The sequence below is a fragment of the Reinekea sp. genome, from assembly GCF_046710285.1.
GTDB lineage: Bacteria > Pseudomonadota > Gammaproteobacteria > Pseudomonadales > Natronospirillaceae > Reinekea.
This window is the reverse complement of the sequence record NZ_JBKEGY010000002.1, coordinates 230,174-282,708: the sequence shown is the minus strand read 5'-3', so window position 1 is coordinate 282,708 and position 52,535 is coordinate 230,174. Positions and strand designations below refer to the sequence as shown.

Annotated in this window: 46 protein-coding genes; 19 read left to right on the top strand and 27 right to left on the bottom strand. The window is 44.6% G+C overall.

Annotation, left to right across the window (positions count from 1 at the left end; translation table 11 throughout):
* A partial coding sequence (locus ACI882_RS02875) for a hypothetical protein (RefSeq protein ID WP_411748436.1) occupies nucleotides 1-2,468 on the bottom strand: 2,468 nt, incomplete at its 3' end.
* A 234-nt stretch (nucleotides 2,469-2,702) separates the two neighbouring features.
* Here ACI882_RS02875 and hemL point away from each other — a divergent pair.
* Nucleotides 2,703-3,995 (top strand): glutamate-1-semialdehyde 2,1-aminomutase, encoded by a 1,293-nt coding sequence (hemL, locus tag ACI882_RS02870; protein WP_411746322.1) that lies wholly within the window; start codon nucleotides 2,703-2,705, stop codon nucleotides 3,993-3,995.
* Between the two features lie 7 nt (nucleotides 3,996-4,002).
* Here the strand turns inward: hemL and ACI882_RS02865 are convergent, their stop codons facing one another.
* From ACI882_RS02865 to ACI882_RS02840, 6 genes are all read right to left on the bottom strand, one after another.
* Nucleotides 4,003-4,518: a GGDEF domain-containing protein gene (locus tag ACI882_RS02865; protein ID WP_411742807.1), complete on the bottom strand. Its 516-nt coding sequence runs from the start codon at nucleotides 4,516-4,518 to the stop codon at nucleotides 4,003-4,005.
* A gap of 99 nt (nucleotides 4,519-4,617) precedes the next feature.
* Nucleotides 4,618-5,112, bottom strand: coding sequence for a hypothetical protein (locus ACI882_RS02860; RefSeq protein WP_411742808.1), 495 nt, complete (start codon nucleotides 5,110-5,112; stop codon nucleotides 4,618-4,620).
* 177 nt (nucleotides 5,113-5,289) lie between these two features.
* Complete coding sequence (locus tag ACI882_RS02855; RefSeq protein WP_411742809.1) at nucleotides 5,290-6,186, bottom strand: hydroxymethylglutaryl-CoA lyase; 897 nt, start codon at nucleotides 6,184-6,186, stop codon at nucleotides 5,290-5,292.
* Between the two features lie 24 nt (nucleotides 6,187-6,210).
* Entirely contained in the window at nucleotides 6,211-8,250 is a 2,040-nt protein-coding gene (locus tag ACI882_RS02850; protein WP_411742810.1) for an acetyl/propionyl/methylcrotonyl-CoA carboxylase subunit alpha, read from the bottom strand.
* An 86-nt stretch (nucleotides 8,251-8,336) separates the two neighbouring features.
* The gene (locus ACI882_RS02845) at nucleotides 8,337-9,944 is read right to left on the bottom strand and encodes a carboxyl transferase domain-containing protein (protein ID WP_411742811.1); all 1,608 of its coding nucleotides are present in this window, start codon (nucleotides 9,942-9,944) and stop codon (nucleotides 8,337-8,339) included.
* Nucleotides 9,945-9,980: 36 nt separating this feature from the next.
* Complete coding sequence (locus tag ACI882_RS02840; RefSeq protein WP_411742812.1) at nucleotides 9,981-11,150, bottom strand: isovaleryl-CoA dehydrogenase; 1,170 nt, start codon at nucleotides 11,148-11,150, stop codon at nucleotides 9,981-9,983.
* A 191-nt stretch (nucleotides 11,151-11,341) separates the two neighbouring features.
* Here ACI882_RS02840 and ACI882_RS02835 point away from each other — a divergent pair, with 191 nt between their 5' ends.
* Entirely contained in the window at nucleotides 11,342-13,318 is a 1,977-nt protein-coding gene (locus ACI882_RS02835; protein WP_411742813.1) for an ATP-binding protein, read from the top strand.
* Nucleotides 13,319-13,334: 16 nt separating this feature from the next.
* Here the strand turns inward: ACI882_RS02835 and ACI882_RS02830 are convergent, their stop codons facing one another.
* Nucleotides 13,335-13,862, bottom strand: a complete 528-nt coding sequence (locus ACI882_RS02830) for a phosphatase PAP2 family protein (RefSeq protein ID WP_411742814.1) — start codon at nucleotides 13,860-13,862, stop codon at nucleotides 13,335-13,337.
* A gap of 14 nt (nucleotides 13,863-13,876) precedes the next feature.
* Entirely contained in the window at nucleotides 13,877-14,473 is a 597-nt protein-coding gene (gene smrA / locus ACI882_RS02825) for a DNA endonuclease SmrA (RefSeq protein ID WP_411742815.1), read from the bottom strand.
* A 164-nt stretch (nucleotides 14,474-14,637) separates the two neighbouring features.
* Here smrA and ACI882_RS02820 point away from each other — a divergent pair, with 164 nt between their 5' ends.
* The 4 genes from ACI882_RS02820 (at nucleotide 14,638) to ACI882_RS02805 (ending at nucleotide 17,748) form a co-directional block, all read left to right on the top strand.
* The gene (locus ACI882_RS02820; protein ID WP_411742816.1) at nucleotides 14,638-15,336 is read left to right on the top strand and encodes a response regulator transcription factor; all 699 of its coding nucleotides are present in this window, start codon (nucleotides 14,638-14,640) and stop codon (nucleotides 15,334-15,336) included.
* A 3-nt stretch (nucleotides 15,337-15,339) separates the two neighbouring features.
* The gene (locus tag ACI882_RS02815) at nucleotides 15,340-16,713 is read left to right on the top strand and encodes a sensor histidine kinase (protein WP_411742817.1); all 1,374 of its coding nucleotides are present in this window, start codon (nucleotides 15,340-15,342) and stop codon (nucleotides 16,711-16,713) included.
* Nucleotides 16,714-16,731: 18 nt separating this feature from the next.
* Nucleotides 16,732-17,214, top strand: coding sequence for a Cys-tRNA(Pro) deacylase (gene ybaK, locus ACI882_RS02810; RefSeq protein WP_411742818.1), 483 nt, complete (start codon nucleotides 16,732-16,734; stop codon nucleotides 17,212-17,214).
* Between the two features lie 102 nt (nucleotides 17,215-17,316).
* Nucleotides 17,317-17,748, top strand: coding sequence for a DUF2147 domain-containing protein (locus ACI882_RS02805; RefSeq protein ID WP_411742819.1), 432 nt, complete (start codon nucleotides 17,317-17,319; stop codon nucleotides 17,746-17,748).
* A gap of 6 nt (nucleotides 17,749-17,754) precedes the next feature.
* On the opposite strand, the gene ACI882_RS02800 is transcribed toward ACI882_RS02805, so the two are convergent.
* Nucleotides 17,755-18,372: a LysE family translocator gene (locus ACI882_RS02800; protein ID WP_411742820.1), complete on the bottom strand. Its 618-nt coding sequence runs from the start codon at nucleotides 18,370-18,372 to the stop codon at nucleotides 17,755-17,757.
* Between the two features lie 198 nt (nucleotides 18,373-18,570).
* A complete protein-coding gene (gene rpiA / locus ACI882_RS02795; protein WP_411742821.1) occupies nucleotides 18,571-19,275 on the bottom strand; it encodes a ribose-5-phosphate isomerase RpiA in 705 nt (234 codons plus the stop codon).
* Between the two features lie 225 nt (nucleotides 19,276-19,500).
* On the opposite strand from rpiA, the gene ilvA reads away from it, so the two are divergent.
* From ilvA to typA, 3 genes are all read left to right on the top strand, one after another.
* A complete protein-coding gene (ilvA, locus tag ACI882_RS02790; protein WP_411742822.1) occupies nucleotides 19,501-21,015 on the top strand; it encodes a threonine ammonia-lyase, biosynthetic in 1,515 nt (504 codons plus the stop codon).
* Between the two features lie 25 nt (nucleotides 21,016-21,040).
* Complete coding sequence (locus tag ACI882_RS02785; RefSeq protein WP_411742823.1) at nucleotides 21,041-22,141, top strand: threonine aldolase family protein; 1,101 nt, start codon at nucleotides 21,041-21,043, stop codon at nucleotides 22,139-22,141.
* Between the two features lie 93 nt (nucleotides 22,142-22,234).
* Nucleotides 22,235-24,049: a translational GTPase TypA gene (gene typA, locus ACI882_RS02780; protein ID WP_411742824.1), complete on the top strand. Its 1,815-nt coding sequence runs from the start codon at nucleotides 22,235-22,237 to the stop codon at nucleotides 24,047-24,049.
* 51 nt (nucleotides 24,050-24,100) lie between these two features.
* Here the strand turns inward: typA and ACI882_RS02775 are convergent, their stop codons facing one another.
* Nucleotides 24,101-25,081: an ABC transporter substrate-binding protein gene (locus ACI882_RS02775; protein WP_411742825.1), complete on the bottom strand. Its 981-nt coding sequence runs from the start codon at nucleotides 25,079-25,081 to the stop codon at nucleotides 24,101-24,103.
* A gap of 218 nt (nucleotides 25,082-25,299) precedes the next feature.
* On the opposite strand from ACI882_RS02775, the gene ACI882_RS02770 reads away from it, so the two are divergent.
* Nucleotides 25,300-26,094, top strand: coding sequence for a sterol desaturase family protein (locus tag ACI882_RS02770; protein WP_411742826.1), 795 nt, complete (start codon nucleotides 25,300-25,302; stop codon nucleotides 26,092-26,094).
* Between the two features lie 33 nt (nucleotides 26,095-26,127).
* Here ACI882_RS02770 and ptsP read toward each other — a convergent pair whose 3' ends face one another.
* A complete protein-coding gene (gene ptsP, locus ACI882_RS02765; RefSeq protein WP_411742827.1) occupies nucleotides 26,128-28,413 on the bottom strand; it encodes a phosphoenolpyruvate--protein phosphotransferase in 2,286 nt (761 codons plus the stop codon).
* On the bottom strand, nucleotides 28,406-28,897 hold the full coding sequence (locus ACI882_RS02760) for an RNA pyrophosphohydrolase (protein WP_411742828.1): 492 nt from the start codon (nucleotides 28,895-28,897) through the stop codon (nucleotides 28,406-28,408). The genes ptsP and ACI882_RS02760 overlap by 8 nt, the downstream gene beginning before the upstream one ends.
* A 190-nt stretch (nucleotides 28,898-29,087) precedes the next feature.
* Here ACI882_RS02760 and ACI882_RS02755 point away from each other — a divergent pair, with 190 nt between their 5' ends.
* Nucleotides 29,088-29,750 (top strand): HAD family hydrolase, encoded by a 663-nt coding sequence (locus ACI882_RS02755; RefSeq protein ID WP_411742829.1) that lies wholly within the window; start codon nucleotides 29,088-29,090, stop codon nucleotides 29,748-29,750.
* A complete protein-coding gene (locus ACI882_RS02750; protein ID WP_411742830.1) occupies nucleotides 29,747-30,913 on the top strand; it encodes an imelysin family protein in 1,167 nt (388 codons plus the stop codon). Before ACI882_RS02755 ends, ACI882_RS02750 begins: the two co-directional genes overlap by 4 nt.
* Nucleotides 30,914-30,917: 4 nt before the next feature.
* Here ACI882_RS02750 and ACI882_RS02745 read toward each other — a convergent pair whose 3' ends face one another.
* Both ACI882_RS02745 and ACI882_RS02740 read right to left on the bottom strand, forming a co-directional pair.
* A complete protein-coding gene (locus ACI882_RS02745) occupies nucleotides 30,918-32,111 on the bottom strand; it encodes a class I SAM-dependent rRNA methyltransferase (RefSeq protein ID WP_411742831.1) in 1,194 nt (397 codons plus the stop codon).
* Between the two features lie 87 nt (nucleotides 32,112-32,198).
* Nucleotides 32,199-33,131: a 3'(2'),5'-bisphosphate nucleotidase CysQ gene (locus tag ACI882_RS02740; protein WP_411742832.1), complete on the bottom strand. Its 933-nt coding sequence runs from the start codon at nucleotides 33,129-33,131 to the stop codon at nucleotides 32,199-32,201.
* 41 nt (nucleotides 33,132-33,172) lie between these two features.
* Between ACI882_RS02740 and hslR the strand changes: the two genes are divergently transcribed.
* Together hslR and hslO are read left to right on the top strand one after the other, a co-directional pair.
* Nucleotides 33,173-33,571 carry a ribosome-associated heat shock protein Hsp15 gene (gene hslR, locus ACI882_RS02735; protein WP_411742833.1) on the top strand — a complete coding sequence of 133 codons (399 nt, stop codon included), beginning with the start codon at nucleotides 33,173-33,175 and terminating at the stop codon, nucleotides 33,569-33,571.
* A gap of 13 nt (nucleotides 33,572-33,584) precedes the next feature.
* Entirely contained in the window at nucleotides 33,585-34,466 is an 882-nt protein-coding gene (gene hslO, locus ACI882_RS02730; protein WP_411742834.1) for an Hsp33 family molecular chaperone HslO, read from the top strand.
* Between the two features lie 30 nt (nucleotides 34,467-34,496).
* On the opposite strand, the gene ACI882_RS02725 is transcribed toward hslO, so the two are convergent.
* Nucleotides 34,497-34,775, bottom strand: coding sequence for an HlyU family transcriptional regulator (locus ACI882_RS02725; protein WP_411742835.1), 279 nt, complete (start codon nucleotides 34,773-34,775; stop codon nucleotides 34,497-34,499).
* A gap of 421 nt (nucleotides 34,776-35,196) precedes the next feature.
* On the bottom strand, nucleotides 35,197-36,216 hold the full coding sequence (gene hemH / locus ACI882_RS02720; protein ID WP_411742836.1) for a ferrochelatase: 1,020 nt from the start codon (nucleotides 36,214-36,216) through the stop codon (nucleotides 35,197-35,199).
* A gap of 86 nt (nucleotides 36,217-36,302) precedes the next feature.
* On the opposite strand from hemH, the gene ACI882_RS02715 reads away from it, so the two are divergent.
* The gene (locus ACI882_RS02715; protein WP_411742837.1) at nucleotides 36,303-39,782 is read left to right on the top strand and encodes a sodium:solute symporter family transporter; all 3,480 of its coding nucleotides are present in this window, start codon (nucleotides 36,303-36,305) and stop codon (nucleotides 39,780-39,782) included.
* A gap of 57 nt (nucleotides 39,783-39,839) precedes the next feature.
* Nucleotides 39,840-40,220: a hypothetical protein gene (locus tag ACI882_RS02710; protein WP_411742838.1), complete on the top strand. Its 381-nt coding sequence runs from the start codon at nucleotides 39,840-39,842 to the stop codon at nucleotides 40,218-40,220.
* On the opposite strand, the gene ACI882_RS02705 is transcribed toward ACI882_RS02710, so the two are convergent.
* From ACI882_RS02705 to ACI882_RS02680, 6 genes are all read right to left on the bottom strand, one after another.
* Nucleotides 40,221-40,454 carry a hypothetical protein gene (locus ACI882_RS02705; protein ID WP_411746775.1) on the bottom strand — a complete coding sequence of 78 codons (234 nt, stop codon included), beginning with the start codon at nucleotides 40,452-40,454 and terminating at the stop codon, nucleotides 40,221-40,223.
* 165 nt (nucleotides 40,455-40,619) lie between these two features.
* Nucleotides 40,620-41,276 (bottom strand): LuxR C-terminal-related transcriptional regulator, encoded by a 657-nt coding sequence (locus tag ACI882_RS02700; protein WP_411742840.1) that lies wholly within the window; start codon nucleotides 41,274-41,276, stop codon nucleotides 40,620-40,622.
* A 154-nt stretch (nucleotides 41,277-41,430) separates the two neighbouring features.
* Entirely contained in the window at nucleotides 41,431-42,675 is a 1,245-nt protein-coding gene (locus ACI882_RS02695) for a cystathionine gamma-synthase family protein (protein ID WP_411742841.1), read from the bottom strand.
* Between the two features lie 6 nt (nucleotides 42,676-42,681).
* Nucleotides 42,682-43,230 (bottom strand): DUF2058 domain-containing protein, encoded by a 549-nt coding sequence (locus tag ACI882_RS02690; RefSeq protein WP_411742842.1) that lies wholly within the window; start codon nucleotides 43,228-43,230, stop codon nucleotides 42,682-42,684.
* Nucleotides 43,231-43,244: 14 nt separating this feature from the next.
* Entirely contained in the window at nucleotides 43,245-43,868 is a 624-nt protein-coding gene (gene gmk, locus ACI882_RS02685; RefSeq protein ID WP_411742843.1) for a guanylate kinase, read from the bottom strand.
* A gap of 35 nt (nucleotides 43,869-43,903) precedes the next feature.
* Nucleotides 43,904-44,830: a glycerophosphodiester phosphodiesterase gene (locus ACI882_RS02680; protein WP_411742844.1), complete on the bottom strand. Its 927-nt coding sequence runs from the start codon at nucleotides 44,828-44,830 to the stop codon at nucleotides 43,904-43,906.
* Between the two features lie 193 nt (nucleotides 44,831-45,023).
* Between ACI882_RS02680 and ACI882_RS02675 the strand changes: the two genes are divergently transcribed.
* Nucleotides 45,024-46,928 (top strand): DUF294 nucleotidyltransferase-like domain-containing protein, encoded by a 1,905-nt coding sequence (locus tag ACI882_RS02675; protein ID WP_411742845.1) that lies wholly within the window; start codon nucleotides 45,024-45,026, stop codon nucleotides 46,926-46,928.
* A gap of 3 nt (nucleotides 46,929-46,931) precedes the next feature.
* Nucleotides 46,932-47,645: a 3'-5' exonuclease gene (locus ACI882_RS02670; protein ID WP_411742846.1), complete on the top strand. Its 714-nt coding sequence runs from the start codon at nucleotides 46,932-46,934 to the stop codon at nucleotides 47,643-47,645.
* A 43-nt stretch (nucleotides 47,646-47,688) separates the two neighbouring features.
* On the opposite strand, the gene ACI882_RS02665 is transcribed toward ACI882_RS02670, so the two are convergent.
* The 3 genes from ACI882_RS02665 to ACI882_RS02655 form a co-directional block, all read right to left on the bottom strand.
* Nucleotides 47,689-49,263 (bottom strand): BCCT family transporter, encoded by a 1,575-nt coding sequence (locus ACI882_RS02665; RefSeq protein WP_411742847.1) that lies wholly within the window; start codon nucleotides 49,261-49,263, stop codon nucleotides 47,689-47,691.
* 253 nt (nucleotides 49,264-49,516) lie between these two features.
* Nucleotides 49,517-50,086 carry a carboxymuconolactone decarboxylase family protein gene (locus tag ACI882_RS02660; RefSeq protein ID WP_411742848.1) on the bottom strand — a complete coding sequence of 190 codons (570 nt, stop codon included), beginning with the start codon at nucleotides 50,084-50,086 and terminating at the stop codon, nucleotides 49,517-49,519.
* 66 nt (nucleotides 50,087-50,152) lie between these two features.
* Nucleotides 50,153-51,265, bottom strand: coding sequence for a cytochrome-c peroxidase (locus ACI882_RS02655; RefSeq protein WP_411742849.1), 1,113 nt, complete (start codon nucleotides 51,263-51,265; stop codon nucleotides 50,153-50,155).
* A gap of 218 nt (nucleotides 51,266-51,483) precedes the next feature.
* Between ACI882_RS02655 and ACI882_RS02650 the strand changes: the two genes are divergently transcribed.
* Nucleotides 51,484-52,503, top strand: a complete 1,020-nt coding sequence (locus tag ACI882_RS02650) for a YecA family protein (RefSeq protein WP_411742850.1) — start codon at nucleotides 51,484-51,486, stop codon at nucleotides 52,501-52,503.
* Nucleotides 52,504-52,535: the final 32 nt, after the last annotated feature.

Genomic DNA, 52,535 nt, shown 5'->3' with positions numbered 1-52,535 from the left:
GAGGTGTTTCGCTGCTTATATAATATCAATAGCTGTTCAATAAATTTAGCCTGTTCTTCTGGTAAATCTTCTAACGACATATCCTCAAACAATGGCATGATCCATTGGCGTAAGTATAAAATACTCGCCACTATTGAATATTGCTGTATTAACGGCAGCAATAAGCTCAGCTCATTCGTTGCTTCTTCTTTTTTACCCTGAATACTAAGCACGGCCACCATGAGCAAACCTAAACGAATAAACTCTAACTGATAAGGACGGCCTTCGAATTCACGTAGCGGCTCGTAGACACTTTCGATTCGTGTTAATACTTCACCATAACGTTGGCAGGCAATATGACCGTATAGCTGAGCACGTAAAATCACATAATCTCGCACACTGTCTGGTTTTTGAATCGGCGGCGTGGTCTTCAGCCAAGTTTCAATCTTTTTGATTTCATCGTTTTGCCACCAATACATTAACTGCACTTCCATGGAGTATGGAATTAAATGTTCGGCGACATTTTTTCGCGCTAGGATACCTTCATGCTGTGTGGATAAATCACGCGCGACAGTCGGCTTACCTTTTAGCATTTCCATTTTTAGAAGCCAGCCTAATAGATGCTGCCCCCAGAACTCATCCCAGTTTTGTACGTAGGTGCTCACATCGTTAATTAACAGCCGAGCTTCACGTAAATGGTAAGCTTCTAAAGCTAGCTCCGCTTGACTAAACAAGGCAAAGCAAGCGTTGTAACCGCTATTGACACTATGCACAGAGGCATACTCATGAACCTCTTTGGCCAGTGAGATAGACTGGCCAAAATCGCAACGTTGCTTCCATATTTGTGCTTGCTGGTTGAGGCTCCACAATACAGCATCGTGGTTTGCTTCTTGACGACTGAGCAATTCACTTTCTTCATAAATAGACAGTGCTCGATCAAGCTCGCCTTGTTCAAATTTTACGTTGGCGTAGGTCAACAAAGCAGATTGACGCCGGGTATTCGATTCAGGGAAAAGCGCTAACGCTTTGCGCGCGGCTTTTTCTGTTTTCGGAAAATCACCTAATGAAAAATAAGCCTGAGAACGAACAGTTTCATACTCCGCTTGTAGAATTGTCGAGTCTACTTCTTGTTCCTCTATATAGTTTTGCGCCAGTGCCAAGATAGTTTCGACACGCTTAGGGTCTCCTGAAATAGCTTCAACCCAACAAAAAACCAACGTCAGTTTACTGTTTTTTGCGATAACATCGTCTGTTAACTCTTTAAGACACGAACGCACCAACTCATAATGTGCTTTGTGAATTAAATCATCACCGTAGTCCATTAAAATACTGACAATTTGGTTTTGATCTTGTGAGCGAATGGCATGATCTACCGCGCCGACAATATATCCCATATTTAAGAAAGCTCTGCTGGCGAGAAAATGCAGTTGCTTTATGTCTTCACCAGACATGGTTGATAGTTTGTGCTGTAAAAACTCACGTAAGAGATGATGGTAGCGAAACCACTGCTGTGGTTCATTAAACTGAACTATAAACAAGTTTTGCCGCTGCAAATATTCGAGCACTTCGTGTACATTAATGTCTTTTGTTAATGCTTCTGATATTTCAACATTAAATCGCTTCACAATACTGGTCGCGAGCATAAATTGTTGCACGTCTGCTGGCAGTGCATCAAAGACTTCAGAATCAAAGTAATCAATGGCGTTTAAGTCTTTTTGGTCTAGTCGAGCTTTCAATTCATCAAAGGACGGCTTTGATTTCAACCCTAAGACAATTAGCTGAAGCCCAACCGCCCAACCTTCAACATGATCTAATAGCTGTTTAACATCGCTCTCTTCAAGTTGAAAGCCACCACCCAACTGCAGGAAAAAGCTTTGGGCTTCTTGAACGCTAAACCCAAGTAGATCGTTATCAAGGTCTGCCACCAACCCTTGCAGCCTCAATGACATGATGCTCGCGGGTGGGTCTGAGCGTGTCGTTAACACCAGGGTGACGTGCGGTGGCAAATGTTTAGCCAGATAAGCAATTGCGTTGTGAATTTCGTCGTTTTTAATTAGGTGAAAGTCATCTAGAACAACTATTAATCGTTGATGTATGCGATCTAACTCAAACAAAAGTTGACCAAAAAGTGACTTTAATTGTGTATTTCTATCATGCACTCCTGCATGACAAAGCTGCTCTGACAAGCGCACTTGTTTAGCAATGGCAGAAATAAAGTAAGCAGCAAAGGTAACCGGGTCAGTATCTTCAGGATCTAGTGATAACCAAGCTAGACGCGATTCGGGTTCATCTTCTTTTAATGCCTTAAAGCCATGCAATGCTGCCGTGGTTTTACCGAAGCCAGCCGGTGCACATAAAACGACCAGAGGCTGCTTACAGGCAGCAACAAACGCATCATCTATGCGCTGCCGATGAATCGCATTCGGTGGTAAGTAAGGCACCGATAGTTTCGAGGGCACTAAATACTGAGAAGGGATAGATTCGGACATGAATCACACACTACCTAATTCGATTACAGAACCATACATAATACAGACCAGTGCGGGTGAGTTTCAAATGAACCAAGTCAAACTTTGATCAATTAGTGCACGAAATAGGCTTTATTTTGAAAATAGTGCCCTGAAAACGCAATTTCCCCAGACTTATTGGCTTTGATATTTGCGCAATGCTCAGAACAAAGCCAAAATAGCCGCCATCATTAATTTAGCGTTAGGACATAAATCATGACAAACCCTACCTCGCAGGACCTCTTTGAACGCGCTCAGAAACACATTCCAGGGGGCGTTAATTCACCTGTACGCGCCTTTAAAGGAGTGGGTGGAACGCCAATTTTCTTTGATCATGCCAGTGGCGCTTACATGTTTGATACGCAAAATAAACGTTATATTGATTATGTACTGTCTTGGGGTCCAATGATCCTAGGCCACAATGCGGAGCCCGTCACTAAAGCCGTTCATGCGCAAATAGATAAAGCAATGTCGTTTGGTGCACCTACTTTGCTCGAAATTGAAATGGCCGAAAAAGTCTGTGAACTGATACCATCTATTGAGAAGGTTCGCATGGTTAACTCAGGTACTGAAGCAACGATGTCGGCTATCCGCTTAGCGCGAGGACACACAGGCCGTGATTTATTAGTTAAATTTGAAGGTTGCTATCACGGTCACTCTGATAGTTTGCTCATAAAAGCAGGTTCAGGCGCTCTAACCTTTGGCGTGCCGACCTCCCCTGGCGTTCCTGCCAGTGTCGCTAAACACACCATTACCCTTGAATATAACAATATCGACGATGTTAAAAAGTGCTTTGCCGAGCTTGGCGACCAAATCGCTGCTGTCATCGTTGAGCCTGTTGCCGGCAACATGAACTGCATTCCCCCTAAAGATGGCTTTTTACAATCACTCCGTACAGCCTGTGATGAATCAGGTGCAATATTAATTTTTGATGAAGTTATGTGTGGCTTTCGAGTCGCATTAGGCGGTGCTCAAGCTCATTATGGTGTAAAAGCTGACTTAACAACCCTTGGTAAAGTCATTGGCGGCGGCATGCCTGTCGGTGCATTTGGTGGCCGAGCAGATATTATGGATAGTTTGGCTCCTACGGGTCCTGTCTACCAAGCCGGTACCCTGTCTGGCAACCCTGTTGCTATGGCGGCAGGCTTGGCTGCTTTAGATGAAATTTGTAAGCCTGGTGTTTACGAACAATTAACTGAGCGCACGACAACCTTAGTCACTGGTATTGTCGAGGCCGCGAAACAGGCAGGCCTCGCCATGACGTATAACCAAGTAGGCAGCATGTTTGGTTTGTTCTTTACCGATCAAACATCTGTCAGTAGCTTTGCCGAGACCTCTAAATGTGACGGTGATGCCTTCAATACTTTCTTCCACGGAATGCTCGAAGAAGGCGTTTACTTAGCACCTTCTAGCTATGAAGCAGGCTTTTTATCTCTCGCCCACAGTGAACAAGATATTGAAGACACTGTTGCTGCAGCGAGCCGTGTTTTTACAAAAATGACGAGCTAAGGAGAGCTTACTCACCCGTTGCCACGACACGGTTTCGGCCGTGTTTTTTGGCAGTGTAGAGTCTTTTATCGGCAAGGTTAATCGCTTGTTGGGTGTTGCTAAAATCTACAACTTTGGCGACACCTATACTAATGCTGACTTGCAACGGTTTTATCTGAGAAAATGAGTTTTCCTTTTCAACTCCAGCGCGTATTTTTTCTGCAACTTTTATGGCTGAATCTAAACTGGTTTGTGGCAATAAAAACAAAAACTCTTCCCCGCCCCAGCGAGCAATAAAATCTTGTTTGCGAATTGACTTACGGAAATAGTTGCTTAATGACAATAGGACTTCATCACCAACTTCATGTCCATATTGATCATTTATTTTTTTAAAGTGATCGACATCTGCAATTAAAAATACCAGGCTACTTTCATATCGTTTAGACCGCCCGGTTTCATACTTAATACGTTCGAACATACCTCTTCGATTAAGCAACTGAGTCAATGGATCTATCGTCGCTTGAAGTTCAAACTTTTTAGTCAATTCAGAAAGGTTTTTATAAGTGCTTTGACGAGAATACTCATAAAACCCTGCTAAAAAAGTCAGTGTTGCAAACGAATATAGAAGCCGTGTTTTAAACTCTTAAGAGTATTCTGCGGCATCAATATAATTATTTGGGAAGAAAACAATAACGCAATATAACAAGACAAATACACTTATATTGAAAATGCCATTTTTTATACCCGAAAAAAACATAATCACCGGAGGCACCAAAAAAATCCACAAGGGACCTGTGTTGTTAGTACCACCACTGTACACAAGATATAAACAAAGAATCATTAAGACCAGCTGAAGAAAAAGACTACTGGTGGCAGCCGAGGAATAGGAGCTAGAAAAACGTAGATAAAGGTGGGCTGATAAAAATAAAGCGAAACCAACAAACAGAACAATTGCCAAAGCCCATTCTTGATGAATCAACCCTCGTATTCCCAGAATAAAAGTTATGGTAAATCCAACAGATGCAAATAAGTTAACTACTGTAACCTTGCGGGTAACCTCAAGGCTGGCACCTTCTCTTAAACCGGTACTTAGAAATTTGCCTATTGCACCTTTAGTTCTAGTTCGGAAATTAGACATATTAATATTCAATTTTTAAGTAATGAGTACAACTCCGTCGTAATGCTTAACTCGAGCTAGGGATCCAAACACACACCGCTCCTATAATTAATGAATACTAACAGTCTAGTTTAATATTATGCCTACGCCACTTATTAGGTCAAACTTAACCCCAAAATCAATAAATAGAAGGATATGTTAACTACTCGCTGCAATAGCCACTTTCGAACCGTTTACTCGCCCTAGTTCATGACTAATATAGTTGCCCGCTGCAATTAATTTACATAGGTCTACTCCATGCTTAACCCCTAAACCATTAAGCATGTATACAACATCTTCAGTCGCAACATTACCGGAGGCACCTTTTGCATAGGGGCAACCGCCTAAACCAGCAATGGAACTATCTACTATGGATACTCCCATTTCTAAAGCGGCGTATATATTGGCTAAAGCTTGGCCATAGGTATCATGAAAGTGCACAGCTAGGTTTTCTAGCGGTACTTGCTTAGCCGTCGCTTCTAAAATACGGTTAACAGCAGCAGGTGTACCGACACCAATCGTATCGCCTAATGATATTTCATGGCAGCCCATTTCAAACAAAATACGTGAAACCTCGGCGACTTTTTCAACCGAGATGTCACCTTCATAGGGGCAACCTGCAACACAAGATACATAGCCCCTCACTTTGATATTGGCACTCTTTGCAGCCAACATGATAGGTTCAAAGCGCTGAATGCTTTCAGCTATTGAGCAGTTAATATTTTTTTGGCTAAAGCTTTCTGACGCTGCTCCAAAAATAGCCACTTCTGAAGCACCCGCTTGCAATGCATCTTCAAAACCCTGCATGTTTGGCGTAAGTGCTGCGTAAGTCACGTTGCTTTTGCGCACCAAGCCTTGAAAAACTTCTGCACTGCCAGCCATTTGAGGAACCCATTTAGGGTTTACAAAACTGCCCGCCTCAACATGCACAATACCTGCATCCACTAACTTATGAATAAGCTCAATTTTGGTGGCAACAGAAATGGGCTGTTTTTCATTTTGTAGACCATCTCGTGCACCTACCTCAACTATTTTGACGTTAGCGGGGTATTTCATTTTTTATCTCTCTGCTGCGTTTATCTATTCATTAGCACTAAAGGTTAATAGCTCAGAACCGCCTTCAACGAGTTCTCCAGCTTGATAAAAGAAGGCATCCACTTGACCATCGGCAGGCGCCTTAATAGTGTGTTCCATTTTCATGGCCTCCATAACTAACAACGGGTCACCCTTTTTAACGGCTGACCCAACTTCTACCAACAACGTTACCACTGTGCCGTTCATGGGTGCGGTTAAACCACCCCCTGCGCCGTGCAAATCATCAACTCCTAAATCGGGCTCCGCCAAGGCAAAGGTTAGCACGCTGTCAGCACTGTGTTGGTTTGATCGATACAAACTAATATTGTTGTCGTGTTCTGCAGCCATGGCTTGAAACTGGTAGCCATCAACGTCAACCTTGAATGTATTTCCAACCAAAGAGCCCAGTGCCTTAACTGTTTTACCATTACAATGGATATAATAGCCAAGCTCCACACCAACCTGTTGATGCTCAACATCAACTTTATATTCGGCTTCGCCTAAGCTGATGTTTAGAGTTTGAACATTGTCTTCTACTGATCGCCAAGCATTATTTTGATGCCAAGGAGAGGTTGTATCGGTCGCTTTCACTAAGCGACCTGTCGATGTTTCATGTACCGGCTTTTGCTTTTGACGTAGCACTAGATATAACGCAGCTAATGGTAAGTCTGATTCTAAATCGCTTACTTTTGGTTGGAAGATTTCGCGGTGATGCTTCTCGATAAAGCCTGTATCGAGTTGCGCGGTTCGAAACGGTTTGCTATTGGCTAAGTTATATAAAAAACCAATATTGGTGGTCATGCCACTAATTTGGTACTCGCTTAAAGCCTTGATTAACCGGCTTAAGGCGCGGTCACGGTCTTCATCCCATACCACTAATTTGGCGATCATTGGGTCATAAAATACACTGACCTCATCACCTTGTCGCACTCCAGTATCGACACGAACATACGCGCTTTCTTGCGGTTGGTTCAGATAAGCAATTTTACCGGAAACAGGTAAAAAGTCGTTGTCGGGGTCTTCTGCATATATTCGTGCTTCGAAGGCATGCCCATTGATGGTTAATTCAGCTTGCGTGCGCGGCAATGTTTCACCTGCAGCAACCCGCAACTGCCACTCGACTAAATCTTGGCCCGAAATCATTTCAGTCACAGGATGCTCTACTTGCAAGCGAGTATTCATTTCCATGAAGTAAAAGGAACCATCTTCATCTAATAGAAATTCAACCGTGCCGGCGCCTTCATAATTAATCGCTTGCGCGGCTTGGATTGCAGCTTGGCCCATCGCATCTCTAAGTTCCGCACTCATACCGGGTGCAGGCGCTTCTTCGATAATTTTTTGGTGCCGGCGCTGAACCGAGCAATCGCGTTCAAACAAATACACCGCTTTATTAAATTGATCACAAAAGACTTGAATTTCTACATGGCGCGGCTGAGTTAAATATTTTTCCACCAGCATGGTGTCATCACCAAAGGCGTTAAGTGACTCACGCTTGGCAGCTGCGAGTGCTTCGTCAAACTCTTTCGCTGCCCAAACTTGCCGCATACCTTTACCGCCACCACCGGCTGTTGCTTTTAACAACACGGGGTAGCCCATATCATCGGATGCTTTGCGCAGTATTTCTGGATTTTGGTCATCGCCGTGATAACCCGGCACTAAAGGCACACCCGCTTCACCCATAATATGTTTTGCCGCAGATTTAGAACCCATGGCTTCAATAGCTGCAATCGGTGGACCGATAAAAACAATATTATTATCCGCACAAGCTTGGCAAAAGGCTGAATTTTCTGAAAGGAAACCATAGCCAGGGTGAATCGCTTGCGCACCTGTTTTAACCGCAGCTGCAATAACTTTATCGGCACATAAATACGAATCGCGAGACGCAGCACCACCGATGTGAACCGCTTCATCTGCTAAGGTGACATGCAATGCATCCTGATCGGCATCACTGTAGACAGCAACCGTACGAATACCCATTTTGCGTGCCGTACGAATAACACGACAAGCAATCTCACCACGATTCGCAATCAGAATTTTATTAAACATTGGGGTTCCTTTTTGTGTTTTAGGCTTCGGGCTGCGGGCTGCGGGTTCAAACCTAAAACCCGCAGCTCGCAGCCAATAACCGATTTTCACATCCTAAACAAGCCAAATTTTGTTTCTTTAATTTCTTGGTTGAGACTGGCGGAGATTGATAGTCCTAATACCATTCGCGTATCGGCGGGATCTATAACGCCGTCGTCCCATAACCTTGCAGATGCGTAGTATGGGTGACCCTGCTTTTCATAGGTGTCAATGATCGGTTGCTTGAAGTCAGCTTCTTCGCTTGCGCTCCACTGCTCTCCTGCCTTGGTTTTTTGGTCGCGTTTTACTTGCGCCAATACGCCTGCGGCTTGCTCACCACCCATGACCGAGATTCGTGCGTTGGGCCACATAAATAAGAATCTTGGGTCGTACGCTCGGCCACACATGCCGTAGTTTCCAGCGCCGAACGAACCGCCAATTAATACGGTAAACTTTGGAACTTGGGCAGTTGCTACTGCGGTGACCATTTTGGCACCGTGTTTTGCAATACCGTTATTTTCGTATTGCTTCCCAACCATAAAGCCGGTGATATTTTGTAAGAACACCAATGGTATTTTTCGTTGCGCGCATAATTCAATAAAGTGTGCGCCTTTTTGGGCGGATTCACTAAATAGAATACCGTTGTTCGCCACAATACCAACGGGATAACCATAAATATGCGCAAAGCCACAAACTAAGGTTGTACCGTATAAGGCTTTGAATTCATCAAACACAGAGCCGTCAACAACACGCGCAATCACTTCACGTACATCGTAAGGTTGGCGCGTATCTTTTGGGATAATGCCGTAAATTTCTTTCGGGTCGTAAAGTGGTTCTTTCGATTCAGTTACCGCTAACTCTACTTTTTTGACTCTGTTTAAACGCGCAATGGCATCGCGTGCTAATTGCAATGCATGATGATCATTTTGTGCGAGGTGGTCGACCACGCCCGAGATACGACTGTGTACATCGGCACCGCCGAGTTCTTCGGCACTGACTACTTCGCCTGTTGCGGCTTGTACTAACGGCGGACCAGCTAAGAAAATAGTACCCTGTTCTTTAACAATAATAGATTCATCTGCCATGGCAGGTACATAAGCACCACCGGCAGTACACGAGCCCATGACTACCGCAATTTGTGGAATGTTCAACGCGGACATATTTGCTTGGTTAAAAAAGATTCTGCCGAAGTGATCTCGATCAGGGAACACCTCATCTTGACGCGGCAGGTTCGCGCCACCGGAATCAACCAAGTAAATACAAGGCAGGTTATTATCCTGGGCAATTATTTGTGCTCGCAAATGCTTTTTCGCAGTAAGCGGGTAATAGGTGCCGCCTTTTACGGTCGCATCGTTGGCGACAATCATAACTTCTTGACCGTTGACTCGACCGACTCCGGTAATGATACCAGCCGCATGGACATCTTCGCCGTAGACATCCCAAGCCGCTAATTGCGATAGCTCCAAAAAAGGTGAGCCCGGATCAATCAAAGCGGTTATCCGATCTCTTGGTAGTAATTTGCCACGAGAAAGGTGACGGGCGCTGGCACTTTCACCACCGCCTTGTTTGATGATGGTTAACGTCGCTTTTAAATCATTGACTTGCGCTTGCATCTGCTCAGCATTAGCTAAGAAGACTTCGCTTCGGGTGTTTATTTGGCTTTTGAATTGGCCCATATCGCTACCTTCACAACCATCAAGGTTGATAGAAATTTATTTGGTTTCGTTAAAGAGTTCACGACCAATTAACATCCGACGAATTTCACTGGTGCCTGCGCCAATTTCATATAACTTCGCATCACGCAGTAATCGACCCGCAGGGAATTCATTAATGTAGCCATTGCCACCCAATAATTGGATGGTATCGAGTGCTTTTTGAGTTGCGCGCTCTGCGGTATATAAAATAACCGCCGCTGCGTCTTTACGACTGGTTTCACCTCGGTCACAGGCTTTTGCGACGGCATATAAATAGGCGCGTGATGCATTCAGCTCAGTGTACATGTCGGCGACTTTACCCTGCACCAATTGGAACTCACCAATGGCTTGATTGAATTGCTTGCGGTCATGGACGTAAGGAACTACCAAATCTAAGCAAGCTTGCATAATACCGACTGGCCCGCCCGATAAAATGGTACGCTCGTAATCTAACCCGCTCATCAATACCTTAACGCCCTTGCCTTCTTCGCCTAAAATATTTTCAGCAGGCACTTCGCAATCTTGAAAAACCAGTTCGCAGGTGTTCGATCCACGCATACCCAATTTGTCGAGCTTTTGCGCTTGCGTGAAACCATTAAAACTACGTTCGATAATAAAAGCCGTGATGCCTTTAGAGCCCGCCGACGTATCGGTTTTAGCATAGACCACATAAGTGTCAGCATCGGGACCGTTAGTGATCCACATTTTATTGCCGTTAAGAATGTACTTATCGCCTTTTTTGTCAGCACGCAGCTTCATACTGACGACATCGCTGCCTGCACCGGGCTCAGACATCGCCAATGCACCAACGTGTTCGCCTGAGCATAATTTAGGTAAATACTTTAATTTCTGTTCATGCGAACCGTTCTTATGAATCTGATTAACGCATAAATTCGAGTGAGCACCATATGAAAGACCAACTGAAGCAGACGCACGCGATATTTCTTCCATCGCAACTGTATGGGCGAGATAACCCATATCAGAACCGCCATATTCTTCTTTAACGGTGATACCCAATAAGCCCATATCACCAAATTTACGCCACATATCAGCTGGGAACTCATTATCTTGGTCAATTTGTTCAGCTCTAGGTGCTATTTCAGCTTGGGCGAAGCGGTAAACAGTGTCCCGCAACATATCAATGTCGGAGCCAAGATCAAAATTCAAAGTGGCGTATTGGGTATTCATCGGTTTCTCCAGCCAATTATCGAATCAAGCATCGATAGTTTGTTTTTATTTGTTTTAGATAGTACTTAACCTTTACGTTAACGTAAAGCGCTAAAAGGTGCAAAACTTGGTCTCCTTTAAATTAGTAGATACTTACAATTTAGCGACTATACTAATAAATATATTCAAAATGATTCCCTATATACGACCCTATGAACTGGCTATTAATACTAATCACACTTCTGGCGCTCGCTGGCTGGGTCCATGCTGCCATAAAACAAAGGCGCTCGTTAGAAATAAGGCAGACCCTAGAAAAAGAAGTTGATTTAATTCACAAGTCAATTCAAACCATCGGTGCCGGTACTTTCTATTACGGCATAGAGACGGATGCCTCATATTGGGACTCAAGATCAAAAGAAATTTTTGGCTTTCCTGAGCTTTCAGACCCTATTCCACCAGGTTTTTGGGAGTCCCGTATTTATAAGGACGACCGTAAACGCGTCATTGCTCAGGCAATTGAGTTATTGAGCGATTCTGGTTCAACTATCATGAGCCATGACTATCGAGTGGTCATGCCTTCCGGTGGCATCCGTTGGGTTAGTGGTACAGCCTATCTAAGACGAGATCACGACGGGAAAATCATTGAATCTTTCGGTTTTCATTTTGATTTAACCAGTCAGAAAAACTACGAACAAGAGCTCATCAATGAACGTCAAAAAGCCCTGCAAGGCATGCAAGCTAAAACACATTTTTTAGCGAATATGAGCCACGAAATTCGCACACCCATGAACGCTATTCTAGGCATGATTGAACTGCTCGATGACCGTAACCTAGGCTCTGTGCAGAGCAATTACTTGAATACCTTAAAAAATAGCGGTGACCTGTTAATGCGCATTGTTAACGACATCCTCGACCTCAGTAAAATGGAAGAGGGTAAGCTCAAGCTTGATTCAAAGCCCTTTAACTTAAGAGAAGTTGTTAAACAGTGCTTAACCGTTTATACACATGCAAGTGAGCATAAGAATATATTCCTAGGGGCTTATATTGATCAACGAATTCCAGATGTTGTTAATGGTGACTCTACGCGTTTACAACAGGCCTTAATGAACTTAATTGGCAATGCGTTTAAGTTTACGCATGAGGGCTCAATTAATCTGATTATTACATCGCTGGAAGATAACAGTGGAATACGAATTGCCGTAACAGACACAGGCATAGGAATAGCCGAGCAGCACCTGAGTAAGCTGTTTAATCGCTTTGAACAAGGAAGCACTAATATCACCAATACCTTTGGTGGTTCTGGTTTAGGCTTAACAATCATTAAAAGTATCGTTGAATTATGGCAAGGGCAGCTTGGAGTTGAGAGTGAATTAGGCAAAGGTTCTACTTTTTGGATTGAGCTTCCTATATCAGAACCGCGAGTCGAAATCGATACCACAACTGAAGGCTCGACGGTGTTGATTTGTAGCCGATTTACTGAGTTAGCACAACTTTGGAGGCAAGACGAACATGCGCCATCTTTTGACTTCGCCGATAACGCACTTCGGTTCAAAGAATTGTTTGCCCAAGGAAGTTATGACCATGTGATTGTAGAACAGCGGGCGCCGGGCGGAAGCGGCCCTCAACTGCTGACTTGGGTCAAAGAGATATCGCCAGATACATTCACGACGTTAATTGGCTTTGAAACGTTCGTCGGCGACTGCAGCAACCTTCCTGCTGTTGATCGATATTGTGCCAAGCCCTATGTAGTTCAAGAGCTATGGTGTAAGGAAAAACAATTTCCAGCTTCTAAAGCTATCCTAGACGCCCCCTCATTTAGCCATGTTTCGGTTCTAGTGGTAGACGACAATCAATCGAACCTAATTGTCATTAAAGGCTTACTAAAACGTTTTGGTATAAAAGCAAAAACTTGCTTGTCTGGCACCGAAAGCATACAGATGTGTAAAGTCCATAAGATAGATCTGGTGCTAATGGATTACGAAATGACCGATATGAACGGCCCTGCTGCTGCTCAAGAAATTTTAAAAATATCTCCGCACAGAATAGTCGGGCTGTCGGCGCATGTCGGCGCGGAGTTTATTGATGCCTGCCTAGCCTCAGGAATGTCTGATTTTTTAACTAAGCCGATAAATAGCAGTGACTTGGCCGCTCTATTAGGGAAGTATTTTCCGAGCGACCAAACACAATAATGTTGAAACGAGCAGCTTAAAACGTCATAGCCAAACTTACATGCCAACCTTTATCTATTGGCATAAAACCAACGTCTAAATCCAATTTTTCTGTTACAAACCATTGATTCATACCAACAGCCAACAAGGCACCTGCTCCTACATCTACCCAGTCATGCTTCTTAGCATGCACTCGACTGTAGCCAACAAAGCTAGCGGCAATATAGGCGGGCACACCGACATCCCAACCATAGCGTTTTTGTAAAAATGATGCCCCGGAAAATGCTGAACCCGTATGCCCACTCGGAAAACTAAGAGTATTTGAACCATCAGGTCGCTCTTTATTTACCGTGCGTTTTAAAATATGCGTTATCGCAAAGGTGCTGCCATAGGACCATAAAAACTGCTTGCGGCCTTCAGGGTCATCCAATGTGTAAGTTGCAACCAATGCCGTTAGCGGAATTGCAATTTGAATGATGTCGCCCGCAGTTTCAATCTCATCCGCCATAACCGATGTGCTAGCGAATAACCCACAAATGCCCATCGTAAGAATGGTTTTTTTCATTGTTTGAAAATCCTTTAATTTGAGTCAACACGCCCTTTGCTGAAGACCAATTTATTTTCTAATTTTTTCTTGTCGCTTTTTTTAATAAGCACATAAAGCGCCCCTACACTACCATGTTTCTTTTGCGCAGAATGGAACGCTAATACTTCAGGTATTTGCTTCAACCAAGTATTCACACACGATTTTAAAAAGGCTTTTGGCTCACCCAGCTCACCCTTACCGTGCAAAATAATAGCACTGCGAATATCGTACTTTTGGCAATCTTGTATAAATTGAAACACCTCTGTTCTGGCTTGATGCATTTTCTTTTGATGTAAATCTAAGCGAGCATCGAGCGGATACATCCCGCGCTTCAAATTGCGATAAACACCATGCGCCACACCATCGGTTCTATACTCAATAATATCGAGCGGATGTACCAAGTCTATAATTTCTTCAGTCAACGGATTACCCGCCGCCGTCTCCTTAAGCGTAATAGCCATTTGCCGACGTAGGATTAACGAAGGCTGCGCTACCTTTGCCTTACTTAAATCGACCTTTTTCTTAGTGTTGAGAGGCTTAACGCCACGCATTTCTTTCGCAAAAGATTCAAATTCTTCGTCTTCTATCATGATTCACCTATTACAATCGCCCCAGTTTACCTTAAAATACCTTGAGTCGCATGGTGTAAACGTGCAGTAAAAGCCGTTGCTAATAGCTTGGATTTTACCGACTTTGGCGTCATTAGACAGTAACAGCGCCACTTTAAGCGCATACAGCATTTGGAGCACAGACCATGAGTACACACAGTATATTACTGATCGATGACGATAAAGACCTTGCCGAATTACTTGGCGAGTACCTTGAAGTAGAGGGTTATCGACTAGTCGCCGCTCATACTGGCGAGACAGGCATAGATAAACTCAAAGAACATCATTACGATTTAGTCCTGCTCGATGTCATGATGCCAGGCATCGATGGCTTTGAAACCCTCAAGCGTATTCGTGAATTTTCTATCATTCCGGTGTTAATGTTAACCGCTAAAGGCGAAGAGACTGACCGTGTACTGGGTCTTGAATTAGGCGCCGATGACTATCTTGCCAAGCCATATAGCCACAGAGAATTACTCGCCCGTATTAAGGCCCTAATTCGTCGAATTGAATTAGACAAAAACGAAAAAGCTTCCGATCGTGGTATTTTAGCCATTGAAGGAGTCGAGCTAAACTTCGATACCTATCGAGTACACTGCAACGGTCAGCATTTACCTATGACCACCAGTGAATTTAAGGTGCTACGTGTTTTGATGACCAAAGTCGGCAAGGCCGTCCCTAAAGAAGATCTGTACTTAGAAGTACTGGGCCGTGAAATTATGGCTTATGACCGGTCAATAGATATGCACGTGAGTAATGTTCGCCGTAAACTTGCCAGTGCGGGCAACGAAGATTCTATTCAAACCATTCGTGGTGTCGGTTACATGTTTGCAGAGGCAAAATAAAACGTGCATTGGCGTAAACTCAATCCGCTCGGCTCCGTTCTCGGTAAAATTTGGCTGAGCTTTTGGATTACGCTCATTTTCATTGTTTTAGCAGTCTATTTTGTTTCATTTCAGGTGGCACAAACTTATCAAATTGCGCCACCCGCTCCTCGTCATATCGATATTTTAACCAATATTGTTTTGCCCGACTTTACCTATGTTGGCAATGATTACACTCTTATTGCAAACGAACTAGAAGCCTACAATGCACAATCACGCTTACAATGGTATTTAGTTGACAGCGCCTACCAGATGTTAGGCACACCTAAGCCACCGAGTCGTATTCTGGTTATGCTTTCTGAAATGATCGACAAAGAAGGCATGCAAGTTGGCCAGTGGCGTAGTGAAGCATGGCTCGGTCCAATGGATATTCCAATTAATGGCCAAAACTTCCGCCTGTTTTTACGTGGCGTGCCGAATTTACCTCCGGCAAACCTACCCTTTTGGATGGAAAGCCAATGGGTACGCGTCGTCTTTGCGTTAGTCGTTTCTGGTTTGATGAGTCTGATACTTAGCTGGTCTATTGTTCGGCCGCTAGAGAAGTTGCGTACGACGACCAAAGCCCTTGCAAGCGGCACCTTAGACGCCCGCGCAGGTTCTAGCGTGAGCCGAAGAAGCGACGAGATTGGCGAGCTAGGTCGCGACTTCGATGACATGGCCAGCCGCATAGAAAAGCTCGTTGCCGCGCAAAAACGCCTGCTTGGTAATGTTTCACACGAGCTACGCTCGCCGCTAACTCGCTTACAGGTCGCGATGGGAATTGTCCGTCAAAAGTCACCGCCTGAACTCGATAAAGCACTCAATCGTATCGAACGTGAAAGCGATAGATTAGAGAATTTAATTGCCCAAATTTTAAAACTCAGCCGTTTCGAAAACGACATGCTGCATGTTGAATTTCAAAAAGTTGATTTTAGCGAGCTTGTTGCCAAGGTCGTTGAAGATGCCCGTTTCGAATCTTCAACTCGCGCCGTCACCATCACTGACGACTTGGTTGAAAACTGCACACTCTTCGCTGACCCTCAACTCATGCACTCAATTGTCGATAACGTCTTACGCAATGCTCTGAGGTTCTCACCTGAAAATGGCGAACTTAGGGTCGAAATGACACACACCAAAAAGCAGATTAGTTTGTATATTATCGACCAAGGGCCGGGCGTTCCAGATGATAAACTAGCTCGGCTCTTTGACCCTTTTTATCGTTTAGATCAAACCAACACCGGAGCTGGCTTGGGCTTAAACATCGCACTGCAGGCGGTACAACTGCATAACGGTAAAATCACTGCGTCTAATAATAAAGACGGCGGCTTAACCGTTGAAATACTATTGCCCTTAACCTAATGGCAAGAGGACCCCTCTGTGACACCGGCGATAAACTACCTAAAAAAGCATAAAATTCCATTCACCGTGCACAAATACCATGTCGACAAGGAGCTGTCCGATAATTACGGCCAAGCCGTTGCCGATGCCCTTTTAGTTGAGCACAAACAGCTCTTTAAAACCTTGCTAGTGAGTTTAAACGGAGATGATAAAAACCTTGCCGTTTGCATTGTGCCAGTCTCAGATAAGTTAAACTTAAAAAAGGCCGCCAAAGCGCATGGAGCAAAAACAGCGGCCATGGCAAAACCTGAGTTCGCACAACGCGCCACTGGCTATGTCGTTGGCGGTATAAGCCCTTTTGGTCAAAAAAATCGACTACACTGTGCATTGGATAATTCAGCCTTAACACTCGATACCCTGTTTGTCAGTGCAGGCAAACGCGGTATTCAGGTTGAATTAAGGCCGGATCTGTTAGTATCAACATTGAATGCCACCTGTTGCGAGCTTTCTAGTAGCCCTTGAAACTTCACGATTGTTGCGCGAAATTCACAAAACGCAAACCCGCGCTTGAGTGGATAATTGCTTCTGGTAAGGTGGCTTAACCACATAGGAGTTCAAATAAAAATGAAAAAAATACTACTCACCCTAATATCTGTTTTTGCAATCTCATTCGTTAGTGCCGACAACAATTCTGTTGAGGGCATGTGGAAAACAATCGACGATGAGACTGGCGAGGCAAAAAGCTTAGTTAAGATTTGGATTGACGACGGTGAATTGAAAGCTCAAATTACTGAGTTGCTTAATCCAAGCGAGCCTAACCCTGTCTGTAATGAATGCAAAGGGTCTCTTAAAAACCAGCCGATTGAAGGTATGGTGTTCGTATGGGGCTTAGAAAAAGACGGTAATGAATGGACCGGCGGTAAAATTGTCGATCCAAATAATGGCAAAGAATATAAGGCCAAAGTTGAGCTAATAGAAGATGGCGCCAAGCTTTCTGTACGTGGTTTCATCGGCTTCGCTTTGATCGGACGCACCCAAGTTTGGGAACGAATCTAGCAAAAACTAGCTGCGGGCTAACAAAAAAGCACCTGCTCCGATCATAATAGAACCAGCGCTTCGGTTTAGCCGAAGCGTTGCTTTTTCAGACTGAAATAACAACCTCGCTTTCGACGCAAAACCAGCAATACACATTAAACCAATCATCAACGCCACCAGCGTTAAGACGCTCACCAACATAATATCCTGCCCAGTTAGCACTGTTAAATCCATAAAGGTCGGTAAAAAGGCAATATAGAAGAGTATAACTTTAGGGTTAGACGCCGATATCAAAAAGCCTTGAATAAAGCTCATTGTGTGGTTCTTCTTAGTTTGAGTTTGCTCCACCGCCTCGATAGAAACCGGTGCAGTCCACATTTTCCAACCCAAATAAAACAAATACAACGCACCAGCAATGCGAATCACACTAAAAACACTACTGTAATGAGTAGCTATTGTTGCGAGACCAAAGCAAGCGGCGATTAGGTAGAGAATATCACTGATAGTCATGCCAAACGCCAAGAACAAGCACGACCTTGCGCCATGAACCATTGCTTTAGATAAAATTGCAAAAACGCCCGGACCGGGGGTCATACCAAATATCAATACCGCAATAAAAAACGACAAGGCAGATTCAAACGACATACTGATCCTTTAAATTAGGCACGCATAACTACAGAAAACACCCAAATTTACGCTGGGCTGAGGTGCTGTAAAAATAGGGCGTTCATTGGCATGAATGCCAATGAACGCCCCCATAGATGGGTTTACGGCGTCCCTCTTTTTACAGCACCTCAGCCCAAACGCACACGTTTAAGGCAGCACGGGCTAATTGTCTAAAGCTTAATAAAACTCGCCAGAAGCTGACATGGTATTGATAACTGTCAGTGTCTTAACGCCTTCAGCCGTTCCTAGCATCAGCACATCGGCTGGTCGGTTAGCAAACAAGCCATTAGTGACGACGCCCACAATGTTGTTAAGCTTTTGCTCTAAATCTTTCGCGTCGGTAATCTTCAGGCCATGAACATCTAGGATATTATTGCCGTTATCGGTCACGACGCCTTCACGGTAAACTGGCTGTCCGCCTAACTTTACGATTTCACGAGCAACATAGCTGCGTGACATCGGTATCACTTCGACTGGCAGTGGAAATGCACCTAAAGTTTCAACCGCTTTCGAAGAATCGGCGATACAAATGAATGTTTTTGCTACCGCTGCTACTATTTTTTCACGGGTTAATGCAGCGCCACCGCCCTTAATAACTTCAAGCTTTGGGTTCGCTTCATCGGCACCATCGACATAAACCGACATTTGGTCGATATCGTTTAAGTTAAATACTTCTATGCCATGCGACTTTAACCGTTCAGCGGTGGCTTCACTGCTTGCCACTGCGCCTTTAAACTGGCCTTCCAGTTTGCCTAGAGCATCGATGAAAAAGTTTGCTGTAGAGCCAGTCCCTACGCCGATAATAGAGTTTTCGCGCAGGTCTGGTTTAATGTAATCAAGTGCGGCCTGTGCAACTTGTTGTTTTAATTCGTCTTGCGTCATGGCGAACTTCCTTAATTGATGTTGGCTGCCATTATAGTGCTTAGCTTTGGTTTTCTCACCTGTTCACTCAAAGAAAAATTGAATTTCAATAGACCACGCCGGATTTCGGTGCTTTAACGCAATTTTTGCAATACTTTATCGCAACATTTATCTGCTTTAGCGCTAGGGTTAAAGAGCTATAATCCGTACACTAAAGTTTTTATACACCAACAAAGGCTATTTTTCATGCTAGAGCAATACGTTAAGAAAATACTGAATGCCAAAGTCTACGAAGCTGCGATCGAAACGCCCTTAGATGAAGCGAACTCATTGAGTGCTCGCATTGGTAATCGTATTTTGATTAAACGTGAAGATCTCCAGCCTGTGTTCTCTTTTAAATTACGTGGTGCCTACAACAAGATGGCGCACCTGACCGAAGATCAGAAGAAGGCTGGCGTTATTTGTGCCTCTGCAGGCAATCACGCTCAAGGCATTGCGGAAGCGGCTCGTTTAATGAAAGTCAAAGCCACTATTGTGATGCCCGTCACCACACCAGACATTAAGGTCAGTTCTGTAAAATCTCGTGGCGGCAAAGTAGTGCTATTTGGTGATTCATTCGATGTGGCTTACGAACACGCGATAAAGCTGCAAAGCGAACAACAACTGACCTTTGTTCATCCATACGATGATCAACTGGTGATTGCGGGTCAAGGGACCATTGCGCGTGAAATTTTACATCAAATTGGCTCAGAAAAAGTCGACGCGATCTTTGTACCTGTGGGCGGTGGAGGCTTGGCCGCGGGCATTACTGCTTATGTGAAATATTTACGACCCGACATCAAAGTGATCGCGGTGGAATATGAGGATAGCGCTTGTTTAGATGCGGCGATTAAATCTGGCAAGCGTACGACCTTAAAAGAAGTAGGTCTGTTCGCCGACGGAATAGCCGTCGCACAAATAGGCAAAGAAACCTTTAAGGTACTCAAAGAACACATTGATGAAGTGATCACAGTAAGCTCCGACCAAATCTGTGCGGGAATCAAAGATATTTTTGATGATACGCGTTCCGTTGCAGAACCCGCGGGTGCTACGGCCATAGCGGGCATGAAAAAGTACATTGAACGCGAAGGCGTCAAAGGCCAAACCTTTATCAGTATTTGCTCTGGCGCTAACATGAACTTTGATCGCTTGCGCTATGTTGCCGAACGCGCGCAAGTGGGTGAACACCATGAAGCGATATTTGCCGTCACCATCAATGAAAAACCCGGCAGCTTTAAACGCTTTATTTCGCATTTGGGCAAGCGTTCCGTCACCGAGTTTAACTACCGATACAATGACAGTAACAATGCGCAAATTTTTGTTGGTGTAAAAATAAGCAGCGATGAAGAACGTGGCGAGTTACTCAAGCGACTCACAGACGACGGTTACAAAGTGCTCGATTTAACGAAAAATGAAACCGCCAAATCCCATGTGCGCCACATGGTCGGTGGCCACGCACCACAAGCAAAAGATGAAAGGCTTTACCGCTTTGAGTTTCCTGAACGACCTGGAGCTCTTTTAAAGTTTCTCAATACATTGGGGGGGCACTGGAATATCAGCTTATTCCACTACCGAAACCATGGCGCTGCTTACGGCAAGGTGCTTAGCGGTGTGCAGGTGCCTAAATCAGATTTGAAATTGTTCAAAAAAGAGATTGATGCGCTAGGTTATCGTTACTGGGATGAAACCGACAATCCTGTGTATAGCGCTTTTTTGGGCTGAATTATTAAATATCTAGGTGAAGTGCATGTATCAAGAACAAATCAGTGAATATCGTCAGGCATTTAATCAAAGCAAGCATGTCATGGTGCGTCACGCAAAGCGCGGCATGAAAGAAACGCTCGAATCGCTGGCACAGTATGTCAATGACGAGGATGCTCCCGATCTCTATGGCAGTGGCGAGCTCATTGAAGGCTTTGAACGCCAAGTTGCTGATTTACTCGGTAAAGAGGCAGCTTTATTTTTACCCTCAGGTACCCAGGCTCAACCCATTGCGTTACGCATTTGGGCTGATCAGGCGCACACACCCTTTGTTGCCATGCCCGCGACCAGTCATGTACAACTGCACGAACATAACGCTTATCAAGTATTGTATAACCTTAAAGGTATTATGCTAGGTGATGAGCACCGGGTGCCTACTCTAGACGATTTAAAACAGGCGGCTCTTGACCCGCTAGCGGCAATATTACTCGAATTACCAATGCGCGAAATTGGCGGACAATTGCCTAGCTGGGAAACACTCGTTGAACAATCAAACTGGGCTCGGTCACAAAATATTAAACTGCATATGGATGGCGCACGTCTCTGGCAGTGTCCTAGCTATTACCATAAATCATTAGCTGAAATATCAGCCTTGTTTGACTCTGTTTACGTCAGCTTCTATAAAGACTTAGGCGGCATGGCTGGGGCAGTTTTGGCCGGTGATGCTGATTTCATTGCTAAAGCAAAAGTTTGGCAACGCCGTGCAGGGGGTAATCTCTATGCACTTTACCCTTACGTTTTAGCAGCGAAACAAGGCTTAGCTAAGCATCTCGACAACATATCTCGCTATGCATTTCATTGCCATGCCTTTGCAAAGGTTCTGAACCAAACTAACGGCGTACAAACTTGGCCCACGCAGCCACAAACCAATATGTTTCGTTTACGCATAGAAACCGACCCTGAGCGGTTTTTTGAAAAAGCACTGCAATGGGTACAAAAACGGCAAGTTGCGATATTGCCACCCCCCTATCGAGTGGATAACGGCCTGCTCTGGTTCGAGCTAAGCTTCGGCGATGGCTGCGAAACCCTGTCTGAAGCCCAGTGGAATGAACATTGGGACGATTTTTCAACCTCTGTTCTGAGCTAAGAAATTATTACGCCATGGGCGAAAATTGTATCTTTTTCACACACTACAGGTATAATTCGCGCCCTTGAATTTTAATACCGGAAAACGAATACAGTGATCGATAACTTACGTAATATTGCCATTATTGCCCACGTAGACCACGGGAAAACCACCCTAGTCGACAAACTCTTGAGCCAGTCAGGCACCTTAGGCCGTAAAGACCAAGGCAACGAGCGGGTCATGGACAGCAACGACCAAGAAAGAGAGCGTGGCATCACCATTTTGGCGAAAAATACCGCTATTACGTGGAACGATTACCGTATCAACATCGTAGACACCCCTGGACACGCCGATTTCGGTGGTGAAGTAGAGCGTGTACTTTCGATGGTCGATTCTGTATTGCTGTTAGTCGATGCGGTTGATGGCCCAATGCCTCAAACTCGTTTCGTAACGGCAAAAGCATTCGCTCAGGGCCTAAAGCCTATTGTTGTTATCAATAAAGTTGACCGCCCTAGCGCTCGAGTTGATTGGGTTTTGGATCAAGTATTTGATTTGTTCGATCGCTTAGGTGCAACTGAAGAACAATTAGATTTCCCAGTGATCTACGCCTCTGCCCTTAACGGCATTGCAGGTCTTGATCCTGAAAACATGTCTGATGACATGGAACCTTTGTTCCAAATGATTACAGAGCGCGTACCAGCACCACAAGTAGACTCTCAAGGCCCATTCCAAATGCAAATTTCTGCTTTGGACTACAACAGCTACGTAGGTGTTATTGGTGTTGGCCGTATTACTCGCGGTAGCGTAAAGCCTAACGATCAAGTTGTGATTGTCGATCATGAAGGCAAAACTCGTAAGGGTAAAATTTTACAAGTCATGGGTTACCATGGCCTAGATCGTGTGCCTGTTGAAACAGCAAACGCAGGTGACATTGTTTGTATTACGGGTATCGAAGGCTTGTCTATTTCTGACACTCTTTGTAACCCACAAACAATTGAAGCATTACCAGCATTGTCGGTTGATGAGCCTACGGTCAGCATGACATTCCAAGTAAACGATTCTCCGTTTGCGGGTAAAGAAGGTAAGTTCATTACCACTCGTAATATTAAAGAGCGTTTAGATCAGGAATTGATCCACAACGTTGCTTTACGAGTTATTCCTGGTGACACGCCCGACAAATTCAAGGTATCGGGTCGTGGTGAATTACATTTATCTGTGTTAATTGAAACGATGCGTCGTGAAGGCTTCGAGTTGGGTGTTTCCCGACCAGAGGTTGTACAGCGTGTTGTCGACGGCGTTACTCAAGAGCCGTACGAGCAAGTTGTTATTGATGTTGAAGACCAGCATCAGGGCGCAATCATGGAAGAGATGGGTTTGCGTAAAGCAGAGCTAACCAACATGGAGCCAGACGGCAAAGGCCGTACCAAACTTGAATTCATTACCCCTTCACGCGGACTTATTGGTTTCCGTGGTTTGTTCCTAACCCTAACATCGGGTTCAGGTATTATGACTAGCATCTTTGATCACTATGGTCCGATCAAAGAAGGTGAAGTGGCTAAACGTCAGAACGGCGTACTTGTTAGCATGGTTAAAGGTAAAACATTAGCTTACGGTTTATTTCCACTGCAAGAACGTGGCCGTTTATTCCTTGGTCATGGTGTTGAAATTTATGAAGGTCAAATTGTTGGTATTCATAACCGCACCAATGACTTAGTGGTAAACCCAACCAAGGGTAAGCAGTTAACCAACGTTCGCGCCAGCGGTACTGATGATGCGTTAACGCTTTCACCACCTATTACTCACACCTTAGAACAAGCCCTAGAGTTTGTTGAAGACGATGAGTTAGTTGAAGTAACACCTGAGAGCATCCGCATACGTAAGAAGTTCTTAACAGAGAACGAACGTAAGCGCGCAGGCCGCGGTAAGTAATAATCTAAACTTAAAAAAACCTGCTTAATGCAGGTTTTTTTACTTAGTGCTTTACTCCTGAAATATAGCTTGCGACCTAGTCAAGGTGGTTAATTTCACACCCCATTTTTCTAAGCCCTTTTTGCTATACACATATTGACCAGAAACAGACGTGATTGGCGGGACATTCTCTACAGAGATCCCTCTAAGAATTAGCTGTGCTAATCGAGCCGCGGCTTTGCCTTCTTCATAAGCGGTAATAGAGTAGCCACCGATCGCTTTATCTGCACCTATAAATATATTCCAGAATGAAAATACCGGGATAACAGACTCAGCTCGCAAATACTCCATGGCAGTTGCCGGCGCAAAGTATGTGTCATCGCTCCACCTTAAGGTGTGGTAAGTACCAATAATGATCGCGTCATATTCTTCTTCGACAGCCGTCTGCACTTTTTCTTGCCATAGTTCGGCACTGTTAGACAGAAAGAAATTAACCTGCGTATTTTGAATAAACACCTCACGCTGATCCCCGTAGGTTTCGTAAACCGCATTTTGCATGGTCACGGAGTCATCCATCAAAACTAAAAAGCGCTTGTTTCGTGCTGTTACTTTTCTCAGATGGCGAACACTCTGCTCAAAGAACGGCCGCTCTAAAACACCCGTCACATTTAAACTACCTTCAACGCCATAGTCTTTTAAAGTTCCATTAACACCTAAGAAAACTACCGGAATGTCGCTACCATTTAATGCCGACCCGACTGATGCCATCGCGTTATCATCGCCTACAATGACAACATCTGGACGAGTCTGTTTGATCTCCTCAACAACTTGCTTAGCAGTTTCTTGCCATTCATTGGCTTGTTTACGCTTACTGTCTAGCTCCCGAATAATGTAATTATGCTCCGCCCCAAGTACATACTTTAACGAATCAATATACTCTGCATCCCATTCGTACTCGATATTGTAGCTTTGTACAATAAAGACATCGGCAGCAAAGGCTGGCAATACAAAGAAACCAATTAATACAAACAAGTACTTCTTTAAATTTATCATTTAGCTCACTTTAGTTCTTATTGTTTTCATCCAACAATAAAGTAAACAATATGCTGTAACCTCCTCCATTGTATGGAGTCTAGTACCAATATATGACCACCAATTTGATCATGTTTTGCCCGATTGAAGTGTAAAAAACGCGGTAAGAGTAGACTTTTATTTTAAAAACTATATATTAGAAAATGCTAATTTAAAAACACTTAAGCTTGGAGAATTGTATGGACTTTTTAGTTGAATATGAGTCTTTCATCAGGTTTGCGGCCTTCGCTGGCGTGCTCGTTTTAATCACATTAATAGAGTGGAAGATAGCTTTTCGAAAGAGCCGACTGTTAGATATTCGCTGGCTCAGCAACTTGTCTTTAACATTTGTAAATACTCTACTTGTTAAAGTACTGTTGCCGTTAGGCGCCATGGGTGTCGCTTATTGGGCGGTTATGAATAACGTTGGATTATTCAATATAATCAATGTGCCTACTTGGTTAGCTATTATTGGCGGCGTACTTATTTTGGACTGGGTAATTTGGTTTCAGCATTTATTAGTTCATCGAGTTCCATTATTTTGGCGATTTCACCGTGTCCACCATAGCGACCCTGAGTACGATGCGACAACAGCCTTGCGATTTCACCCCGTTGAAATTTTATTTTCGATGTTGATTAAAATAACCATCACGGCGTTATTCGGTATTCCTGTTGCGGCGGTAATTCTATTTGAAGTCATACTAAATGGTATGGCGCTGTTCAACCATGGCAACTTTAGACTACCGAGTAGAGCTGAGGCCATGTTAAATAAAGTTTGGGTTACGCCAGATTTTCATCGCATTCATCATTCAATTAAACCCAAGGAACACCACAGTAACTTTGGATTTAATTTATCAATATGGGATCGACTGTTCGGAACTTGCACAAAACCTGAAACTGTTATTCAAGAACAGTTAGTCATTGGCTTAACGCAATTTGATAACCGCGCTCAAACAACTAAGATCTCTGGCTTGCTGAGTATTCCGTTTAAATAAAAACAATGAAGGGTAACGCCTTTTTAAGGGCGTTTATCGACTCGGCAGTAATCCTAATGACGTAAGCGGTACACCTGCTTTTTGTAACGCCAGTTGCAATGTAGAGCGAATAACTTTTGGGTCATCTAAGTTTAATAAACCGTTCGTCACTGCTGTTGCCCAAGCCGAATCAATCTGACGCAGCACTGCTTTAACTCGCAGTAAGTTTGCACTGCTCATTGATAAATTTCGATAACCTAAGCCCAACAAAGTTACAGCCCCTAAAGGGTCGCCGGCAAGCTCGCCACATAAGCTCACTGGTATATCGGCTAAGGTACATTCATCAACAATAATTTTAAGTGCCTTCAATACAGCAGGATGCATACTGTCATAAATATCGGCTACTCGTGGGTTATTTCGATCTACGGCTAATAAATATTGCGTTAAATCGTTACTGCCAACCGACATAAAATCGACCAATGGCACGAAATCTTTAATAAGGTAAACGGCTGAAGGCACTTCAATCATTACACCAACATCTGGTGTTTCAACGGCCACGCCGTCTTCATTTAATTCAAAAATTGCGCGATGAATAATTTCAAGTGACTCCTCAACTTCACCAATACTGGTGACCATCGGCAGCATTATTTTTAAATTATTTAGACCCACACTGGCTCGCAGCATAGCTCGAATTTGAACAATAAATATTTCAGGATGATCGAGCGTAACGCGCAACCCTCGCCAACCTAGAAAGGGGTTATCTTCGACAATAGGAAAATATTCTAAGCTTTTATCACCACCAATATCGAGCGTACGCATGGTCACTGGCCGCGGATAAAAGTTTTCTAACTGCGAACGATAAATTCTCGCTTGCTCTTCTTCACTAGGAAAGCGGCCGAGCATCATAAAGGGGACTTCGGTACGAAACAGCCCAACACCGTCTGCACCAGAATCTTTCGAACGCAAAATGTCGGTTTGTAAGCCGGTATTCACCATTAGGTTCATGGCCAAGCCATCGGCTGTTTCTGCAGGCAAATCAATTAAGGCATCTAGCCCTGAGACCCGAGCTTTTTCATCTTTTACCAAGGCTTCGAAATGAGCCCGACGGTCTTCTGATAGCTGGTAATAAATAATGCCCCGATAACCATCAACCACCAGCTCTTTACCATCGAGGTCGGTCCAGGGTATATCCTGTGCACCGAGGACAGTTGGAATATTTAAAGCGCGTGCCAGAATTGCAAGATGTGAATTCGCGGAGCCTTTCGCACAAACAATACCAGCAATGTGCTCAGGGTCTATTGTGCCAAATACCGTTGCCGATAATTCTTCGCCTATTAGGATTGCGCCTTTCGGAATGACACGCTCAGTTTCATTTGCTAGCAGCCGGTTCAATAAACGCTGGCCTAGATCTCGCATATCTGCAGCACGTTCACGCAGATAGGCATCTTCCATTTCTTCAAAGTGCTGTATATAGCCACGCATGACCGTTGCTAACGCACTCGTAGAACTTTCACCTTCTTTAATATGCTCAAGTACGGTACCACCGACGGCTTGATCGTTTAAAATGCCTGCATAAACGTCGAATAATGCAAGCTCTTCTGGACGTAACTCGCTCTCTAGTCGCCTGCGCGTGTCCGATAAGTCAGAACGCACATCGGCAAGGGCCTGACTAAAACGTTCTTGCTCACCCTTTATATCATCGGTGGCATGAAAGCGAACGCTGTCCAATTCAACTTCAGAGGAAATGACATGACCTAAGCCAATGGCCACGCCAGTTGAGCAGGCTACGCCGGTAAAACGAATGTCCTCTAAACTTTGCTCGCCTATAAAGTTCATGCCACTCAAGGCGCCGGTTGCTTCTGCGTTAGCGACGATCCCAGCCATTTGCGCTGATAAGGTGACTAAAAATGCTTCAGCTTCATCACTAAAACGCTCTTCACTAAAACGCTGAATGGTTAATACGCCCAGTAGCTTTCGGTTATGAATAATAGGTACCGCTAATAGTGCACGGAATTTTTCTTCGCCAGCTGATGACACCGCGTGGAAATTTGGATGAAGAGTCGAATTTGCTAAGTTTAGGGGTTCTTCACGCTTACCCACTAAACCAATTAGACCTTCATTTTGAGTGAGAGTAATTTTACTGCTTGAGCCTTCTTTTAAACCGTCGGTGGCCATTAAGACATAACGTTCGATATCGGAATCCCAAAGAAACACCGAACAAGCATCTACATCCATACCTTCTCTAACCATCGTCGTCAGACGCTTTAGAGATAAATGCAAGTTGCGCGAGCCTGTAACAGCCTCAACGACCTTACGTAATAAACTCAGTAGATCAGGCATAGGCTTCCGTTGTTTTGTGTACTCTAGGGCCGAGTTCCGTTAAGGCTTGCCGGTAAACATCTCGTTTAAATGACACAACCTTTGATAAAGGGTACCAATAAGACACCCACTGCCAGCCATCAAACTCAGGATCATCGCAAGCATCGAAGCTCACTCGGCTATCTTCGCTGAGCATGCGCAATAAAAACCACTTTTGTTTTTGTCCTACACAGATAGGGAGGGTATTTTGGCGAATCATACGTTTGGGGAGTCGATACTTAAGCCAACCACGGGTGCATGCAAGAATATCGACATCGTCTGGGTCTAGACCGACTTCTTCTTTTAGCTCACGATACAATGCTTCGACGGGTGTTTCGTGTTGGCGAATACCACCTTGAGGAAACTGCCATGCATCTTGACCAATACGGCGAGCCCATAATACTTGGCCAGCGGTGTTGGTTAATATAATGCCAACATTTGGGCGAAACCCATCTGAATCGATCATATAAATCCCATCGTTAATCTGCTTTTTGAAACGCCCTATTATCTCAAGCGATGAATAACCATTGTTTCACAAGCTGTAAAAAAGCGCCATAAACTCTTAACAGCCCGAATTGATGCATTAAAAGAGCTGAACTTAATCTTCGAAACGCGCTAAAATGGCCTGTTACAGCCCTAAAATACAAGGAACTATCGTGACACTGGCTTTATTTGATCTAGATAATACATTAATTAAAGGCGATTCAGACCATGCCTGGGGTGAGTTCCTAGTGTCTCACAACCTGGTAGATGCCAATCAAGTGCGTGAAGCCAATGATAAGTTTTTACTCGATTACCAAAACGGTCGCTTAGATATACACGAATACCTCCGTTTTGCTTTACAGTTTTTTGCCAATAAAACTCCGGCTGAGCTGGCTCCGCTACATGAGCAGTTTATGGCAGAATACATTGAGCCCATTATATTGCCCAAAGGGCTCGAACTCATTAAAAAGCACGCTGACGCTGGCCACACCCTTGTTATAATTACGGCAACCAACCGTTTTGTCACTGGCCCTATCGCCGAGCGGCTTGGCATTAGACACCTAATTGCTTGCGAACCAGAAATGAAAGATGGCAGATATACTGGCAGTGTCACTGGCACGCCTAGCTTTCAACATGGTAAGGTAGTTAGATTGCAGCAATGGTTAGAGCAATATGATAGCACTCTAGAGGGCAGCTATTTTTACTCCGACTCTCACAATGACTTACCATTGCTCGAACAGGTTGACCATCCGGTAGCTGTAAATCCTGATGATCGATTGCGTGCAATAGCGCAACAACACTCATGGAACGTAATGGACTTACGAGGCGACGCGTGAAGCGACTGATTACATTTACTTGCACATTATTAGTGTTATTAACCGGTTGTAGTAAACCCGAAACAGACATCGAGATAACTTCATCCGATGGCAGTACGGCTGTTTCAGAACCAATTTCTGAACTCAACATTACTGAACGAGTTGTTGATCTTTCTCCGATATCTGGTGCATTTCAAACTGCCGCACAAACTGCAATCCGCTCAACCGTAGCGCAATGCCAAGAAATGAAGAGCAAGATATTCAATTTTATCTCCAACCCAAATGAACAAACACAAACTTCAGCCCAAGCAAGCTACAACAGCTGTCATCAAAATTGGGCTAAAAGTGCATTTTATTTCACTGAAGCCTTCAATTTAAATGAATCCCAAGGTCTAAAGAGAATGGTCGACCTTATTGATACTCGGCCTTATTTAGCGGGCTATATTGATGGCATTCCAGAATACCCATACAGTGGTCTTATTCACGAGTTAGAACTGCCAATCAATCTTGATACGTTGCGCGGCCAGCATCGTTTAATGGATGAAGACTCAGCTTCGCTAGGCTTCCCAGTTATCGAGTTTTTCTTATGGAAAGGCCCGCTGAACGAGCATTGGCAGGCACAATCAGATGAAGATGCACAAAACCTGATTAATCGTCGACAAACCTATTTAAAAGTAGCAACCGAGCACCTTATTGAGCAACTTCTCAAGGCTCAGTATCGCTGGCGCGACAACGGTGAATTTAATCAATTACCTGATCGCGCCAAGTTCAATGTTGAATTGAAAACACTGCAACGCTTTACCATGGCCGAACTTCTGAATCGTATTTTTAAAGATTCTACGCTCGTAGAGCCGGAGTGGGTTCATCCTGCGCAATTTGCTGGTAATGGCCGAATCTACTTACTCAACCAACTTGAAGAGCTGTCTGTTTTGTTGGGCACGGTAGAAACCCCAACACCGCTAAGTGAATGGCTGGGTAATGAGGAGGGCCTTGGTGTAAACGCCCAAGAATTGCAACAAGCATTAGCCGCCTCTATTGAAGCAGCAAGCAAGTTGCCCGCGAACTTCCCGTTCGAAACTGAAGCAGGCGAACAGTGGAACATGGCACGTCAACAGATAGCAAAGCTTGCGCTGGGTATTACTCAGGTGTCACAACACTTAAAACTAAATGTTGTGACCCAGTAAAGTGCTATAAACTAGGGTTAATTTGCGCAAAAATAGCCTTGATATACCGTGTTTCTGGTACGGCAGGCAGCACCGGGTGATCAGCTCCCTGATAACCCTCAGACAAAATCATCGCGTGGCGCTCTAACTTAGTAGCGCTAGCGCGAATCATATCTCTCAGCCGCTCACTTTCTAAATGCATAGAACAGCTTGCACTCACGAGGATGCCGCCATGATTGACTAACTTCATAGCTGCATCGGTAAGCTTTTGGTAGGCGCGTTCACCCGCAGCCATATCTTTACGGCGCGCAATAAAGGCAGGCGGGTCAACAATGACAATATCAAAACGGCTCTTTTCTTTATGTAACTCTGACAACACGTCAAAGGCATCGCCTTGGCGAGTTGAAACTTTCTCACTCACGTTATTGAGCCGAGCGTTATCCATGACACCAGCTAAAGCCAATTCAGATGCATCAACACAGGTCACTTGCTCTGCGCCAGCATTGGCGGCAGTTAAGCCCCAGCCACCCAAATAGCTGAATACATCCAACACCGTTTTACCTTTCGCATAAGATGCCGCTAAGGCGCGGTTTGGACGATGGTCATAAAACCAGCCTGTTTTTTGCCCAGTCATTAACGGTGCTAAGAAGCGCGTACCATTTTCGACCAACTCGACTTGATCAGGAACCTCACCAAAGCCTATTTTGACATAAGACTCTAAGCCTTCGACGGCGCGCATTTTGCCATCGTTCTTCAATAATATGCCTTTTGGCTGAACTAACCGCTGTACGTGATCAAGAATGGCGTCTAAGTGCTGCTCCATGCCCGCGGTGGAGATTTGAATGGTCAGCACATCAAAAAAACGATCGATCACCAAGCCCGAAAGCCCATCGCTGTCACCAAATACCCAACGGTAACAAGGCTGGTCAAAACACTGATCTCTAATAGCTAAGGCCTGCTTCAAACGGTTTTTAAGTAACGAACTACTTAATTGACGGTCCGCTTTACGGCTCACTAACCGGCCACAAATTAAAGCCGTGGGGTTAACCATAAAGCTGCCCAAATTGCGCCCGTTTGAATCGACAATGTTAATGACTGAGCCTGGTTCAACATCTTTTAAAGGCGCGAACTTGTTATCGATTTCATTGCTGTAAACCCAATGATGACCTGCTCGTATGCGACGCTCTGCGCCCTTGTTTAATTTTAGAACTTGAACCATAGTTTTCTTAACGCTCATAATTAGTTTAATTGGTTCAATTTGAACCCTGTATAAAATATCGGCTGCTGGTGGCAAGCAAACATAGCCTTAATCCGGCAGGTAGTCTTCATCACTTAATAGGTAATGCAATAATCCAAGATCTCGAACCGCGACAAAGTGCGGATTCAGGGTATCTTTTTTGCCATAGTCAATGGGCGAACCATCCCACCGCACAATGCCGCCGCCAGTTTGTTCTAATATAGCTTGTGGCGCTGCGGTATCCCATTCACTGGTGGGTCCTAAACGCGGGTACAGATCACCTAAACCTTCCGCTAAGCGCATAAATTTAAGTGCGCTGCCGAGTGATTCTTTGGTTACATTGAATCCAGCAAGCGACAATCGTTCAACCCAGGCGCCTTGCCATTTCGAACGCCGTGAACCCAACGCAATGAGTTCTTTGCTGCTAGAGCCTGCACATAATGGCAGGAATTTCTCAGCTGTGCCGGTAAACGCACCTAACTGACGCCCGCCCCACCAAGCAATCTGGCTTTGCGGTTGATACAACATACCAAAAATAGGTTGGTGATCTCGCATTAAAGCAATATTAATAACAAACTCACCCGTTTTATGAATAAACTCTCGCGTACCATCCATCGGGTCTACTAACCAATACAGCGGCCAGTCTTTGCGCGCTTCGTAACTCGGCAAAGCCTCTTCAGATACCACAGGGCAATTAACAATAGCCGGTAGCCCACGAACTAGAATATCGGAAGACGCAAGATCTGCAGCAGTGACCGGAGTATTATCTGATTTTGCGGTTTCATGCCAGGTCGATTCATCTAAATAGATCGCCAAAATAGCTTCACCTGCTTGTTGAGCTAAACGGTATAACGGCTCAATATCGGCGGAACTAATCGGAGAAGAGGAGTGCTTTATCATGCCACTAAGGTTACCTAAGAATTCAGGTTGAATCTTACCACGACCAAGATAATCCAACGACCAAAGCTTGCAAAAAAGAAAAATGCCCTTAACTTGAGACATACGATACCTAACACGCACATGATGACAGAAGTGAACCCGCCATGGTCGAATCAAATACGCCCGTTCGTTTAGATAAATGGCTCTGGGCGGCTCGGTTTTATAAGACACGAGCGTTAGCCAAAGCGGCGGTTGAAGGGGGCAAGGTTCACTACGGTGGCGCAAAGGCCAAGCCTAGCCGCACAGTCGAAGTTAATGTCGAAGTACGGTTACGCGTCGGCTGGGATGAAAAAACAGTCATCATTGAAGCGATATCAGATCAAAGACGTGGCGCACCAGAAGCACAGCTTTTATATCGTGAAACGCCCGACTCAATTCAAAAGCGAGAAGCCTTAACGGTTCAACGTAAAGCAATGAATGTTAGTCAGCAATATACCGACCACAAACCAAACAAAAAGGAACGACGACAAATTCATCGTTTCAAAACCAAATCTACTGAGTAATTCAAGGCCCATTATGACTTTACACGATGCAACCCAGCGCTTTTTATTTGAAGACACGCCTATCCGCGGCGAACTCACTCAGCTGGAAACATCGCTTCACGATGTATTCAGTAAACATAATTACCCAACATCAATTGAAGCGTTACTTGGGCAGTTTATGGCCGCGGCCGCAATGCTCAGCGACACCATAAAGTTTGATGGCACCTTATCTTTGCAAGCTCGCGGTGCGGGTCAGGTTCGCACCATCATGGCAGAGTGCCGAGACAACCGTGCACTGCGTGCCATTGCCCAATATAACGATGATTTCGATGAAGCAGGCCCACTCTTAGGCGAAGGCCAGATGGCCATTACCATCGAGCCGACCAAGGGTAAGCGTTACCAAGGTATTGTGCCGATTAATGACACAGAGCTTTCTTTGGCTGCCGTGCTTGAAGACTACTTTCAACAATCTGAACAAATTCGAACACGTATTTGGTTGTTTTCCAATGCCAAGCAAGCCGCCGGCTTAATGATTCAGGCAATGCCTAGCTCCGCCAGCGAAAGCAGCTTAAGCGAAGATTCCAACCTAGAGACTTGGAATCGAGTCATCCACTTGGCCAGTACAACTTCTGAAGATGAAATTTTGTCGTTAGAGCCAGAAACCATGTTAAACCGCCTATTTCATGAAGAGACAGTGCGAGTTTACCCAGCTCGTAGCCTAGAGTTTGAATGCACATGCAGTAAAGACAAAACAGCAAACGCCATTAGAACACTGGGTGAAGATGAAGCGTTAGATATCGTCAAAGAAATGGGCCATATTGACCTAGATTGCCAATTTTGCCGTGAAAAATACGCGTTTGGCCCAGAAGATGTTGTCGAATTATTCAAAGCAGAGGGTGACTCCACGCTTAATTAGCCACCCTTTAATGTGAAAGCTCGTAGTAGCTTACGAGTTTTCAAACATCCGCTCTCCTAATTGATCTACCATCATTCGGGCCTTCATTGCTGTAATTCTGATGGCTTCATCTTCTGAAGGGATTAAATCTGCACGCACAAAGGCGTGACGTTTAGTCTCCGCGCCTTCTTCATCTTGCTCGATAACACCGGATACACGGTACTGACCGCCCTCGTTAATTGGGGTTGCGGCTATTCGAAAGCCTTTATAGTCTTCCCAATCTAATGTTGCGACGACTGTTGTTTTGCTTTTTTTAAACCAACCAAACATAACACTTCCCTAATTTATCGACATAATGCTTAAAAGCTATTATTGAACGGCAGTTTTTTGGACGCCAGTCAATTTTGCGTATATTTTCGCAACATAAGATTACATTTACGTAACCTTGCCTTGCAAAACGTTACCCTACTCAAAAAAGTGTTACCCCTATTCCCAAAAGGTTACTTCTGGCACGGTAACAAACCGTGTTAACTTGTTCAAAAATAGATCAACAATCTATAAACCATTGATTTATAAGGAGTTTTAATTGTTGGCACACCAAGTGCTATTACTACCGCACAACGATTAAAAGACACTCGAAAACAAAAACAATAAAAGAGTGGAGTTAAGAACAACTGGCGCCCGCCTAAAAACAAGAATAAGGGCGCTGTTTTTATTTCTAGCCGACTAAAAACAAAAATGGCTAGAGCTATTACTTCTCGATCCAGCCCTGTAGTTCCTGTTGTACCAACTCCCTGATCATTTCCATTGCTTCATCACTGTCATTTAAACATGGCAAAACATCATATTGCTCACCACCAGCGGCCTCAAAGACTTCTTTGCCTTCCATTGCAATCTCTTCTAGCGTTTCTAAGCAATCCACCACAAAACCTGGCGTTAAGACTAAAATATCTTTTACACCCTTTTCTGGCAGGGTCGTTAACGTTGCATTGGTGTAGGGTTCAATCCATTTAGCTTTGCCAAACCGGCTTTGAAATGTCACTAAAACATCTTCAGCAGACCAACCTATCGCTTCTGCAATTAACCGGCCGGTCACAAAACAATGGCACTGATAAGGGTCGCCCGACTCAATGAAACGCTCCGGCAGGCCATGAAATGACAGCATAATTTTCTGTGGTACCGTTTTACGCTGTGCCAAATGTGCTTTTAATTGCGTTGTGATTGCACCTATATAATGGCTACTTCGGTACCACGGGTGGGCAATACGTATGGTTGGCTGCCAACGCAGGGTTTTTAAGTGATCAAACACAGCATCTGAAACTGTCGCGTTGGTCGTCGCTGAATATTGCGGGTACATCGGTAGCACAACTATACGATCGCAGCCTTTCGCCTGTAACTCTGTCAATCTGTCGGCTATGTTCGGTTGGCCATAGCGCATTGCCCAAGTAACATCTAACTCAGGCATCGCTTTAGTCAGTTTGTCAGCTTGTTGGCGCGTGTAGTAACGCAGTGGCGATTCATCGATGTCTTTCATCCAAACTTTGGCATATGCCTGCGCTGACTTTTTTGGTCGTGTATTTAAAATAATTCCATTCAACAACGGCCACCAAATGAGCCTTGGAATTTCAACCACACGACGATCAGATAAAAACTCTTTTAAGTAGCGACGAACACTCTTTGGGCTTAGATCATCTGGTGTGCCTAGATTCACCAGCACCACGCCAATCCGACCAAGCTTAACGGTAGGGTGACCCTCTGGAAAATTTTTCATTAATTAACCTTTTGTTAAAAATAGCTTGTTTGCTAAGTCTGCTCTGCGTCATTATCGTATGAGAATCCTAAACGAATACAATAATAATGACCTCTTGGATTATATTAGCCTGCGCTTTTTTATATGTTGCCAGTTTATTCGCAATTGCGATCTATGGTGATTCTGAGCGCGGCATTGCTAAAACAAAATCATATTCGCCACTAATTTATGCACTATCGCTTGCTGTCTATTGTTCAAGCTGGACGTTTTATGGCGCTGTTGGCACCGCTGCAAGCTCTGGCTGGGGGTTTTTACCCATTTATTTGGGACCTTTATTGGTCTTTATATTTGCCGGACCCTTGCTGAATAAGTTAGTGCGCGTTGGCAAGCGCCAGAATACCACGTCTATTGCCGATTTTCTGGCCTCTCGTTATAGTAAAAAGCGTGGCATTGCCTTTCTTGCCACCCTCATCTGCACTGTCGCAGGCATCCCTTATATTGGCTTACAGCTAAAAGCGGTCACTAATAGCATAACGGTTGTTAGCCAAACGTCATCTATGCCATTAAATTCATCGAACACGGCACTCTTTGTCGCTATCGCGATGATTATCTTTGCAATTTTGTTCGGCACCCGTCAGGTAGATGCCTCAAAACATCATCATGGCATTATGCTCACCGTTGCGTTTGAATCACTGGTTAAACTTAGTGCGCTCGTCGTTCTTGCGCTCTATGTAGTATTTTACTTTTACTCAGGTTTTGGTGAGTTTAGAGGTGAGCTTGTGGCCACAGGACAGTTTAACTGGACCGGTTTAAATATGAGCTTCTTAACTCAACTGTTATTAGCGTCCAGTGCGGTTTTGGTATTGCCCAGACAGTTCCACGTGATGGTGGTTGAAAACACCCATCGATCTCACCTGGAAACTGCGCGCTGGGTGTTCCCTTTGTATTTAATTATTATCAGTATTGTTATTTTGCCGATCACCGCCGCTGGTTTACGTTTATTCCAGAGCGCCGATATTAACGCTGATACCTATGTACTTTTATTACCTCAAGTTGCAGAGCAAACCTGGTTAGTATTGCTGGTCTTTATTGGCGGTTTTTCTGCATCGGTTGCTATGATTGTGATTACAACACTCGCGTTATCTACCATGTTAAGTAATGACGCCCTATTCCCCATGCTAATACGGAATCGCTTAGCGCAAGACTCACAACAAGTTGCCAACTGGCTGATTCAAATGCGCCGGTTTATTATTATTGGGGTAATTTTATCAGCGTGGATGTATTCGGTTGTTTTTGGGCAAAGTGAAGCCCTGTCAAAAATTGGCTTACTGGCCTTTTCTCTCGTGGTGCAATTACTACCCGCTCTGCTACTCGGTCTGTATTGGCGCGATGCTCACTACCGAGGAGCTTACGCAGGCATGTTAGTCGGCAGTTTAACTTGGGCGTGGACATTGTTGGTGCCGATGCTCAGTGACGTTGGTTTTATTTCTACAACACTTCTTGAACAAGGCCCATGGGGGGTTAGCTGGCTCCGCCCTGAACAATTGCTGGGATTTCAGTTTACAGATGCATTATCTCACGGCGTTTTTTTTAGCTTAGTGTTTAACCTCTCTTGCTTTGTTTGGTTCTCAATGCGCGCAAAGCACTCTTTAGCTGATCGATTTCAAGCATCTGCGTTTGTACAATTAGATAAGCATTTATTAACCAACCAACCTAAAAAATCGGAACGAAAAATTCGTTCCGCTGACCTGGTTTCAATGCTGGAACGTTTTGCAGGTACCGCACAAACGCGGCGCTGGATTAGTGATTTTGAACGAGTCAATCATTTCAGAATTATTGACGATGAACCGCCTGCAACAGAATTAATTCGTTACATCGAGCGAACATTATCAGGCGTAATTGGCGCCAGTTCAGCACGAGCAATGATACATTCAGCTGTGGCTGGCAGCGTATTACACCTCGAAGATGTGGTGACTTTTTTTGATGAGACCACCCGCGCTATTCAGTTTAATCAAAAAGTATTATCTTCAACGTTAGAAAACTTAGACCATGGCGTGTCGGTAATTGACCGAGACCTACGCCTAGTCGCTTGGAACCGTATGTACGTAGAGATGTACCCATACCCTGTCGAACTACTAAAAGTAGGCACCCCTATTGCTGATTTAGTACGCTACAACGCTGAACGTGGCGAATGCGGGCCTGGTGATGTCGACGATCATGTCATTAAGCGCGTAGAGCACTTACATTCGCCCGCCCCTCATCGTTTTATTCGCGTACGCGTAGACGGCAGCGTCATCGAAATTAAAGGCAACCCACTGCCGGGTGGAGGCTTTGTAACTACGTTTAACGATATTTCTGAATACGTTAAAGTACAAAATGACCTGAAAGAATCAAAAGATAACCTTGAGAAAAGAGTGCAAGAACGCACGCGAGAATTGCGCAACGAAATCAATGAACGTGAACGAGCCGAAGATTTACTATTCGAAGCAAAAAACGAAGCCGAGCTAGCCAACGAAAGTAAAACCCGATTTTTGGCCCTCGCCAGTCACGATATTTTGCAACCGCTCAACGCCGCTCGCCTCTACAACACGGCGTTACTCGAACGTTATACAAACGATGAAGTTGTGGTAAAGCTGGAGCATTCATTGAAAACAACAGAAGAGTTGTTATCGACGTTGCTGGAAATTGCCAAGCTCGATGGCAACCCACAGAAACCTGAATTAGAACCGGTCGACTTAGACCCACTCTTCCACTCCATTGCTAACGAGTTTTATTCAATTGCCGAAGAGAAAGGCTTGCGGCTCATAGTGCGACCGAATCGGTTTTTTGTCTTGTCAGAGTCTCGGCAGCTGCGACGAATTGTCCAGAACCTAGTATCCAATGCCGTTAAGTACACTCAACAGGGGTCTGTTTTACTGGCCGCACGTAAGCGTGGAGACACCGTTCTGATACAGGTGTGGGATACCGGTCTTGGCATTGCCGAAGCAGATCAACAACGCATCTATCATGACTTTAGCCGCTTAGATCAACATGCCCAATACGCGCACGGTGTTGGTTTAGGGCTCAGTGTGGTTTCTCGCATTAGTGAACATTTGGGGCACCCTATTTCAATAAAATCACGCGTAGGCAAAGGCTCTTGCTTTGCGCTCGAAACACCACTGAGTGATTATGAGAGACCTTCTGCATCCAAGCCCAGTGTGAGCCAAGCTCACAGCGCACTGAGTTTAACGGTAGCGGTTATTGACAACGACCAGGACAATGTTGATGCACTCACCACTCTGCTTTCGGCTTGGGGCTGTCGGGTTATTTCAGCCACTGAAGAACAGGGCGCGAAAAACCTGATTAGGCCTGATGCACTTATTATTGATTATCAGCTCGGCGAACAGCTCACAGGGTTTGATCTCTTTGATATGCTTACTAAGCAATGGCAGGCAAAAGTCCCGGCTATTTTGGTGACGGCCCATGGCGACAGTGACTTAAGCAGCTTAGCGATGAAGCGTGGCTTGGTGTTTTTAGCGAAACCGGTCAAACCTGCTGCTTTGCGTGCACTACTCAAACCCATAGCCGCTGACAAAATTGGGATCTAGGGCACGGTATTCTATTTTGAATCTGGCTATATTAGGGGTTCGAGGAAGGAAAATAGAATGCCTATACTAAAATTAACGGATGTCCCTGAGCATATCTTGGACAAACCGGCCGGCATAAAGACTGGCACACAATGGCAATCTGAATACAATGTCGCCGCCTGGATACGCTTTGATCAAACTAATAGTGATCTCAGCAAGTTATATCTTGTGTGGGTAGATGAACAAGGCGAGCATCGGCACTGCGTCGATCAATGCTCTACGTCATCGGTTTCGTCATTGTTGTCAGGTATTGCCCGACTAAAAATTGTTGGCACATTGCGCTCAATGAGCGTCGCTTTGTCGACGCCACACACGACGTACCACGTAGACGAACTTTATGTTCAACCAGTACGAAAAGAGGCCACCAAGCCGCCTAAAAAACGCCTGTTCGAAATGTAATTATTCGGCTTGCTTTGCCCACACAGGCCCTTCAACAATTTCTGTTAGCACAGGGGCCTGTACTTCATCTTCATTCTTAAGATGTGTTGTTAACTCTTGCTCAGCTAAGTTTACTAGGCTTTGCGGTACAGCATCGAAGTCGAGCCCTGTAGATCGCTTTAAGCGTTCGAGTGCCATTTCTGGACGTTTCTGAGATAGGCGTATGACGTTGTCATTTACTACTGTTGACATCATCGGCTCCGATTAAAGTATTTATATTTAATAATGCGAGATCTATGCCAATTGCCTATCGCCTTAAAACTAAGGCTTTGAAGAGAAGTTGATCACACGCAAAAAGCGATATGTGACCGTTAGTGACACAGAGTGTCACCTAGCCATTGCTGAGCAGCGTACCTCTAATTAGATTGCTAAGGGCGCGTCTATTTGCAGCTTATTGGCTAAAATGACCGCTTGAGTGCGGTTAACAACGCCGAGCTTACGGAAAATTGCCGTCACATGTGCTTTAACGGTGGCTTCTGAGATTTCTAGATCATAAGCGATCTGTTTATTCAGGCGGCCTTCCTGTAAGTGCTTTAAAACCACCAGCTGTTGTTCGGTTAATTGATGTATTTTTTTAGCGATACTCGCCACTTCTGAATCTACATCACCACTGCCTTCTGGCCAGTATTCATCACCTTTTAAAACTGCATGAACGCCATCGACAATATAACTAGACATGGCAGACTTTGAGATAAAACCCGATGCGCCGCAAGCCTTTGCCTTAGCGATGGTTTCGCTCTCATCGTTACCGGAAATAACGATCACTGAGATAGCAGGATACAGTTTTCGAAGCTCAACAAGCCCCCAAAAGCCATCATGTCCTGGCAAATGGAGGTCAAGCATAATGAGGTCGACATTAGGCGTTAACGCTAGCTGCCTAAAAGCATCTTCTAGGGAAGCTGAATAATAAATCGGGTTTTCTGGCGAGAGCTGCAGTAACTGTGCAGCATTATTTAGAGACAAATTTAATGCATCTCGAAATAAAGGATGGTCATCGACAATCAGCAACTTATGCATATTAATTTCTCTTAGTTGACGAGCTCAGCCGTTAAGAAAGCTTGTAGTGCAGCGTCATCACCACTAAGGAGAGCGGTAATGCTCACATTTATTATATTTATTTTGGCCTAATTGTTACCTTTTTTGACAAAGATGTCACTCACTTATCTCGCTCTTATTTAGTAAGCTGATCTAAACCCTGTTTAAAACCTTCAACAAGATCTTCGGTATCTTCAATACCAATTGAGCAGCGTATCATTTGCTCACTGATACCGGAGGCCGCACGCTTGGCCGCGCCCATTTCAAAGAAAATGGTGCTTGCCATCGGCAACGCCAACGTTCGGTTATCGCCTAAGTGCGTCGCATTAATAACAACATCAATGCTATCTAATAACGCTGAGCAATCATAACCAGGTTTAACATCAAAGCTTAAAATCGCGCCATAATGTTTAAACCATTGGCTCGCTTTTTCATGTTGAGCATGGCAGCTCAGGCCAGGATAATAAACTTTCTCTACTTTTTCGTGTGCATCAAGCATTTGCGCTAGGGCTAGGGCATTAGCACATGCGCGGTCCATTCGTAAGGCAATGGTCTCTGCGCCAACCGCAATTTGGAAAGCCGCGTCTGAGCTGAGCGAGCCACCCATATCACGCAGGGCTTTTTTCTTAATTTGCGTGAGCGCCCACTTTTTGCTGTCGCCTTGGCGGTAGGCTTCAAAAATATTGGGATAAGTTGACCAATCGTACAAGCCCGTATCCGTAATGGCACCACCTAACACAGTGCCGTGCCCGCAGAAATATTTTGACAGGCTGTTCATCACCAAGCTGGCTTTTACGTTTTTTGGTTTAAACAAATAAGGCGATGTTAGCGTGTTGTCGACTAAGTAAACCAAACCATGTTGTTCACACCAATCACCTATAGCCGCTAGGTCAACAACTTGCGTGCCCGGATTTGCAATAGTTTCTACAAATACAATACGAGTGTTTTGTTGATGGGCCGATTTGACGTTTTCAACATCGGTGGCATCAACTAAGCTGACTTCGATACCAAAGTTCTCAAGAGTTGCCAAAAAACTATGAGAGTTACCAAATAGGAATTGGCTCGCAATGATGTGGTCCCCTTGCTTTAACAAGGTCAAAAATGCCGCACTGAGCGCAGCCATACCCGTGGCAAATACTAACGATCCAAATGCTTGCTCGGCCTGTGTAATCATTGACTGCAATGAATCGGTCGTCGGCGTTGACTGACGAGCGTAGGCTTGACCAGCTGCCTTCCCTTGAAACACATCTACTAATTCTTGTGTCGTGGCATAACCATATGGCACTGAATTATATATTGGCGCGTGTATTGGGCCATCGGCGAAACCTTGCTGACGATCATGATGAACAATATTGCTGGTAAAGCCTTTCAATTTAGTCATTCTTTATTACCACATTAGATCATCAGGGACGACGAAGTCTTTATAAGGATCATCATCGTCTATTACATTAGTATCAGAGGTTGCAACAAATACGATTGAAGATTCACTGCGTTCGGCAATTTTATCGGCCATTTTCTTAGGAATGACATAAAATTTATCGTCAACTGACGCTATCGCTAAACGTCCTAAGGCTAGGTCTTTTTGGTATTGCTCGGTCACGTAGAGTGACTTCACTTTGTTATCTGATTTATCTGCGAAGCTGTATTTTACATCGCCGTCGTCAAGGTTCAATTTAGCGTGCAGAATCATTTGCTTAACTTGCGCTATGATTTCTCGCTTTTTTAACGCTTCTTGGCGTTCTAAATTAAGCAGACGGTCTTTTTCTAACTTATCTTTTTTGGCCTGCTCAACCGCTGCTTTTGATTCATCAACGGTTTCAATTTTGTGCTTACGCGCTAACTTTTCTTGCTTACGCTTTTCAGCTTTATCTTTTTGAATTTGCTTATTATTTGCCAAGCCTAAGCCCGCAAGTTGATCAGCTAATGATTTAGACATGAGTGATAAATACCTTACTTAAGCAGTTGTTCTAATAGGTTTTGGTAACGCTTATCTTGCTGGTCAATGACCATTCTGTTTGCCACAAATATGGCGCTCATGTCATCGAGTGCTTTATAAAAGTCATCGTTGATTATGAGGTATTCAAATTCTGCGTAGTGTGACATCTCTGAGACGGCATCTTTCATACGTCGGGCGATAACTTCAGCGCTGTCTTGCTTTCGCTTTTCTAATCGCTCTTGTAACGCCTCTCTTGAAGGCGGCAATATGAATATACTTTTGGCATCAGGCATTAGACGGCGAACTTGCTGAGCACCTTGCCAGTCGATCTCTAAAATAACATCGTGGCCGGCATCTAACTGTTGCTGCACATAGGTTTGAGATGTGCCGTAGTAGTTATCAAATACCTTGGCATGCTCTAAAAACTCTGCATGCTCAATACGTTCAACAAAATCTTCAACGGACGTAAAGTGATAATGCTCGCCATTTTCTTCGCCAGGCCGCATAGGGCGTGTGGTATGGGAAATAGACAAGTAGACAAACGATAAGCGCGAGATCAAGGCATTGACCAAGCTACTTTTACCCGCACCACTAGGTGCGGCAACAATATATAAAGTTCCAGGGACGATTTGTGGCATAACTGTGCCTAACTAGAAAGGTTGAAAGCCGCTAATCATAGCAGATTGACTGGCTTTCGTCCTGTTTGTAGTTGATATAAAAGTGCTGGGCGATCGGTCATTATGCCATCTGCACCGATCTCTAATAGCTGCTGCATATCGGCCTCGGTATTGATTGTCCAATAGTGAACTAATATCCCTGCGTTGTGTGCCGCCTGAATAAAGCGCGGTGTTGCTAAGCTTAACCCGCCACTAGTCATGGGCACGGCAAAGGCATCTATCGAATAAGGGTATAGTTTTTCCAACCTCAATAATTGCAATACATAGAAGAGCTTTATTTCACTTTCGGCGGCATAGGTCTGAGCCTGAGGTTTAGCTTGACGTAACTGTTGCAGCGTTTCTAAGTAGAAAGAGGCCACCAATATAGTGCTCCACCGGTCATACTCATCAATTTTAGCGATTAAAGCAGTTCTTAATTCATCACTATTGTCTTTGAGTTCAATGGTAAATCGGTGGTGCGGATATCGTTGAAACATTTCATCTAAGGTAGGAATGGTTGCGCCCGCCCCCCTATAGGGAAAATCCTGATTAACTGGGACCTGTTGTTTGGCTACGTCATCATTAGAGTGATACGGCCACCAGTAGGCGGCATCAAGTACTTTAAGCTCGGCCAGCGTATAATCAGCTACTGCGCCCTTGCCATTGGTCGTGCGGTCAACTGTATCGTCATGGATAACCACGAGGTGATTATCTCGAGTCAGATGTACATCCATTTCTAACACATCAACATTACTGCGCAATGCGGCATCATAAGCGATCAAGGTAGAATCTGGGTATTCTAAATTACCCCCTTGATGCGCAATATTATCCACTTGCTGGCGCGCAAACTCAGAAACTGTAGGCGTTGGCACCGCTACAAAATAGACAGCGTAAAGCACGGCCATTAGTATAAAAGCGCGTGAAAGTATTCGTAACAGCTTCATTTAAATTCCAATTATTATTATTTTATCTGAAGAATTATAGGCATTTAGCAGGCTAAGACTCAACACTTAACTGCGTCTTCAGCACCAATCGCACCCAATTACCTGGCTAATTGTGCTTTAATCATAGGTTGGTTCGAAAAACCAAAAACAAACCCCTACACTGAGCCACAAAGACTCTATAGGCAGAAATATTATGTCAACCGAAATTCAAGACATCATCACTTTTGTTGGCGCGCATGAGCCCTTTGATAATATTCCGGCCGACGATTTAGCTGAGCTATGCGGCCAAATTGAAGTCAGTTATTTCCAAGCAAAAAACCAAATTCTAAATTACGGCGCCTCAATTGACGCCCTATACATGATTCGTTCCGGCTCAGTAGAAGTTTTCCGACGCACCGGTGAGCTATATAACTGGCTAGAACCTGGGCAAGTTTTCGGGCAAATGGGCATTTTAATGAATGGCCATGTTCGTTACCCAGTGCAGGCTAGGGAAGACACCTTAATTTATCGAATTCCATCTAAATTGTTCCTTGATATGTGTGATAAACACGCTGAGTTTGGTGATTTTTTTGAGGTGAATGAGCATTCTACTTTGCAGCAAGAAGTGCAAAATAAGGCTGACGAAAATGACATGACGACGGCCAGTGTTCGCGACCTTATTATGCGGCCCCCGGTACACCTCACCGCCGATGCGACTGTTCATGAATGTGCTCAATTAATGAGCGATCAAAAAGTATCCTCCATTGTGATTTTTGACCACATTAGTGTTAATGACGAAGATGATGAAATAGCCGAAGAAAAGACCGCCCTACTTCCAGCCGGAATCGTCACCGACCGCGATTTACGTAAACGAGTGCTCGCCCAGGCTCTGCCATACGATACTCAACTGCGTGACATTATGTCGACCGACCTTATCACCATTGCTCACGATGCTTATGTCTACGAAGCCATGCTATTAATGCTTCGCCATAACGTTCATCACTTACCCTTAGTTCGCCAAGATAAAATTACCGGCGTCGTTGCGCTGTCTGATGTGGTCCGCCATGAATCGCAAAACAGCTTGTTATTGGTACGCGGTATTCTTAGCCGAGAAACAGTAGCAGAGCTCGTTGAACTTTCGCCTCAAGTGGCCGCGGTTATGGTGCGTATGCAAAAAGAAGGCGCTAATTCGCACATGATCGGCACGGCTATGTCTGTCATTGGCCGAGCATTTAAACAACGTTTATTGCAGTTGGCCGAAACAAAACTTGGCACACCACCAGTACCCTATTGCTTCTTGGCCCTGGGCTCTATGGCTCGTGAAGAGCAAATATTGGTAACCGATCAAGATAATGCAATTATTTTGTCGCCAGATTATAACCACGAACTGCACAACGAATACTTTAAAGAACTGTCCGAGTTTGTCTGTGATGGTTTAGCGGCGTGCGGCTATACCTACTGCGATGGAGATATTATGGCCACTAACCCGAAGTGGCGAATGACCTTACAAGACTGGAAGAAACAATTTGCCGATTGGATTGAAAACCCAGACCCGAAAGCACTGCTCAACGCTTCTATCTTTTTTGATCTCAACGGTGTTGACGGCAAAATAGTTTGGGCCGATCAACTTACTCGTTACATCACCAACAAAGCGAAAAACAACAAGCCATTCTTAGCAGCTTTAGCACGCAATGCGCTGAACAGAACACCTCCGTTAGGTTTTTTTAAAGACTTTGTTTTAGAAATAGATGGCAGACAACGCTACAGCATGAACTTAAAGCGACGCGGCACTGCGCCACTGGTCGATGTTATTCGTGTGCATGCTTTAGCAAAGGGATCGTTGTCACAAAATTCTTTTGACCGACTAGAAGATATCGCCGACTCACCAATTCTTCCTGAAGGTAAAAAAGATGAACTCTCTGATGCGTTGGAGTATTTATCAAAAATCCGTATTCGCCAGCAGGTCGATGCCGTTGAGGCAGGTGAAGACCCTGACAATACCGTAGAGCCTGAAAAGCTATCCGGTAAAGAGCGCCGCGGCTTAAAAGAAGCCTTCCAAGTACTCAGCAGCGCTCAGAAGTTTTTGAAGTTTCGCTATACTGCACAATCAAAAGGGTAAGTCATGGAACTTTTTCCGTACCAAACGGTGCCTGATAACTGGGATCAGTTTTACGCCCAGCAAACCAACCATGAGCTGCCCGAAAGCCTGCAATCTTTTTATTACCAGCCTTTAGTCGCCGCAAAACAAGTGATGCAAGATACTGACTTTGTTGCTATTGATATTGAAACCACCGGCTTAAACGCATTAGAAGATGACATCGTGAGCATTGGTCTTGTGCCGTTTGACGCTCATCGAATTTATCTAGCCAAAGCCAAGCACTGGATTGTTCGGCCTCGCAGATTAACCTCAGACTCCGTCGTTATTCATGGTATTACACACTCAGACATAGCCGATGCGCCTTCATTTCGATCAGTTTTACCAGAAATACTGTCACACTTAGAAGGCAAACAAATTGTCGTGCATTACCGGTACATGGAGCGGGAATTTTTTCGTGTCGCGGTTGCGAATTTATTGCAAAAAAACTTTTTATTCCCTGTCATTGATACACTGGAATTAGAAGCAAAATTTCTACGTAAACGCCGCTCGCCTATTTCAGCTTGGGTAAAAAGACCATTACCTTCTTTGAGATTATTAAACGTCCGAGAACGCTATAACTTACCCGCCTATGAAAACCACAATGCCTTAGTTGATGCGTTAGCCACAGCAGAATTATTACAAGCGCAAATGGCAAAACATAAATTAGCGGAAAAATTGGTGAGAAAACTCTGGCTGTAAAGATAAAGAAGAGCGCCCAAGAACTGGGCGCTCGATAAGTAGATTACTTATTAACTTCTGTACGCATGCCCATTAGCAACGACACACACATAACCAACAGCACAAACATAAACGGTAAGCCTGTTGATATAGCACCCGCTTGCAATGCTTCAATGGCTTCTGTTCCGCCTATCCACAATAACGCTGCAGCAATAGCCCCTTCAATAGATGCCCAAAAGATACGCTGAGGCACCGGCGCATCAATTTTACCGCCTGCGGTAATACTGTCGATGACCAATGAACCTGAGTCTGATGAAGTAATAAAGAAAACCAATACCAAGACAATGGCTATGAATGACAAGAGTGAGCCTAGGGCTAACTCGTCAAACATTTGGAACATTGCCAAGGGTACTGACGTTAAGCCATCAATGCCCAACGCACCGATGCCGTTTTGGATTTGATCAATCGCGATACCGCCATAGACCGACATCCAAACAATGGTCACCGCTGTTGGAATCAAGAGTACTGCGGTGACAAACTCACGTACGGTACGGCCTTTAGAAACACGCGCAATAAACATACCCACGAACGGCGACCAAGACATCCACCAGGCCCAATAAAAGACAGTCCAACCTTGCAACCAAGCTTCATCTGGACGGCCATGCGGGTTAGACAACGGAATAATATTTTTCGCGTAAGCCACAACCGTTTGCGGAATAGTCCCCAACGATACGGCAAAAGCCACCGCAGCAACGAATACCATGAGCAAGATCGCAATAACCATGTTGACGTTAGAGAGCACTTTCACACCACCTTCTAAACCGCGAACAACAGATACAATGGCCAATAAAGTTACGCCGATAATGACCCAAATTTGCAAACTTAAACCCGCGGCAAAACCAAAGACATGGCTCATACCCGCTGCCGCTTGTTGAGCACCCAGCCCAAGTGACGTAGCCAAACCAAATAAGGTCGCCAATACCGCCAGAATGTCGATGATATGACCCGGCCAACCCCAGGTGCGATCCCCTAAAATTGGGTAAAACACCGAACGCATCGAAAGCGGTAAGCCTTTGTTATAAGTGAAAAACGCCAAAGACAAGGCCACCACACCATAAATAGCCCAAGGGTGCAGACCCCAGTGATACATGGTTGCGCCCAATGCTAAATCGGCCGCTTCTTTTGTATAAGGTTCAACACCGAGCGGCGTTTCAAACCAACCAGTGAAATAAGCCGCTGGTTCAGCCACACCCCAGAACATAAGACCAATACCCATGCCCGCCGCAAACAACATCGCGATCCAAGATAAAGTAGAGTGCTCAGCTTTCGCTTCATTACCGCCTAAGCGAATTTTGCCCCAAGGCGAAACGGCCAACCCAATACAAAAAATAACGAAAATGTTGCCAGACCACATAAACCAAGCATCGAACTTAGCAATGATGTCCCACTTTAAACCATCGAGAAAACCCTTAGCCGTTGCCGGGTCGGTGACCAGTACGGCCACTAAGAACAATAAAATTAGACCTGCACTGAAGCCAAAAACCGGGTTATGAACGTCAAAGCCCCATTTTTGTACGTTATCTTGCCCCACGGAATAGTCGGTATTCTCAATACTGTACTTATCTTTAGACTGACTCATTACTTCCTCCAAGTGAAAAAACTGTGACAACCATAGGCAGTGTATGGCTTGAGTGCAAGTCGAGTGTCGGGGACCGTGTGGAAACTTGGAGTGAAAACCCTAAGAAATCAATCAATTGAGCTTGCTAAAAAAACACCTCCAGGACAGTGGTGTTCAAAAATGTTTTTAATAGGTAACGGTCACATTAAAACATCGACCTGCCCCATAAAGGCAGGGATATCTTCAATTCTTTTCTATCAAGCCAATAAACATACTAAGGCTCTACTGAAGTTTCTGCCTTTGTCGGCACCCGACAAAAACCCTGTGCGGGGACATCAAGGGCGGCATTAAACTTACTCGATAAATTCTGAAAAGCGATCAACCCTGTCAGCTCTACCACTTCATCATCACTGTATTGGGTTTTTAGCCGAGTCATTAGCTCTTCAGTCACTTGAATGTCTGAACGCGTTACCGCTTCTGAGTATTCCAATGCCAACCGCTCTTCTTCGGAATAAATATCAACATCTCGCCAATGATCGAGATGATCTACTTTATCTTCCGCGCCTGCACGTTGAATGAGAGTGTTCGAGTTAATATCAACACAAAAAGCACACCAGTTAATTTGAGAGACACGCACCGTGACTAATGAACGCAACACTGGGTTCAAAGGCGATTTTTTACGATCCAGCGCGCCGTAGAGCATGGCTACCGTTGCAAATAACCAAGGGCTGCGTCCCCACAACAAACCTGGTTTTAAAACTTGGCCATATTTACTACTTTGGCGCCAAAAGAACGGGCGAAGAAAAAACGGATACTGGTGAAGTGGTTTTTCAGGAACTCTCATGAGCAAACCTTTGGCTGCGATAAATTAAACATTAGAATATACTAATGTAATATAGAGAGCTACAAACTATTCTTCACCGACCAGTAAATGCTCATAACGCTGATCCGTCAGCGTTATCAAAAAAGCCACCAGCGCATCCACTTCTTTGTCGGTTAAGGCCGGCGCATCAAACTCTTCATCTTCTAAGGCTAAGTTTTGGTTCACTTCTGCTGCTCCCCAAGGCTGGCCAGTTTCGGGGTTTAATTGACGGGTGCTATTGTTGAATTTGTCGTAAAAGAGAATGGTGGTGCGCAAGTCTTCGAACACGCCGTTATGCATGTACGGGCCAGTCACGGCGACGTTGCGCAAAGTCGGCACTTTAAACTTACCAGCTTGGTTTTCATCATCAATTCTAGGGTGTTCTAATAAACCGCGATCAAGATGATCGGCTCCAAGTCCGTTTGCCGTTCGCACAGCCAAGTTAACCGGCACACCTAAGTTGTGGTATTCATAATTACTAAATGTTTCACCTAGGCTGTTACCAAACGTTTTGAGCTGATGACAGCCATTGCAATTAGTGAACTGTTGAGAAAAGAACAGCGCTTCACCGAGTGATTCTTGTTGAGACAACTCCACTTCACCTTTTATATAGCGGTCGTACTTTGAGTCAAAGGGTGAAAAGAAGTCGGTCTTTTCAAACTCGGCAATACTGTCGGCCATAGCGTGGTAAGCAGCTTCGCTGTCCTGAAAAATGTCGTCGCCATAAAGGTCAGCGAAGCGTTTAAAGTAATAGTCATTTTCTTGCAATCGAGCAACCACCGACGCTTTATCGGGCATACCCATTTCAAGTGGATTCAATGGCGGCCCACCGGCTTGGCCAGCCAAATCACGTTCACGGCCATCAAGAAACTGACCGCCTCTAAAAACACCTGCATCGGTGCGAGTAATCACTGGAATAAAGCTAGCATAGGAAGCCGTAGGCGCATTACGATCACCAAAAGAATAACCATCATCGCCTAAAGAGACCATAGCATTTAGGGCGTTTGCGCGGTTATCAATAAAGCCATGTTCAGGATTATGACAAGTCGCACACGATTGGCTGCGGTTGTTAGATAAGTTAACATCGAAAAATAACAGCTGGCCAAGCTGAGCTTTAGCCCCCGCCTCTGTTAATTCAGCGCCATAAAGCAAAGGCGGCATTAAAAGTAGCCAACACAGACAAAATACAGATTTTTTAACCAAAATGACCTCCAAGCTGAAACAAACCACAGATGCATTTGATAATTATTATCGTTTAATGTGTGTTTGTATATGATTCGTGTCAATTTTGGGTTAGTTTTTACTACGAGCCCAAGCTTTACCCATTGGGGCAGCTCCATACTAAACATTTATCCTGGGCCGAAGCCATAATAGAGCGAATGAATGAGGAGGTTCTTTTGAAATTAGGCCGAAATGAGCCCTGCCCTTGCGGCAGCGGAAACAAGTACAAACGCTGCTGCATGAACAAAGACAGTGCATCGGCGCAGCTGACGTCTGTATTCGATGATATTGAACAAGCGGCCGCAATGACGCCCGATTTATCGTTAGAAGACCTAAATACCTTAATAGAACACAAGATGAATTCAGTAAACAACAACGCCGTAGCAGACTTTTGTGGACTCACGGCTTCGCAAATGAGCAACTGGTTATATGCGCCATACGATGAACTTGAACAGGTCAGCATAAGCACACCAGCCGATTTATCAATGTGCCCCATCATGCGTTATTTAGAGCTTATTTTAGAGGAGGCCATGCAGAACGATGGCTCATTTAAAGCCACCAGCAAAGGTAACTTGCCTGCAAAAATCGTAAAACAAGCCAGCGATATTCTACCTGAATTCGCGATTTCTAAATATCAGCGATTCATCAGTATCAGTGCATACTCTGGCAGCAACGAAGACAAATTTGATGCACTACATTATACCCGTTTATTGGCAGACCTAGCGGGAATCATCTATCTCCGTAGCGGTCGCTACCACGTAAAAAAGACAGCGCAAAAACAATATCAAACACAAGGCATTCAAGCCTTTTTTATCCCCATGCTGGAAGCCGCCACCCGCCAGTATAATTGGGGCTATTTCGATGCCCATGAGTTTGATGCAGCTTTAAGGCCGTTTTGGCTATTTATGCTTTGGCGGTTAAACACCCATGCCAGCGTTGAAAAATTAATTGAAGAAATGATCATCGCCTTTCCTGACTTGGTGAATAACCCAGCGGATCAAAACCCACTCACCCACCAGAACTTAGACCGGTTAATTGAGTTGCGATTTGTTAAACGATTCCTGGAGTTCTGGGGCTTGGTAACGCTTGATCCTAAACGAAGAAATGGTGATGAATATATACCGAGACATGTGGCTATCCAGCCTTTGTTGGCACAGGTTTTTAGGTTTGATGTTTAGTGACTAGGTATGGCAGCCTGGCGATAATTCGT

Coding starts and splice junctions, on each gene's coding strand:
- hemL (WP_411746322.1), top strand. CDS start 2,703: ATGACAAACCCTACCTCGCAGGACCTCTTTGAACGCGCTCAGAAACAC.
- ACI882_RS02860 (WP_411742808.1), bottom strand. CDS start 5,112: ATGTCTAATTTCCGAACTAGAACTAAAGGTGCAATAGGCAAATTTCTA.
- ACI882_RS02855 (WP_411742809.1), bottom strand. CDS start 6,186: ATGAAATACCCCGCTAACGTCAAAATAGTTGAGGTAGGTGCACGAGAT.
- ACI882_RS02850 (WP_411742810.1), bottom strand. CDS start 8,250: ATGTTTAATAAAATTCTGATTGCGAATCGTGGTGAGATTGCTTGTCGT.
- ACI882_RS02845 (WP_411742811.1), bottom strand. CDS start 9,944: ATGGGCCAATTCAAAAGCCAAATAAACACCCGAAGCGAAGTCTTCTTA.
- ACI882_RS02840 (WP_411742812.1), bottom strand. CDS start 11,150: ATGAATACCCAATACGCCACTTTGAATTTTGATCTTGGCTCCGACATT.
- ACI882_RS02835 (WP_411742813.1), top strand. CDS start 11,342: ATGAACTGGCTATTAATACTAATCACACTTCTGGCGCTCGCTGGCTGG.
- ACI882_RS02830 (WP_411742814.1), bottom strand. CDS start 13,862: ATGAAAAAAACCATTCTTACGATGGGCATTTGTGGGTTATTCGCTAGC.
- smrA (WP_411742815.1), bottom strand. CDS start 14,473: ATGATAGAAGACGAAGAATTTGAATCTTTTGCGAAAGAAATGCGTGGC.
- ACI882_RS02820 (WP_411742816.1), top strand. CDS start 14,638: ATGAGTACACACAGTATATTACTGATCGATGACGATAAAGACCTTGCC.
- ACI882_RS02805 (WP_411742819.1), top strand. CDS start 17,317: ATGAAAAAAATACTACTCACCCTAATATCTGTTTTTGCAATCTCATTC.
- ACI882_RS02800 (WP_411742820.1), bottom strand. CDS start 18,372: ATGTCGTTTGAATCTGCCTTGTCGTTTTTTATTGCGGTATTGATATTT.
- rpiA (WP_411742821.1), bottom strand. CDS start 19,275: ATGACGCAAGACGAATTAAAACAACAAGTTGCACAGGCCGCACTTGAT.
- ilvA (WP_411742822.1), top strand. CDS start 19,501: ATGCTAGAGCAATACGTTAAGAAAATACTGAATGCCAAAGTCTACGAA.
- ACI882_RS02785 (WP_411742823.1), top strand. CDS start 21,041: ATGTATCAAGAACAAATCAGTGAATATCGTCAGGCATTTAATCAAAGC.
- ACI882_RS02775 (WP_411742825.1), bottom strand. CDS start 25,081: ATGATAAATTTAAAGAAGTACTTGTTTGTATTAATTGGTTTCTTTGTA.
- ACI882_RS02770 (WP_411742826.1), top strand. CDS start 25,300: ATGGACTTTTTAGTTGAATATGAGTCTTTCATCAGGTTTGCGGCCTTC.
- ptsP (WP_411742827.1), bottom strand. CDS start 28,413: ATGCCTGATCTACTGAGTTTATTACGTAAGGTCGTTGAGGCTGTTACA.
- ACI882_RS02760 (WP_411742828.1), bottom strand. CDS start 28,897: ATGATCGATTCAGATGGGTTTCGCCCAAATGTTGGCATTATATTAACC.
- ACI882_RS02745 (WP_411742831.1), bottom strand. CDS start 32,111: ATGGTTCAAGTTCTAAAATTAAACAAGGGCGCAGAGCGTCGCATACGA.
- ACI882_RS02740 (WP_411742832.1), bottom strand. CDS start 33,131: ATGTCTCAAGTTAAGGGCATTTTTCTTTTTTGCAAGCTTTGGTCGTTG.
- hslR (WP_411742833.1), top strand. CDS start 33,173: ATGGTCGAATCAAATACGCCCGTTCGTTTAGATAAATGGCTCTGGGCG.
- hslO (WP_411742834.1), top strand. CDS start 33,585: ATGACTTTACACGATGCAACCCAGCGCTTTTTATTTGAAGACACGCCT.
- ACI882_RS02725 (WP_411742835.1), bottom strand. CDS start 34,775: ATGTTTGGTTGGTTTAAAAAAAGCAAAACAACAGTCGTCGCAACATTA.
- hemH (WP_411742836.1), bottom strand. CDS start 36,216: ATGAAAAATTTTCCAGAGGGTCACCCTACCGTTAAGCTTGGTCGGATT.
- ACI882_RS02715 (WP_411742837.1), top strand. CDS start 36,303: ATGACCTCTTGGATTATATTAGCCTGCGCTTTTTTATATGTTGCCAGT.
- ACI882_RS02710 (WP_411742838.1), top strand. CDS start 39,840: ATGCCTATACTAAAATTAACGGATGTCCCTGAGCATATCTTGGACAAA.
- ACI882_RS02705 (WP_411746775.1), bottom strand. CDS start 40,454: ATGATGTCAACAGTAGTAAATGACAACGTCATACGCCTATCTCAGAAA.
- ACI882_RS02700 (WP_411742840.1), bottom strand. CDS start 41,276: ATGCATAAGTTGCTGATTGTCGATGACCATCCTTTATTTCGAGATGCA.
- ACI882_RS02695 (WP_411742841.1), bottom strand. CDS start 42,675: ATGACTAAATTGAAAGGCTTTACCAGCAATATTGTTCATCATGATCGT.
- ACI882_RS02690 (WP_411742842.1), bottom strand. CDS start 43,230: ATGTCTAAATCATTAGCTGATCAACTTGCGGGCTTAGGCTTGGCAAAT.
- gmk (WP_411742843.1), bottom strand. CDS start 43,868: ATGCCACAAATCGTCCCTGGAACTTTATATATTGTTGCCGCACCTAGT.
- ACI882_RS02680 (WP_411742844.1), bottom strand. CDS start 44,830: ATGAAGCTGTTACGAATACTTTCACGCGCTTTTATACTAATGGCCGTG.
- ACI882_RS02675 (WP_411742845.1), top strand. CDS start 45,024: ATGTCAACCGAAATTCAAGACATCATCACTTTTGTTGGCGCGCATGAG.
- ACI882_RS02670 (WP_411742846.1), top strand. CDS start 46,932: ATGGAACTTTTTCCGTACCAAACGGTGCCTGATAACTGGGATCAGTTT.
- ACI882_RS02665 (WP_411742847.1), bottom strand. CDS start 49,263: ATGAGTCAGTCTAAAGATAAGTACAGTATTGAGAATACCGACTATTCC.
- ACI882_RS02660 (WP_411742848.1), bottom strand. CDS start 50,086: ATGAGAGTTCCTGAAAAACCACTTCACCAGTATCCGTTTTTTCTTCGC.
- ACI882_RS02655 (WP_411742849.1), bottom strand. CDS start 51,265: ATGCCGCCTTTGCTTTATGGCGCTGAATTAACAGAGGCGGGGGCTAAA.
- ACI882_RS02650 (WP_411742850.1), top strand. CDS start 51,484: ATGAATGAGGAGGTTCTTTTGAAATTAGGCCGAAATGAGCCCTGCCCT.